Raw genomic sequence first — 56629 nt, forward strand, 5'->3', positions numbered from 1 at the left:
AAGAGCTGCACCTCGCGCACGTCGACCCGGCAGCCGGGGTGGCGCTCGCCGAACAGCCGGACGGCCCTGAGCAGCACCGGCGCGGTCCACTCCCCGAGGAACGCGACCCGAAGCTCCCCGGTCACCCCGCGCCCGGCGTCCACGGCCCGCCGCACCGCCTCCTCGAACCCCACGACCAGCGGCGCCAGGTCGTCCGCCAGCCTCCGCCCGATCGCGGTCGGCCGGACGGTACGGCTGGTCCGCTCGAAGAGCCGGGCGCCCGTCCGGCGCTCCAGCTTCCCGATGACCTGGCTGATCCGCCCGGTGGTCACGCCCAGCCGCTCGGCGGTCCGCCCGAAGTGCAGCTCCTCGGCGAGCGTCAGGAAAGCCTCGATCTCGTGCCGCTCCCACATACCCCGACATCCGATCGTTGAGTCCGACTCAACGATCCTAGTGCAGACGTGCGTTGATGACGCCCCCCGAACGGCAGATCATGGAACACGTCACCAGGACCACCGCCCACCCCCGGGAGCCCACCATGGCCGCCGTCCGCATCAAGGCCTTCGACCACCTCGTCCTCAACGTCCAGGACGTCGAGCGCTCGCTGGAGTTCTACGTCGGCCTGCTCGGCCTGGAGCCCGTCCGGGTCGACGAGTGGCGGGCCGGGCGCGTCTCGTTCCCCTCGGTGCGGATCACCCCGGAGACCATCATCGACCTGAGCCACCGCGAGCGCGGCGAGTCCAACGTCGACCACCTCTGCCTGACGGTGGACCCGCTGGACTGGCAGGAGGTCATCGACTCCGGCGTCTTCACCGTCCTCGAAGGCCCCGTCTCCCGCTACGGCGCACGCGGCAACGCGACCTCCGTCTACGTCCAGGACCCGGACGGCAACACCGTCGAGCTCCGCTGGTACCCGGAGGACGCGGCGCAGTAGCCGGCCCCGCGCCTCCTCGCGGCCTCCTTCACGGCCCGTCCAGGTCACGGCCTCCTTCACGGCCTCCTTCGCGCCCCCCGGTTCAGGCGAGCAGTTCGGCCGCCGGCGTGTGGTTGCCGGCCGCCGCGGCGCCCGCCATCGCGAACGCCGCGATCCCCGGGTCGGTGCCGGGCGGGACCACCAGCAGGAGGAAGTGGTCCTGGAAGCCCCGGGTGAGGCTGATGGTCTCGTCGCTGGCGGCGAACCAGCCGATCCGGACCACGAGCCCGTCCACCAGGACCGACCGGGGAATGTCGTTCCAGGCCGCGGAGTCCAGGCCGACCCGGACGATCCGGCCCAGGTGGACGCCGAGCGCGGTGATCAGATCCGGCAGCTCGGCCTGGATGTCGTTGGACCGGGGCCACCAGGCCCCGTCGAACACGCCCGCGCGCGACATCGTCGGCTCCAGCACGAGACGCGGCAGCAGCGGGACCCCAGGGGTCGACCACGGCCCCGCGGCGGAGATGGGAAGAGGAATCGGCATCATCACGAGCCGCCCGTCAGGCCCTTCGGGAAGGACCGCATCATGACCCAGGGCGACACCGGTGCGAGTACCGGCATTCCACATGTCCTCGGTTGCCTCCCAGGCTACTCCGGCCGGACCCCCGGGGAGGCCCCGCCGGGAGTAGCCTGGACCTATCCAGGGCAACTCGTATCCCGGTCACCGATCCGGCCTCGTTCTGGGTGAACGACAGCACCGGGCAGCCGCAGACGGGCCGCCCGGAGGCGGGCTCGGGCGACACCATGACCGTGACCATCAGAAGCACCCCTCCCGCACGGCCGGCCGGCCCCGCCCTCACGGTCGCCGACGCCATGGAGCCGTACGAGTACCAGATCACCGACGACATCACCGTCGACCAGGCGAACGACATCTTCCACAGCGCGAACGTCGCCTACCTGGTCGTCCGCGACCACAACGGGCTCTGCGCGGGCCTGGTGACCCGGATCGGGCTCCGCCCGTTCCTCGCCCGCTCCTGGTACACCGAGCACATCCCTGTCCGCGACACCATGCACCAGCGCGGCCCGTTCGCCTGGCCCACCATGGCCCTGGACAGTGCCGCCCTGGCGATGCGGATCAAGCGCCTCGCGGTCTGGCCCGTCATCGACGACGACGGCTACCTCCTCGGCATCCTCACCGCCGACCGCGTCACCGCCATGACGGCCGCCCGCGCCGCCGCGTGACGGCGCAAGCGACCGGGCACCGGAGCACGGCGGTGCCGGCCCGGAGACACTCCGGGCCGGCACGCGCGAGTGACGTGACGTCAGTCAGTGAGCAGGGGCAAGAGGCAGCCCCACCGGGGCTCGTCCGCTTCGCCTCACGAGATGGTGCGCCTCGCCCCGGGTCGACGGTCGCTACCCCGCGGCACGGCACCGGCCCGCGCCTTTCCCTCCGAAGCGCGGGCCGGTGTCGTCCGGAATGGTCAGTCCGCGAGCGGGAGGTAGACCCGGTTGCCCTGGGCGGCGAACTCATCGGACTTGGCCTGCATGCCGGCCAGCGCCTCGGCGTCGAAGTCGCTCGGGACCGCGCTGGAGCCGTCGCCGTGCTCGTCCCGGATCTTTTGCGAGATCTTCATCGACGACAACTTCAGTCCGAAACCAGCACATCGCGTCTGAATGCGCCGACGTGATGCCTTCTGAGCGGCATCGAGGCGCGACTCGGGGGGCTCGGCGTGCCGTGGCAGGGTCAGCGCCGCGGGTAGACGAGGACGGGGCCGATGCCGGTGTCGTCGCCGAAGACCGCGGCGTCCGCACCGATCAGGTCCGGGACGAGTGTCCCGGCCGGGAGCGCGGATGCCTGGCCGGTGGCCAGGACGACCGAGGTCGGTGTATCGCTCAGGCCGCCGGTGTTCTGGTCGGGTGTCTTGGCGTTGCCGTATGCCGTTCCGTCCTTGTCCACCGTGGTCAGTTGAACGGGGTTGCGGGCGCCGGTCGCCTCGAAGCAGTAGCCCTTCTTCGCCTGCAGGTCGAAGACCGCGAAGTCGGCGATCAGGTAGCGGCCGTCGGACGACAGTCGGGGCGTGGCCTTCTTCCCCGTGCACTCGACCGTGGCGAGCACTTGGCCGGTCCCGCCGTCGTGCACGGCCCAGACGGACCTGTCGTTGTCGTGCCCGGTGGGCGGCCACGCGGCCACGACATGGCCATCGGGTGATCCGTAGGCCGTCACTGTGCTGGAGCCTACGATGGCGCTCGCCCCTGCGGGTACCACGTCGCCGCTGAACCAGCCGCCGAGTGCCCAGAAGGCGCCCCGGCCCTGAACCAGCGGGCCGGCCGGGGTCAGCGCTGTGACACCCGTACCGGTGTTGCAGGAGCCGAAGGCCAGCTCGCAGGGCTTGGGGGCGTTCAGGGCGGCGTTGTTCCGGTCGTACGTGGTGACCTGGCCCGAGAGTACGTCCACCACGGCCGTGGACCGGCCCAGTTGCACCGCGGTGAGGCCGCCGTCGCGCTGAACGCCGTAACCGGTGGCCTTGTCCGGGACCGTGGTCTCCTTGACCGGCGCCGCCTCACCGCTGGACGCCGTGTCGTACGCGGCAAGCCGTGTGACGCCGCTCGCTCGGTTCACGCCGTCCCCGCCTTCGGCACCCGTGACCGCGAGGACCGCGTATTCCTTACCGGCCTTGTGCGTGACGAACACCATGGCGTCGGCGTCCAGGCTGTCGCGCGTGGGATTCGCGACCGGCTTGCTCCGCCAGCGGATCGCGCCGGTCTTCGCGTCGTAGGCGAGGACGCTCGCGGTCTTCTTGTCCTCGGAGATCGAACGGAACAGGACCAGTCCCGCGTCGGATGCGACAGCCGGACCACGCAGGTTCCCGTCCTTGCCCGCCTCGACCTCCCATCCCCTTGTACTGTCAAACGCCGCCGGAATCGGTTTGGCCGGCACGGCAGACCGGGACGGCACGGCAGACTGGGACGGCACGGCAGCCGAGGTCTGCGTCCGGGACTCCTTGGGATCACCTGGACCCGACGAACCTCCACACGCGGTGAGTGAGAGTGCCGCGAGCGTCACGAACGCTCCCGCCTTCGCCATTGATCTGACCATGCGCTTCCCCCAAAACCAGCTCTGCGCAGCCACTATGGCTGTACGACAGGTTTCCCATTCCCAGCACGGAGAACCGTCCCACCATGGCAGCACCCGGCCGCCCGCCTCGTCCACGGGATTTCGGGTGCCCGGAGACAGCAGAGCGCCGCCCCGAGGTGATCGGGGCGGCGCTCAGGTGTCCTGGGTCAGTCGGCCATCGGCAAGTAGACCTTGTTGCCGTGGGCCTTGAACTCCTCGGACATGGCCTTCATGCCCTCGACAGCCGTCTCGTCGTACTCCGGCGAGGCCTGGCCGTTGCCGAACTTCTCATTGATGGATTTGCTGATCTTCATCGAGCAGAACTTCGGACCGCACATGGAGCAGAAGTGGGCGGTCTTGGCGGGTTCGGCCGGGAGGGTCTCGTCGTGGAAGGCACGAGCCGTCTCCGGGTCGAGGGCCAGGTTGAACTGGTCCTCCCAGCGGAACTCGAAGCGGGCGTCGGAGAGGGCGTCGTCCCACTCGCTGGCGCCGGGGTGGCCCTTGGCGAGGTCGGCGGCGTGGGCGGCGATCTTGTAGGTGATGACGCCGGTCTTCACGTCGTCGCGGTTGGGCAGGCCCAGGTGTTCCTTGGGCGTGACGTAGCAGAGCATCGCGGTGCCCCACCAGGCGATCATCGCGGCGCCGATGCCGGAGGTGATGTGGTCGTAGCCGGGCGCGACGTCGGTGGTGAGCGGGCCCAGCGTGTAGAAGGGGGCCTCGTCGCAGATCTCCTTCTGGAGATCCATGTTCTCCTTGATCTTGTTCATCGCGACGTGGCCGGGGCCCTCGATCATCACCTGGACGTCGCGCTCGCGGGCGATCCGGCCCAGCTCGCCCAGCGTCTGCAGCTCGGAGAACTGCGCCTCGTCGTTGGCGTCGGCGGTGGAGCCGGGGCGCAGGCCGTCGCCGAGCGAGAAGGTGACGTCGTAGGCCGCGAGGATGTCGCAGAGCTCCTCGAAGTTGCTGTAGAGGAAGTTCTCCTGGTGGTGCGCCAGACACCAGGCGGCCATGATCGAGCCGCCGCGGGAGACGATGCCGGTCTTGCGGCGGGCGGTGAGCGGCACGTAGCGCAGCAGCACGCCGGCGTGGACGGTCATGTAGTCGACGCCCTGCTCGCACTGCTCGATGACGGTGTCGCGGTAGACGTCCCAGCTGAGTTCCTCGGCCTTGCCGTCGACCTTCTCCAGGGCCTGGTAGAGCGGCACGGTGCCGATCGGCACGGGGGAGTTGCGCAGGATCCACTCGCGGGTGGTGTGGATGTTGCGGCCGGTGGAGAGGTCCATGACGGTGTCGGCGCCCCAGCGGGTGGCCCAGGTCATCTTCTCCACCTCCTCCTCGATCGAGGAGGTGACGGCGGAGTTGCCGATGTTGGCGTTGATCTTCACCAGGAAGTTGGTGCCGATGATGGCCGGCTCCACCTCGGGGTGGTTCACGTTCACCGGGATGACGGCGCGGCCGCGGGCCACCTCGGCGCGGACGTACTCCGGCGCCAGGCCCTCGCGCAGGGCCACGAACTCCATCTCCGGGGTCACGATGCCGCGCTTGGCGTAGGCGAGTTGGGTGACGGCGGCGCCGCCGCGGCCGCGCAGGGGGCGGCGCGGGCGGCCGGGGAAGACGGCGTCGAGGTTGCGCAGGTTCCCGCCGCGCGGCGAGGTGTGCTTGATCCCGTCGTCCTCGGGGCGGGCCTCGCGGCCGTCGTACTCCTCGACGTCGCCGCGCTGGCGGATCCAGGGGTCGCGCAGCGCGGGCAGGCCGCGCCGGACGTCGGGTTCGTAGGACGGATCGGTGTACGGGCCGGAGGTGTCGTACAGCGGCACGGTCCTGCCGTTGGTGAGCACGACCTCGCGGTACGGAACGCGCAGGTCGGGGCGGGACCCGTCGCGGTAGGCCTTGCGCCAGGCCGGGGTCGGGTAGCCGGTGCCCGCGCTGCTGACGGCGGTGTTCTGGGCAGACTGCGGCTGTGCGTCGAACGTGGTCATCAGACCCTCTACTCCCTACGCCGGCATTACCCGGTCAGGTTCCTGCGGTCGACGCAGCGGTCGGCACGTCCAGCGACGTACCGGTCAGCGTCCTCTCAGCCCGGTGCTCCGAGCTCCCGTGTCCGCAGGCGGTGTTGCCTGCGCATGACGTCCAACACCGTAGCGAGCGGATCGCCGCTGGTCCAGACGGGTTCCAGCCAGTGGGCAGGGGTGGCACACTGGCGGCATGGTGGGGGCTACCGGCCGGGTGACCGGGAAGATCGGACCAGGACTGGTCGGCGAGGTGCTGGTCCACGTCCGCGAGCGGCAGAGCACCGAGGCGTTCCTCGCCCACCCGGCCGTGCCCGGCGAGGTGCTGGCGGTCGGCACACCGGTGGTCGTGGTGGAGTACCAGCCGCCGCGCACGGTCTACGTCGCTCACGCGCTGGGCTGACGCGCCCCACCGCTCCGGGCCGTCCACGGCGTCCTTCCAGCGCCCTTCCAGCGCCCTTCCGACGTGCTTCCGGCGGCCTCCCACGTGCTTCCGGCGGCCTTTCTGGCGCCGTTCTGACGCCCCCTTGACGCGATCTTGACGGTCCTGGTGCGAACTCGGGACGAAATGTCCTTCCAACTGATCCACGGGAGGCGCAGAATCTCCTGCTGCCACCGCGTTCCGCGCCATCCTGCAAACAGAGCGCAGCCACGGAGCCGGTGTGCCCTGAAGGGGGAATTCGCCGATGCTGATCGGCATTTCGGGGGCGGTCGTCGCCTCCATCGTCATCCTGGTCGTTCTCTTCAAGCTCATGTGGCGGGTCGCCGAGCCCAATGAGGCCCTGGTCATCTCCGGTTCCAGGCACCGCGCCGAGGGGGTCGGCGAGGGGATGGGTTTCAGGATCGTCACCGGCCGCGGCACGCTCGTCACCCCGGGCGTGCAGGTGGTGCGCAAGCTCTCCCTCGACCTGAACGAGGCGGACCTGGACGTCGAGTGTGTGACGTCGCAGGGGATCCCGGTGCACGTCAAGGGCGTGGTCATCTTCAAGGTCGGCGACGACACGGTGTCGATCGCCAACGCCGCCCGCCGCTTCCTCGACCAGCAGCAGATGATGGGCCACCGGGTCCACAACGTCTTCGCGGGTCATCTCCGCTCCATCGTCGGCGGGTTGACGGTCGAGGACATGATCCGCGACCGCGAGCGGCTGACCGGGGAGACCCGCGCCGCGTCGGGCACCGAGATGGAGAAGCTCGGCCTGATCATCGACTCGCTCCAGATCCAGGAGATCCTCGACCCGACCGGGTACATCCAGAACCTCGCCGCCCCGCACGCCGCCGCCGTCATGCGCGACGCCCGCATCGCCCAGGCGGAGGCGGACCGGCAGGCCACCGAGGCCGAGCAGGAGGCCTTCGCCCGCAAGGCCGAGGCGACCCGTAACAGCGGTATCCAGCAAGCCGGTTACCAGGCCGAGCTGGAGACGGCCACGGCCCGCGCCCAGCAGGCGGGACCGCTGGCCCAGGCCGCCGCCCGGCAGGAGGTCGTGGTCCAGGAGACCAAGGTCGCCGAGTTGGAGGCGCACCGCAAGGAGCAGCAGCTCCAGGCGGACGTCCGCAAGCCGGCCGACGCCCGCGCGTACGAGACCCGGACCAAGGCCGAGGCCGACCGCGACGCCCGGATCTCGGCCGCGCAGGCGCAGGCCAAGGAGACGGAGCTCAAGGCGGCCGCCGAGGCGAACCGGGTGAAGGTGGCCGCGGGAGCCGAGGCGGAGGCCACCAAGGCCCGCGGCCTGGCCTCCGCCGAGGCCACCCGGGCGACCGGCCAGGCCGAGGCGGCCGCGGCCGAGGCCAAGGGTCTGGCCACGGCCGAGGCCACCCGTGCCCTCGGTCTGGCGGAGGCCGAGGCGATCAAGGCTCGGGCCGCCGCCCTGGCCGAGAACCAGGAAGCCGTCGTCGCCCAGCAGCTCGCCGAGAAGTGGCCCGAGATCGTCCGCGCCGGCGCGGAGGCCTTCGGCAACGTCGAGCACATGGTGCTGCTGAACGGCGCCGAGGGCATGGGGGAGATGTTCGCCAAGGCCCTCACCATGGGCGGCACCGGCCTCGGCCTGGCCCGCCAGCTGCTCGCCGGCATGAACGGCCCGGACCGGCCGGAGCAGACCGGACGCCCTGCGCAGCCGGAGCCGGCCGCCCCGGCGAGCGCGGTGGTGCCCGTCCAGCAGATCCCCGTCACGGACTGACCGGGGCTCCTCACGTGCCCGTCCGCCGTACCGGCGGGCGGGCACGCGTGCGCCGTCGATCGTTATCAGCCACCCGGTGACCGAAACGATCATCCCTGGCACCATAATGCTCACAACTGCTCCGCAGATACTTCTCCACCGCCCCACCGGTGCAGGTGACGAACGCGTCGAGCAGCAACAGACATTCACAATCCAGGGGGAAGCACACAGTGCGCCTTCGTCATGCCGTCGGCGTCAGCGCCGCCGTGGTCTCCGCAGTCGTCGGACTGCCGCTCCCGGCGGTCGCGGCCGAGCCCGCCACCGTCCTCTACGTCGACAACGGCCGGTCCGCCGGCTGCGACGACCACGGCACCGGCACCTCGGCCAAGCCGTACTGCAGCGTCCAGGCGGCCGCCGATGCGGCCCTGCCCGGACAGACCGTCCAACTCGCCCCGAACAGCGAGCAGCTCGGGGACCTCGTCATCACCCGCTCCGGCGAGATCGGCAAGCCGATCACCTTCCGCGGCAGCACGCTGGCTCCGCTGAGCGCCTACCAGCAGCCGTCGATCACGCCGTCCTCGGGCACCCCGATCCGGCTCACCAACGTCCACGACGTGGTCATCACCGGTATCGGCCTGGCGCACACGGAGATCGCCGGCTCGGCCCGCGTGGAGCTGTCCGAGAACTGGTTCGAGGACGCCGTCGAGACCGCCGGGCCGCCGGCGCCCGCGGTCGCCGTCAAGGGCCAGAGCGAGGCGGTCACGGTCACCCGGTCGGTCTTCTACCACACCCGCGGGCTCTCGGTCGGCGCCGGTGCGCGGTTCACCACCGTCTCCGCCAACCAGTTCAGCCAGTCGACCGCCACCGCGATCGACGTCACCGACGCGACCGGCACGGCCGTCACCAACAACACGCTGACCAACGGCATCACGATGGGCCTCTCGCTGAACGGCGCCTCCACGGGCTCGGCGGTCGTCAACAACATCGTGAACGGGTCGAGCGTGTCGCTCTCGGCGGGCGCCGCCGCCGACGCCAAGGTCGACTACAACGTCGTCCACCCCGTCCAGGGCCTGCCCGCCTACAGCTGGGCCGGCACCGGCTACCAGTCGGCCGCCGAGCTGCTCGCCGCGACCGGCCAGGGCGCCCACGACAACAACGCCGCGGTCACCTTCGAGAACGCCTTCCTGCCGCTCGCCGTCCCGACCCTGGACAACAGCAGCTCCGTGATCGACTCCGGCGACCCGGTGCCGCCCCGCGGCAACGTCGACCTGGCGGGCAACTACGCCACCGACCACCCGCTCGTCGCCAACAGCGGCCCGAACGGCAGCTTCCGCGACCGCGGCGCGTACGAGGTGCAGGGCCTGCTCGGCGTCGAACTGAAGGCCGCCGGCACCGTCCACCCGGAGCCCACCGGCCCCGGCCCGCTGACGGTCGACCTCACCGCCGTGGCCGACGACAGGTGGCACAGCGCGCTCACGTACACGTTCGACTTCGGGGACGGCAGCGCGCCGGTGACCACCCCGGAGAAGACCGTCCGGCACACCTACACCAAGGCCGGCGGCTACACCCCCAAGGTCACCGTCATCGACGGCCGCGGCGGACGGAAGACCGACGCCGTCGACTCGCCGGTCAGCGTGACCCAGGACGGTCAGATGAACCTGCTGCTGACCGGCCGCGTCAACAACATCCAGGACTCGCTCGGCTTCGAGGCCGACGCCACCGGCACCACCTCGCCCTGGGCGATCACCGGCTACACCTTCGACTTCGGCGACGGCACCGCGCCCGTCACCAACACCACCGGCAAGGCGTACCACGCCTTCGCCCAGCCCGGCGGGCACACGGTCAAGGTGACGGTGACCGACGACTCGGGCCAGAGCCGCAGCGGCAACCTCCCCATCACCGTCGACTACGACCCCGCCGGCTTCAAGGCGCTCTCCCCGACGCGGGTGCTCGACACCCGCTGGGCCGGCGCCCAGAACCACAAGCTCGGCTCCGGCGAGACGCTCGACCTGGACGTCCGCCACCCCGTCGCCAACGGCGGCGCGACCCTGGTGCCGTACGGCGCCACGGCGGTCGTCCTCAACCTGACCGCGACCGAGGGCACCGCGGACAGCTTCCTGAGCGCCTACCCGACCGGCGGGACGCGGCCGATCACCTCGAACGTCAACTTCGGCCCCGACCAGGACGTCGCCAACCTGGTGACCGTCCCGGTCGGCCCCGACGGCCGGGTCACCATCCGCAACAACGCCGGCTCGGTGCACGTCGTCGGGGACGTCCTCGGCTACTTCGACCCGACCAGCAACCAGTGGTACCAGCCGGTCACGCCCGCCCGGCTGATGGACACCCGCAGCACCAACGCCCCCCTCGGCCCGGACTCCTCCCGCCGGCTGAAGGTGGCCGGAGTCGGCGGCGTCCCCGCCGACGCGACCTCGGTGGTCCTCAACGTCACCTCCACCGAGTCCACCGCCAACAGCTATTTCGCCGTCCACCCGGCGGGCTCCCCGCTCCCCGTGAACGGCTCCAACCTCAACACCGTACCGGGCCGGGACATCCCCAACCAGGTGGTCGTCCCGGTGGGCGGTGACGGCTCCGTCGACATCTACAACCACGCCGGCAGCGCCCACGCCATCGTGGACGTCTTCGGCTACTACAGCCCCAACGCCCGGGGCCGGTTCACCCCGGTCGTCCCGAGCCGGCTGCTGGACTCCCGTGACGGCGGCGGTGCCAAGTTCGGCCCCGGGGGCACCCGCACCGTGACCGGCGTGCCGGCCGGCGCCGTCGCGGCCGCGGTCAACCTGACCGCCACCGAGACCGACACGAACACCCACCTCATCGCCTGGGCCACCGGCTCGGCCCGCCCCGACACCAGCAACCTCAACGCCTCCCCGGGCCTGGACGTGCCCAACCACTCCACCGTCCCGGTGGACGGCCAGGGCCGCTTCGACCTCTACAACAACGCCGGCTCCACCCACGTGATCGCCGACCTGTTCGGGTACTACAAGAACATGTAGCGCCCCGCGGGCGGGCCCTCCCACCGGACGGCCCGCCCGATCGAGTAGCCCGCCCGCGCCCACCTGAGTACCCGTACTCAGGTGGGCGCTGCGCTGCCCGCCGGAGCATGGAGGCATGCACCCAGCAGCCACCGCGCGGATCGGCATCACCGCCGTCGGATCCCACCTGCCCGCCCTCCGCCTGACCTCCCAGCAGCTCCAGGACGAGGTCACGGCCGGCGGCCGGCTCCGCCTGCCGGAGCGGATGTTCGAGAAGGCGACCGGCATCGTCACCCGGCACTTCGCCGCCGACGGCGAGTACGCCTCCACGCTGGCGGTCGGCGCCGCCCGGCGCGCCCTCGACGCCCGCGGCCTGGACCCGTACGACATCGACCTGCTGCTCTACGCCTCCGCCACCCGGGACATCTGCGAGCCGGCCACCGCCCACCTCGTCCAGGCCGAACTCGGCTCGCACGCCCACGCGCTGGACGTCAGCAACGCCTGCAACAGCTTCCTCAACGGGATCGACCTGGCCCGCGCGATGATCCTGGCCGGCCGGGCCCGGCGCGCCCTGGTGGTCACCGGCGAGACGCCCAGCCGGGCGATGCGCCGCGACCCGGGCGGGCTCGCCGACTTCCGCGACGGCTTCGCGGGCTACACCTTCGGGGACGCCGGCGCGGCCGTCGTCGTCGAGGCCGTCGAGCGCGGCGGCATCCTCGACGTCGAGACCGAGACCGCCTCCGAGCACTGGGAGGCCGGCGGCATCCCCGGCGGCGGCTCGCGCCACCCGCGCGGCGACGAGTACAGCTACTTCCGGGGCGGCGGCAAGGAGTTGCGCGGCGTCTTCGAGAAGATCGGCGGCGCCATCCTGACCCGGGTGGCGGCCCGCACCGGCCTCGGCTGGGACGACTACGCCCGGGTGCTGGTGCACCAGGTCACCGTCCCGTACCTGGAGCGCTTCGTCGAGCTGACCGGGGTGCCCGCGGAGAAGCTGGTCCTCACCGTGCCGGAGCTGGGCAACATCGCCAGCGCCACCATCGGTGTCCAACTCGACCGAATACGACCGGAGCTGGAGCAGGGGGACAAGGTGCTGCTGATCGGCCTCGGCGGTGGCGTCAGCCTGATGACGATGGTCTGGGAGGCGTCATGACCGACCTGTGGGTGGTCGTCCCCGCCTACCAGGAGGAGGCCCGGATCGAGGGCACGCTGAACGCCCTCGCCGCCCAGCGGGACCGGGAGTTCACCCTGCTGGTGGCCGACAACGGCTCCACCGACGCCACCGTGGCGAAGGTCCGGGCCTTCGCCGGGCGGGCGCCGTTCCCGGTCGAGGTGCTGGTCGAGCCGGAGAAGGGGGTCGGCTCGGCGATCGACACCGGCTTCCGGCACGCCATCGCGCACGGCGCCACCCTGCTCGCCCGCACCGACGCCGACTGCCTGCCCGAACCCGGCTGGACGGCCGCCGCCCGGGCCGGGATGCTCGAAGCCCGCGGCCTGGTCTGCGGCCGGGTCACCGCCCGCCGGGACGAGCACGGGCCCGCCGGGCGCGCGGTCTTCCTGGCACTGGTCGCGGTCGGCGCGTTCTTCGGCCGGATCCGGCCCGCGCACCGCCGCCGGCACGGCTACCTCACCCCGTACCGGATGCACGCGGGCAACAACATGGCGATCACCGCCGAGCTGTACGAGGCGGTCGGCGGGATGCCGCGCCGGCCCTCGCCCACCGACCGGATGTTCATCAACCGGGTGCGCCGGCACACCACCGCGATCGTCCGCCGCCGCGACATGGTGGTGCAGAACTCCACCCGCCGGATCCGCGCGTACGGCGTGGTCGGCACCGCCCGCTGGTACCTGGAGCGCGGCGCCGGCCCGCGCTCCGCCGACGTCCGCTGAACCGCCGCCGCTCGCCGGCCCGCTGGGCGCCGCCGGCCGCCCGCCGAGCGCCCGCCCAACGCCCGCCGACCGCCCGCCGACCGCCCGCTCACCGATCCCGCTCCGCTGAGGACACACCGTGCTCGACCGGCTCGCCCACGCCCTGCGCACCGTCCACCCCGACCGGCCCGCCGTGCTGCACCACACCCGCACCGGCGCGGCCAGGGTCCGGATCCGCCGCGGCGACCTCGCCGACCTCGCCGACGTCTACGCCGCCGCCCTGCACGCCCGCGGCCTCACCGACGGCGCCACCCTCGGCGTCGCCGTCCGCCCCGGCCCCAGGGCACTCGCCGTGATGCTGGCCGCGCACCGGCTCGGCCTGCGGATCGCCGTCCTCGACCCGGCCGCCGGACCGGACGTCCTCGCCGCCCGCCTCGCCCTCGCCCGGCCCGACCTGGTGCTCGCCGACGCCGCCGCCCAGGCGGTGGCCGGCTGGGCCGGTCCGCTCGCCCGCCGCGCCGACCTCGCCCTGCCCCGGCTGACCTCACTCGGCCCGGTCGCCACCCTCGGCCGCCGGCTGCCCGGCTGCGCGCCCCGGCTGCGGACCGGTGCCACCACCGCTCCCGCGCCCCGCACCGGCGGCCGCGACACCGACGCCGTGATCGTCTTCACCTCCGGCACCACCGCCCGCCCGCGCGCCGTCGTCCACACCCGGGAGGGGCTGGCGGCCGGCCTGCGGACGGTCACCGAACTGGTCGGCCCCCGCCCCGGCACGACCGTGCTCGGCGGCACCTTCTTCGTCCTCGTCCCCTCCCTCGCCGCCGGCGCCACCGTCGCCCTCCCCGCCCGGACGCCCGCCGCACTGGCCCGCCAGCTCACCCGGTCGGCACCGGCCCAGACCTACCTCACCCCACCCCAGCTGCGCGCCGCCCTCCGCTCCGGGGCGCGCTTCCACGGCCGCGTCTGGACCGGCTCCGCGCCCGCCGACGCCGCCCTGCTGCGCCGGGTCAAGGAGGCCGGCGCCGACCAGGCCTGGGGCGTGTACGCGCTCACCGAGCTGTTCCCGGCCGCCGCCGTCGAGGAGGCCGAGAAGAGCGCCTTCACCGGCCCCGGAGACCTCGTCGGCGCACCCCTGCCGGGCGTCCGCACCGACCTCGGCCCGGACGGCGAGCTGCTGCTCACCGGCCCCGGCGCCCGCCACCGCTACCTCGGCGAGGAGCCCGACCCGTGGGTCCGCACCGGCGACCGCGCCGCCCTCGCCGCGGACGGCCGGATCGTGCTCGCCGGACGCCTGAAGGACATGGTGCTGCGGGGCGCCGAGAACATCTACCCCGGCCTGTACGAGCCGGCACTGCACCTGCCCGGCGTCGAACTCGCCGTCCTGGTCGGCGTCCCGCGCGCCGGCGCACCGGGTGACGAACGGCTGGTCGCCCTGGTCCAGCCCCGCCCCGGCACCGACCCGCACGGGCTGCGCACCGCGCTGCAGGGCCCGCTGGACCGGATGGGCTCCGCCCGCCCGGACGCGGTGCTGTTCGGCGAGGTGCCGCTGGCCGGCCGCTCCCGCAAGCCCGACCGGACGGCCGCCTCGGCCTACTGCGCACGGGAGTTGACCGCATGAGGACCGCCTCCACGACGACCACCACCGCCTCCGCCGCGACCACCGCCTCCGCCGCGACCGTCGCCTCCCTCCTGACCGCCGCCTCCTCCCGGGCCGCCCGCCGCCGCGACCGCCGGGTCTACCTGCGCAGCCATCCCGTCCTGTTCGCGCTGCTCTGCGGCACCCGCCGCCGCCCGGTCGTCCGGCTCGGCCGGACCGTCCTGGTGCACGGCACCGACGCCTACCGGGAGGCGCTCACCCGCGTCCCGCTCGACCGCACCGCGCCCGGCACCACCGGCGGAGCCGCCGCCGAACTCACCGACGGCGGGCTGCTCTTCGACCAGGAGGGTGACGAACACCGCTCCGGCCGCCGCGCGTTGGCCGCCGACCTGGCCGGGGGAGCGCTGGACCGGATCCGCCCGCACTGGCAGGCCGTGCTCGCCGAGCGCGTCCCGGACCTCGCCACCGGCTCACTCGAACTCGTCGGCCTCGCAAGGGAGCTGGCCGGCGTGACGGCCGCCGCACTGACCGGCTCCGACGCCGGCCCGCGCACGCTCGCCCGGGCCGCCGCCGAGGCCGCCGCGGCCGCCGCCGGCGACCACCTGCCCGGCCCGCGCCTCCCCGGCCGCCGCGCCGCCGCCACCTCAGCCGCGGCCGAACTCACCGCCCTGCTCCCCGACCCGCTCCACGCCATGCTCACCGTCGCCGCCGTCAACACCACCGTGGCCGCCCTCCCCCGGGCCGCCGCCTGGTGCGCCGACGCCGGCCTCTGGCCCGCCGTGGACGCCGCGACCGCACCCCGGCTGGCCGCCGAACTCCTCCGGCTGACCGCCCCCTCACCGCTGCTCCCCCGGGTGGCCGCCGCCGACGCCACCGTGGCCGGCTGCCCGGTCCGGGCCGGCGACCGGCTGGTCCTGGTCGCCCGGCACGCCGCCCAGGCCCACCGGACCGCCCCCGCCACCACCGCGTCCGCCACCCAGGCGGTATTCGGCGCGGGCCCGCACGCCTGCCCCGGCGCCGGCCTGGCCCGCGCCCAGCTCGCCGACCTCCTGCTCGCCCTCGCCCCCCACCGCCCGGTGGTCGCCCGCGCCCGCGTCGACCGCCGCTCCGCCCTGCCCGGCTACGCGGAGCTCACCGTCCACGCGGGAGCCGGCCGATGCGGATAGCCGTCACCGGCGCCGGCGGCTTCTGCGGCTCGCACGTCGCCCTCGCCGCCGCCGCACTCGGCCTCGACGTGCACTGCTACGGCCGCTCCCCCGGGCCGGTCGGCCGGCACGTCCGCTGGGACGCCACCGTCGAGGAGCCGGACCTGACCGGCGTCGACGTGGTGGTGCACTGCGCGGCAGCCGTCGCCGACCTGCCCCCGGGCTCCCCCGACGAGGCCGGCCAGTACGCCGTCAACGTCACCGGCACCGAACGCCTGATGCGCGCCGCCGCCGGCCGCCCGGTCGTCTGGGTGAGCAGCGCCAGCGTCTACGACCCCCGGATCGGCCGCGAGTCCGTCATGGAGCACCACCCCACCGACGGCGGTCACCTCAACGCGTACGGGCGCACCAAGGCGGCCGGTGAACGGATCGCGCTGGCGGCGGGCGCCGTCGTGCTGCGCCCGCGCGCCGTTTACGGGCCGGGCGACCCGCACCTCGCCCCGCAGCTGCTGGCCCGCGCCCGGCGCGGTCTGCTGCTGCTCCCCGGCGGCGACGTCCGGATCAGCCTCACCGCCGTGCAGAACCTCGCCGACGCCTGCCTGGCCGCACTGGGCCTGACCGGTCGCACCGCCTGGACGCCGGGCGCGTACAACATCGCCGACGGCCGGCACTACCGGCGCGACGACGCCGTCCGCAGGGTACTCGCCGCGCACGGCGTCCGGGCGCGGATCGGCCACGTGCCCGCACCGCTGGCCCGGCTGGCCGCCCGCACCGGGCGTCTCCCCGGTCTGACCCCGTACGCGGTCGACCAGCTCACCCACAGCGTCACCCTCAACCTCTCCCGCGCCCGCACCCAGGGCTGGCAGCCGTTCTGGGACCTCGACACGGTGCTGCTGCTCGACCGGGCCGCCCGCACCGGCGTGCCCGCGAACGACTGACGCCCGCACCCCCGCCGAGGGGGTACGGGCGTCCGAAGGGCCGGTGGCTAGCTCTTGGCGGCCTTCTTCACGAGGATCACGACGGCGGCGGCGATCCCGACCACCACCAGCAGCTTGAAGGCCAGGCTCAGCAGCGCGCCCACCACGCCGAAGACGAATCCGATGACGTTCCAGGCCAGGATCAGCACCAGCACCGGGACGACGATGTTGCGCACCCACGAGGGCAGCGACTTCCAGAACTCAGCCATGTCCGTTCCTTCTCTCCCCTCGGGCCGGCTGCCGTCCGGTGCCGCATCCCGCTTGCTTTCGATACTTCGATCGTACGGGGACGCAAGTGCCGGAACGAGAGCCAACGGCCCGGAGAGAACCCGGAGATCGCCCCTGACCCCGCCCCGGGGGGAAACCCCCGGAATGTGCGCGGGAACACCCCGGAAAGATCTTCGAAACCGGCGGCAACCCACCGGCGGGTCGCACGTCTCTCAGTACACGGACCTCCGGGGGGAGTTCGGAGGTCACTGTCCGAGGGGATTCCCGTCATGCGTGTTCGACCCGCCCTCTCCGTGGCCGTGCTCACGGCCCTGAGCCCGACCGCGCCCGTCGCCGCGGGCGCCGCTCCGGCCGCCGCCCCTCACGCCGCCCCGGCGATGATCCGCCCGGCGGCCCGTTCCCCCGGTGGGGGCGGGCCGCCCGGCGCGGCCGGGTGAATGTTCGCCCGAGCCCCACAACCTTTTCCCCGCCCGTCGGTCTACCCAGGCAGAGACCTCCGGGTCGAGGCCGGAGGCTGTCGTCGCAGGGAGAGTCCGCATGCGCGCAAGACCCGCCACCGCCCTCGCCGTCCTCACCGCACTGGTCCTCACCGGGCCCGCCGTCCTCGCGGCCCCGGCCGCTCTCGCCGCCCCGGCCGTCGTCGCCGCCCCGGCGGACGACTTCACCACCCCGGCCGGCTTCACCGGGATGAGCCCGACCCGGGTACTGGACACCCGGGACGCCCTGTTCATCCCGAACGGCCAGCAGCGGCCGCTCAACCCCGACGAGTACTACACGACCCCGCTCGTCGCGTTCAGCTCGCACATGCCGCCGACCACCTACCCGGTCGTGCCCGCCGACACGACGGCGGTGGTCGTCAACGTCACCGCCACCGACCCGACCGCCGACGGCTACCTCTCGCTCAGCGCGGCCGGCCACCCCGGTACCGTCCCGGCCACCTCAAGCCTCAACTTCACGGCCGGCAAGACGGTGTCGAACCTGGTCACCGTCGCGGTCACCCCGGGCACCAATCCGGCGATCACCGTCTACAACCACGCCGGCACCACCGACGTCGTCCTGGACGTGGTCGGCTACTACCGGCCCGGTGCGGCCGACAAGTACGCGCCCCTGACGCCCTCGCGGCTGGTCGACAGCCGTACCGACGGCGGCCGGCTCGGCTGGGGCGGCGTCCGTTCGGTCCAGGTCGCCAAGCCGGAGCTCGGCACGGCCGACGCCCGCGCGGTGATCCTCAACGTCACCGCCACCGAAGGGACCATGGACAGCTACCTGACGGTCTACCCGACCGGCAGGGAGCGGCCGTACGTGGGCTCGAACGTCAACTTCGCCCCGGGACGGACCGTTGCGAACCAGGTCGTGGTCCCGGTCGGCGCCGACGGGAAGATCGACATCTTCAACCACGTCGGCTCGGTGGACGTCGTCGTCGACCTCGTCGGCTTCTACGGCCCCTCCGGTGCCGGGCTGTTCAGCGCGCTCACCACCCCGGTCCGGGCGTACGACACGCGGAGCTCGACGCCCCTGGAACCCGGCGGCACCCGCACCGTCCCCGTGGTCCAGAACCACCTCATGGGCGCGGCCCTCAACGTGACCGTCACCGAGCCGACCACCGACGGCCACCTCACGGTGTACCCCGCCGCGGCGTCCAGGCCGGACACGTCCAGCCTCAACTTCACCGCCGGCCAGACCGTGGCCAACTCCGTCACCACCAGAACCGACGGCGGACTCGTCAGCATCTACAACAACGACGGCTACACCCACGTGATCGCCGACCTCACCGGCGTCTTCGTCGCGGGCTGACCGCATCCGTGCGTTCCCTCCCCGCGCGCCGCGGGGAGGGAACGAGGTCAGACCGGCCAGGTCTCGCCGCGCCAGGCGGCGTCCCAGAACATCCACTCGTACCGCGAGGTGGTGGTGAAGTGCTCCACCACCCGGCGGCGTTCGGCCGGGGAGATCTCCTCGCCGAGCCGGTCGGTGAGTGCGAGGACCCGGCGCACCACGGACTGGAACGCCTCGTCGCCGTAGGTGGCGATCCACTTGGCGTACAGCGGGTCGGGGGAGCCCTTGGCGAGCAGTTCGCCGCCGACCCTGGCGTAGATCCAGTAGCAGGGCAGCACCGCGCCGACGGCCTCCGCGAAGGAGCCGCCGTAGACGGTGGCCAGCAGATAGCTGGTGTACGCGCGGGTGGTGGGCAGCACCGGCTCGGCGGCGGCCGCCTCGGCGCTGCCGCCGAAGGCGGTCATGAAGTCGGCGTGCATGCCCTGCTCGGCCGCCAGCGCGCCGACCGCGTCGTCGGCGAAGGCCCGCACGTCCTCCTCGCCGGGCGCCTTGGCGGCGCAGACGGCGAGCGCGCGGGCGTAGTCGCGCAGGTAGTGCGAGTCCTGGACGACGAAGTGGCGGAACGCCTCGCGCGGCAGGGTGCCGTCGGTGAGACCGCCGATGAAGGGGTGATCGAGGATCTTGGCGTAGACCGGCTCGATCGCCGCCCAGAGTTCTTCCGTCAGGCTCAGGCTCATACCCCGACCCTAACCGGGCCGCCGCCCCCGGCCGCGGAGCCGTTCAGTCCTCGGGCGGGGAGCCGTTCAGCCCCCGGCCGCGGAGCTGTTCAGTCCTCGGGCGCGGACCCGTTCAGTCCTCGGGCGGGGAGAACACCACCAGCACCCGCAGCTCCTCGGTGATGTGGTGGAACCGGTGCGGCACGCCCGCCGGGACGTAGACCACCGTCCCGCGGGCCACCGTCGTGGTCTCGTCGCCGACGGTCAACTCGGCCCGGCCGCTGATCACCTGGTAGATCTCGTCCTGGGCGTGCGCGGTCTGGGGATCGGTGTCGCCGGGGGAGAGCGCGTAGAGGCCGGCGGACATCCGCGGCTCGCGCAGGAAGCGCAGATAGGCGCCGTCGTTGGCGGCGCGCTCGGCGTCCAGTTCGTCCAGCCGGAACAGCTTCATCGGGGGCGCCTTCCTCGTCCTGGCCCGGGTCCTGGGGCATTCAACACCAAACATGCCGGTCCAGACCTTCCCCCCGCCCGACCGGCCTGCGACGCTGGCCCCATGAAGGGTTTCGTCATCAAGACACTTATCAACGCGGCCGCCATCTGGGTGGCCGCCTGGATCGTCACCGGCATCACGCTGACCGGCGACGACTGGCAGCACAAGACCCTGACGGTGATCGCCGTGGCACTGGTCTTCGGCGTGGTGAACTGGCTCATCAAGCCGGTGGTGAAGCTGTTCTCACTGCCCCTGTTCATCCTCACCCTGGGGCTGATCACCTTCGTCATCAACGCCCTGATGCTCTGGCTGACCTCCTGGGCCTCGGACAAGCTCAACCTGGACTTCCACGTCGACGGCTTCTGGGCCGCGCTGTTCGGCGCGCTGATCATCAGCCTGGTCTCCTGGGGCCTCAACCTCGCGCTCGGCGACGACGACTGAGCCGCCGCCCGTGGCGGCCCGTACGAGCAGCGCCCCGTGCGAAGGGGCCCGCACCCGGTTCTCACCGGGTTCGGGCCCCTTCCGCCGTTCCGGCCGGGCGACCGGTCACCGCTCACACCCTCTGAGGATGTCCGCGAGCTGGGCGTCGAGTTCGCCGCCGGTGAGCTCCTGCCCCATCGGCACCAGCCGGTCGGTGCGGGCCAGGAAGGCGATCAGCGGGGGCGCGGAGGCGCGCAGCACGGCGTCCCCGCCGGGGGAGTGCAGCACGATGCAGACCTCGGAGAGCTCCTCGCCGACCGGGTGGATGTGCACGTCGCCCTCGCCCGCCGGCCCGCTGATCCCGTCGAGCAGCAACTCGCGGGCGAAGACCCAGGTGACCGGCTCGTCGCCGGGCATGTGGAAGGTGCACCGGAGCGCGTACGGGTCGACGGGGTCGTAGCCGACGTCGACCACGATGCGGAAGGAGAGCTCGGGGGAGACCACCAGGTTCATCAGCAGGTGGCCCTGGATCGTGCTGTGCTGCATGGCGCCAGTACCTCTCGTTCTGCCGGGAAGTGCGGGCCCTGGGTCCGCGGGTGGCCCGGCATGTGCAGTTCGCTGACATGGGAGGGAGTGCGGCTGTGCCGGCCGTGCGGCCGATTTGATGGTTTTGCGCCACCTCTCCCCGTTCCGCCCTCATCGTCCATGCCCGGGAACGCGGTGGACAAGGTGTGCTACTTCCGATGGTGCGCGAGGGGGATCGGGGTGGGCGGCCCATGGGGCACGAGGGGGTCAGAGGACGGAGGACGGGTTCATCGCGCCGACGCTGCGGGGCAGTTACCCGGCGACGGCGGCCAACCGGCCGGGCCGGGCGACGGGCGGGGAGACGGCCGTGGGCTGCCGGCCCGTGCGCGACGGTGTCGTGCGGTCTGCGATCTGATCCATGGCCACATCCAGCCCCCAGCCCGAGTCATTGCACAGCAGGGCATGCGGAGTGAGGTGCTCCGATTCGCCCGATAGCGGCTCATTGCAGCACAGGGAGCGCGCGGCTGCAATCACTCTCGCACCGTTCTGTCGGTAAATTCCTTGGAATCAAAGGCAAAAGTTCAGACTTTGCCGATAATTACATGATCTGCATAACGTTCATCTTCACTATCCCAGATCCATCGCCGCCGTGAGCACTCCCCTGACGGACGCACCCGCATGCCCCGGTGTTTCGGCCCCCGCGGCCTGCGGGAGACTCCCGCACAACGCTCCAGCCCCGGAGGTCGCCATGGGCACCCCGCCCCGCCCCGTCGTCAAACGCACCGCGCGGGCGATCCTGCTGGAAGTCGACCCGGACGACCCGCACGGCCCGGCCTCGATCGTGCTGATCAAACGGACCCGGCCCGGCTCCCCGCACCCGTACTGGATCACCCCGGGCGGCGGCGTCGAGGATGGCGACCGCACCGTGGTCGACGCCCTGCACCGCGAGGTGGACGAGGAGCTCGGCGGCAAGGTGGCGGACGTCGTCCCCGCCTTCGTCGACACCGTCAGCCACACCCACCCCCACCCTCCGGGCGGGGGGACCCCCGTCGACGACGGCACCGTGCTCCACCCGCACGGGGTCAAGGTGCAGCACTTCTTCGTCTGCCGGCTCGCCTCGATGGACCTCACCCGGCGGCACGGCCCCGAGGTGGAGGAGCCCAACGGGGAGTACGAGGTGGTCCGGCTGCCCTTCACCCGGGAGGGCGTCACCTCGGTCAACGTCGTCCCGCCCAGCCTGCGCGCCTACCTGGCGGCCAACATCGAGGGCGTCCGCGCGCTGCTCGCGCCCGACCTGGGCTGAGTCCGGCGCGAGGCCCGGGGCGGGCCCGGCCGGCACCCGGCCCGCCGCTCGGCCCGGGCCCTCCCCGGGCCGAGCCCACCGGTCAGCCCGCTGCGAGGTCCCCCACCAGGTCGTGCCGGATCCGGTCCGCCGTCACCCCGGCCCGCAGCAGCACGCCGACCCCGCGCCGGACCATCGCGGCCGGCCCGCTGAGGTACGCGTCCCGGCCGGCCCACGGTCCGAACCGGCCGACCACCTCGGGCAGTTCACCGGTCAGCACCCCGCTGCCCGAGGCGCCGGGTCCGGACAGCACCGGTCGCACCGAGAGCCACGGGTGGCGCCCGGCCAGCTCGCGCAGCGCCTCCAGCTCGTACAACTCCCCGGCCTGCCGGGCGCCGTAGAAGACCTCCACCGAACGGCCGGCCGCGCCGTGCGCGGCCACCTCCTCCACCAGCGCCCGGATCGGCGCGATGCCGGTGCCGCCGCCCAGACAGAGCAGGTCCGCGCCGGCCGCGTGGTCGACGGTCATCGCGCCGGCCGCCGGGCCCAGCCGCAGGACGTCCCCGGGCGCGGCCCGGTGGACGAGCGCGTTGCTCACCCAGCCCGCCTGGACGGCCTTCACGTGGAAGGTCAGCAGGCCGTCCGGCCGGGGCGCGGAGGCGAACGAGAAGTGCCGCCAGACCCTCGGCCACCAGGGCGTCTCCAGGCCGGCGTACTGCCCGGCGCGGTACGGATAGGCCTGGTCGGGGCGGACGGTGAGCACCGCGACGTCCCGGGTGCGGAGCTCGTGGGCGACCACCTCGCCCTGCCACCACGGCGGCGAGGTGCGGGCGGCCTCCTCGGCGGCGTCGATCATGATCGAGGAGACCAGCCGGTACACCCGGCGCCAGGCCAGCTCGGTCTCGCCGTCCCAGCGGCTGCCCGCGTACCGGGCCAGCGCCTGCACCAGGCACTCGCCCACCGGGCCGTAGTGGCCGGTCAGCGTCCCGTACCGGCGGTGGCCGCGGCCGAGCGCGCTCAGGTAGGTGCGCAGGCCCTCCGGGTCACCGGCGCTGCGGGCGGCCATCAGCAGGGCGCGGAAGAGGCGGTCCCGCTGGACGTCCATGGCGGCGGGGAAGAGCGCGCGGATCTCGGGGTGGTGCAGGAAGATCAGCGCGTAGAAGTGCGCGGTGGCCCGGTCGGCGACCGGCTCGACCACCGCCAGGCTGGTCCGGATCAGCTCGATGTCCAGGGCGGTGGGCGGCTGTTCGGCGGCGGTGCGGAGGTCGGGCGCCCGCGCGGCGACCTGCGCCGGGCGGGCGTCACCGAGGGTCTGCAGTGCCCGGGCCCGGCTCATCGGGGTCCCCTCGGCCGGAGGCTGGGGGAGGTCGCCCTGACCGGCCCAGTTGAGGCCGGGCGCGTGGGCGAACAGCGGCTCGACCACGGGGGCGGGCGGCCCGGCGGGCGTGGACGGCGCCGGAACGGCGGGCGGCCGGGCCGGCGGGTCGGGGATCGGCAGGGCGGCGGCCACCGGTGCGAGGACGGCGGCCGGCGCCGCCACCGGCGGCAGGTCCGGCGGGTCCAGCGGCATCGGCGGGAGCACCATCGTGGCGTCCGCCCCGACGCCGGGAGCGGCCACCGGCGTGACGGCCGGAGCCGCGACGCCCGGAGCGCCCAGCGACGCGAGGTCCGCCACGGGCTCCGGCACGCTGTCCGGCATGACGTCGGGCAGGGCGCCCGGCGCGGCGCCGGGCGCGAGGCCCGGCATCCCGGGTACGGCCGCAACGCCCGCCGAACCGTGCCCGCTACGGACCAGAAATGTTCTGCGGGACTTCACCGCAGCGTTTCGAGTACCCAAGAGAATCGTTTCGCCTCCGGCCGGCCTGCGCCACCACCTGGCTTGTCTCTGCTGACGCCCAGGCAGCGTGGCACGCCCGAAGTGCTCATCCGACAAATCGCGCGAAGCCCGGACACCCGCCCTCCGCACGCGCTACGCTCACTCGATCTGTGGTCGCCTTGCGTGGCGGCGCGGCCACGCAAGGCGATCACCCGCAGGTCACAGCTGTCGCAGCAGCATCCCCGGCTGCTCCACGCAGTCGGCCACGAACCGCAGGAACCCGCCCGCCGTGCCGCCGTCGCAGACCCGGTGGTCGAAGGTGAACGACAGCTGCGTCACCTCGCGCACCGCCAACTCGCCCTGGTGGACCCAGGGTTTGGCGACGATCCGGCCGACGCCGAGCATCGCCGCCTCGGGGTGGTTGAGGATCGGGGTCGAACCGTCCACGCCGAACACGCCGTAGTTGTTCAACGTGAACGTCCCACCGGTGAGTTCGGCCGGCGTCAGCGAGCCGACACGGGCCGCCTCGGTCAACCGGCCGAGCTCGGAGCCGAGTTGCTCGGTGGAGAGCTGCTGGGCGTCCCGCACCACGGGGACGACCAGGCCGCGCTCGCCCTGCGCGGCGAAGCCCAGGTGCACCGCCGAGTGCCGCAGGATGCCCGAACCATCCTCCGTCACACTGGAGTTGAGCTCGGGGAAGCGCGCCAGCGCGACCGTGCAGATCCGGGCCAGCAGCGCCAGGACGCTCACCTTCGGCCCCGGGGTGGCGTTCAACTGCCGCCGCAGTGCCATCAGTCCGGTGGCGTCCGCGTCGACCCAGCAGGTGGCCGCGGGGATCTCGCGGTGGCTGCGGGTGAGCTTCTCGGCCACCGCCCGGCGCAGTCCGCGCAGCGGGACGACACCGTCCGCGGCCGCCGCCGGGGCCGTGGAGCCCGGCGCGGCGGCCGGAGCGGGCAGCGACTTCGCCGCGGCCGCCCGTTCGACGTCCGCACGCATGATCAGCCCGTCCGGGCCGCTGCCGGTGAGCGCCGCCAGGTCGATCCCGTGCTCCCGGGCCGCCCGCCGCACCAGCGGCGAGATCACCGGCACGACCACCGGAGCCAGGGCAGCCACCGGGGCCACGGGAGCCGCCGGAGCGGCCACAGCCACGGCAACGGGAGCCGTCGGCACCCCCACCCGCCGCCGGCGGCCGCCCCGGTCCGGCTCGGCGACGCCGTACCCGACCAGCGGCCGCTCCACCTCCGCGGCGACCGGCCGTCCGGCCGCCCCGAGGCCCTCCGCGGGCCCCTCCGCAGGCGCCACCGCGACCGTCACCAGCGGCGCGCCGACCGCCACCTCCTCGCCCGGCTCTCCGTACCGGGCGGTGACCACCCCGCCGTACGGGCAGGGCACCTCGACCACGGCCTTGGCGGTCTCCACCTCCACGACCGGCTGGTCGACCGCGATGACGTCGCCGACCTCGACCATCCAGCGGACCACCTCCGCCCCGGTGAGTCCCTCACCGAGGTCGGGCAGGGTGAACTCGCGCACGACGGGCATCATCCTCAGTCCTCCCACTGCAGCCGGGCGACCGCGTCCAGGATCCGGTCCACCCCGGGCAGGTGGTGGTGCTCCAGCATCGGCGGCGGGTACGGGATGTCGAAGCCGGTGACCCGCAGCACCGGTGCGGCCAGGTGGTGGAAGCAGCGCTCGGTGACCCGGGCGGCGATCTCCGCGCCGGTGCCGCCGAAGCCGCTCGCCTCGTGCACCACGACGGCGCGGCCGAGCGAGCGGACCACCCGGCAGACCGTCTCGTCGTCGAACGGCACCAGGGTCCGCAGGTCCAGCACCGCGAGGTCCCAGCCCTCGGCCTTCGCCGCCTCGGCCGCCTCCAGGCAGACCGGCAGCGAGGGCCCGTAGGTGATCAGCACCGCGGACGTCCCGGTCCGCCGCAGCACCGCCCGGCCGATCGGCTCGACCGGCGCCGACGGGTCGAACCCGGCCTTGCCCCAGTAGAGCCGCTTGGGCTCCAGGAAGACCACCGGGTCGTCGGAGGCGATCGACGCCCGCAGCAGGCCGTACGCGTCGGCCACCGTGGCCGGGGTGACCACGTGCAGGCCGGGGGTTGCGGTGTAGTACGCCTCGGAGGCGTCGCTGTGGTGCTCGACGCCGCCGATCCCGCCGCCGTACGGGATCCGGACGGTGATCGGCAGCGGGAGCTTGCCGGCCGTACGGTTGCGCATCTTGGCGACGTGCGAGAAGAGCTGCTCCAGCGCCGGGTAGGCGAAGGCGTCGAACTGCATCTCCACCACCGGGCGCAGCCCGTACATCGCCATGCCGATCGCGGTGCCGAGGATGCCCGCCTCGGCCAGCGGGGTGTCCAGACAGCGGTCCGGTCCGAACTCGGCGGTCAGCCCGTCGGTGATCCGGAAGACGCCGCCGAGCGCGCCGACGTCCTCGCCGAGCACGTGCACGGACGGGTCCTCGCGCAGGGAGTCGCGCAGCGCCGCGTTGAGCGCCTGCGCCATGGTGGCCGTGCGCGGGGCGTCGGAGGAGTGCCGCGCGGCGGCCCCGCCGAGGGTGGGGGCGGGCGTCGGGTGGGCGGTCTGGTTCATCGGTCGTGCACCTCGGCCTCGGCGGCCAGCTCGGCGGACAACTGGGCGGCCTGCTCCCGCAGTTGCGGGGTGGGCTCGGCGTAGACGTGGGAGAACAGGGCCATCGGGTCCAGCTCGGCGTCGGTGTGGAACTCGGCCCGCATCCGGGCCGCCAGCGCCTCCGCCTCGTCGGCCGCCTCCTGCACCAGGGAGTCGTCCAGGACGCCGAGTCCGCGCAGGTGGCGTTCCATCAGCAGGATCGGGTCGTGCTCCCGCCAGGCGGTCACCTCGGTGTCGTCCCGGTAGCGGGTGGCGTCGTCGGCGTTGGTGTGCGCCTCGATCCGGTAGGTGAGCGCCTCGACCAGGGTCGGGCCGCCGCCGGTCCGGGCCCGCTCGACCGCCTCGGCGAGCACGCTGTGCACCGCGGGCGCGTCGTTGCCGTCCACCAGCCGGCCCGGCATGCCGTAGCCGACGGCCTTGTGGGCCAGGCTGGGCGCGGCCGACTGCGCGGTGAGCGGGACGGAGATCGCGTACCCGTTGTTCTGCACCAGGAAGACGACGGGCGCCCGGAGCACCGCGGCGAAGTTCAGCGCCTCGTGGAAGTCGCCCTCGCTGGTGCCGCCGTCGCCGAGCAGCGCCAGCGCGACCACCGGCTCGCCGGCGAGCCTCGCGGCGTGCGCCAGCCCGACGGCGTGCGGGGCCTGGGTGGCCAGCGGCGTGCAGAGCGGGGCGGTGCGGGTGGCGCGCGGGTCGTAGCCGGTGTGGGCGTTGCCGCGCAGCAGGGTGAGCGCCTCCAGCGGGTCGACCCCGCGGGAGACCACCGCGAGGGTGTCGCGGTAGCTGGGGAAGAGCCAGTCGCGCTCGCCGAGCGCCAGCGCGGCGGCGACCTGGCAGGCCTCCTGGCCGGTGGAGGCCGGGTAGACGGCGAGCCGGCCCTGCTTGGTCAGGGTGGTGGCCTGCTGGTTGTAGCGGCGGCCGACCACCAGGCGGCGGTAGAGCTCGCGCAGCAGTGCGGGGTCGTACTTCTCCAGCTCGGGAGTGCCGAGCACGCGGACCGGCGAGGCGTCCGGGAGCAGGGGTGCCGGGTCGGTGCGCGGGGCGGTCGCCCCGGGCAGCCAGCCGGGCACCGCCGTGTGGTGTCTGTGGTCGAGAACGGTCATCTCGGGCACCTCCAGGGGTGGCGGGGGCTCCCTACCGATTGTTCGGTCGTCTGTTCATCTTGACCAGAAGCGTGACAAGGTGCTGGACAATCGGCCCGGGTGGCGGTCGACTGGTGGCATTGCGTCCAATCAGCAGGGGTGGGGGGTCATGTCGACTGAACAGACGTCCAGGCTCGACCGTGTCGACCGGGCGATCCTGCGGCTGCTGCAGCAGGACGGTCGCGCCTCGATCCGCTCGGTGGCCGAGCGGGTGCACGTGTCCCGGGCGAATGCGTACGCCCGGATATCCAGGATGGTCGAGGACGGCGTCATCCGCGGCTTCACCGCCCGCGTCGACCACGAAAAGGCAGGTCAGGGCGCATCCGCGTACGTCACCCTGAAGATCGTGCAGAACTCCTGGCGGACGGTCCGCGAGCAGCTGCTGGCGCTGCCCGGGGTCGCGCACATCGCACTGGTCGGCGGGGACTTCGACGTGCTGCTGCTGGTGCACACCGCCGACAACCACGCCCTGCGGGAGCTGGTGCTGGGCAGCATCCAGTCCATCCCACAGGTGCTCGGCACCCGCACGATGCTGGTCTTCGAGGAAACGGACCAGGTCCCCCCGGACTAGACCAAGGACTGGACCCGCCCTGACCTGGACGAACGGCTCGGAGGGCGGCCCTGTGGACGGGCCGCTGCATACCGGACCCCAGCTGATCGACTCGACAGCGCGCTGATCATAATCACACTGGTCCTCACCCGCCGCAGAGCCAGGCCAACCCAGCGCCCGGTCTCCGCGAAGCCGACAGGTGGGGGCCTTCAACCCCTGGTCCTAGCCACAGGAGAACCGCCCCGTGCGTCCACTTCGCACCACAGGGCTGCTGACCGCAGGCCTCGTCACCGTTCTCGGCCTTCCCACCGTCGCGTTCGCCGAAGCCGCCCCCAGCACGCTCCGGGTCGACAACACCGACCCCGCCAGGTGCTCGGACTCCGGTCGGGGCACCACGGCCCTGCCGTTCTGCACCGTCGGCGCCGCCGCGGCGGTCGCCACCCCCGGCCAGACCGTCGAGGTCGCCGGCTCGCGCGGGTACTCCGGGGAGCAGCTGCTGCTCAACCGCTCCGGCGAGCAGGGCCTGCCCATCACCTTCCGCGGGGTCGCCACGGGCTCGGCCACCACGCTCGGGACGCTCAGGCTCTCCGCGGTGCACGACGTCGTGATCGAGTCCTTCCGCACCTCCGGGGTCGAGGTCGCGAACTCCGCGCGGGTCACCGTCCGGAACCTGGTCGACGGCGACCTCAAGGTCACCGGCAGCGGCGAGGGCGTGACGCTCTCCGGCAACGAGGCGCGGACCGTCTCGGTGGAGAACGCCGCCGGCGCCACGCTCGTTCGTAACAGCGTGAACGGGATCCGGGTCATCGACGCCCCGCACACCGTCATCACCAACAACACCGTCGTGGACGGCTGCACCGCCGGTATCGAACTCGCCGGCGACTCCTCGCAGTCCGGCCTCTACAACAACCTGGTGCGCAACCACTTCACCCCCGCCGCGCCGTACCAGTGCGCCAACCCCGACGGCGCCGAGATCGTGGTCTCGACCGCCTCGGCCGAGGGCACCCGCGCCGCGTACAACACCGTCGCCCCGTACTGGACCAACTTCTCCGCCGGCACCGCGTACTCCTGGGCCGGCACCCGCCACCAGACCCCCGAGGCGCTCGCCGCCGCGACCGGCGGCCAGGCCGGCGGCCACGACGCCGTGGTCGCGAAGTGGCTCGACGGCAACGCCCTCAACAGCGAGGTGACCGACTCCGCCGACGCCACCGCGCCGGGCTTCCTCCCGGCCGCCTTCCCGGCCGACGACCCGAACGTGCCGAACACCGGCACCGGCGCCGGCTACCACGACCGCGGCGCGAGCGAGCGCCATGAGGAGATCACCTCCGCGTCGCTGGCGGCCGACCTCCAGCGCGCCCCGTACGGCACCGAGATCACGCTGACGGCGACCACCAACCGCACCACCCACTGGCCGACCTCGGCGATGAGCTACCGCTACGACTTCGGCGACGGCAGCGCCGTGGTCACCTCGTCCGAGCCCAGTGTGAAGCACACCTACACCCGCGCCGGCGACTTCGCGGCGACCATCGCCGTCGGCACCGGTGACGGGCGCATGTTCACCGGCTACGGCACGCAGGTCAAGGCCACCACCCCCGGCCCGCTGAAGGCGTACGCCACCGTCAGGGCGAACATCCCGGATCAGTTCGACACATCCGACACCCCGCCGCTGGGCGTGAAGGTCGACCCGTCCGGCACCACCTCGCCCTGGGCCGTCACCAAGGTCGTGGTGGACTACGGCGACGGCACTGTCGAGTCCAAGAACAACCTGGACGTCTTCCTGCACGGCTACGCCTCCCCCGGCGACTACACGGTGCAGGTGACGGTCACCGACAGCACCGGGCAGAGCAACACCGCCGCGTACCCCTTCAAGGCCGCCTACGCCCCGTCGAGCTTCCTGCGCACCGACCCGTATCGGCTGTTGGACACCCGCCAGGGCGTGAACCAGACCGTCGAGGGCGGCCGGGAGAACGGCCTCACCATCCCGACCGGCACTGCACCCGGTGCGAACGGCGCTCCCGGCACCATCTCCTCCGTCGTCCTCAACGTCACCGTCACCGAGGCCACCGAGGACACCCACCTGATCGTCTGGCCCACCGGGCAACCCCGCCCGAAGACCTCGAACGTCAACGTGGCGGCCGGGCGGACCTCCTCCAACCTGGTGACCGTGCCGGTCGGCGAGGCCCACCGGATCAGCACCTACCTCAACGCCGGCCGGGCCCACCTGATCGTCGACGTGGTCGGCTTCTACCGCCCGGGCGGCGGCCTGCTGTTCACCCAGCTCACGCCCGCCCGCCTCGCCGACACCCGGGCGACCAGCAAGCTCGGCGCCGGCGAGATCCGCCCGGTGAAGGTCGCCGGCGCCGGCGGCATCCCCGCCAACGCCACCTCCGTCGTGCTCAACCTGACCAGCACCGACACCAGCGCGGACACCCACCTGTCGGTCTACGCCACCGACCGCAGCCGCCCGGTCAGCTCGAACCTCAACCCCGAGCCCGGCAAGGACAAGTCCAACCAGGTCATCGTCCCGGTCGGCGCCGACGGAAGCATCAACGTCTACAACCACACCGGGTCCACCCACGTGATCCTGGACGTCTTCGGCTACTACGCCGCAGACGGCAGGAGCAGGTTCACCCCGACCGTCCCGATCCGGCTGACCGACACCCGGTCGAACCCGCTCGCCAAGCCCGGGCCGGACGGCACCACCGTCGTCCCCGGCATCCCGGCCGGGGCCACCGCCGCCGTCCTCAACGTCACGGCCACCAACACGACCGAGGACAGCTACCTGACCGTCCATGCCGACGGCAGCCCGCGGCCGGGCACCAGCAACCTCAACCTGCTGCGCGGCGCCACCGTGCCCAACCACGTCACCACGCCGGTCAGTGCCGACGGCAAGGTCGCCATCTACAACCACGTCGGCAGCACCGACCTGATCGCCGACCTCTTCGGCTACTTCACCCCCGCCTGGCCCGCCTCCTGACGCGCCCCGCGAATCCTGCCGGGCGCCCACCGTGGCGCCCGGCAGGACCGCCCGGCACGCCTACCGCGCCCGCAGCCCGTCGAAGGCCAGGTGGACCACCGCGTCGGCGACGCCGTCGGCCGCCCTGAGGCCCGGCCGGTACCACTCCACGATCGAGTTGATCATGCCGAAGAGCAGCCGGGTGGCCAGCCGGGGCTCGACGTCCGCCCGCAGCGCACCGTCCGCGACGGCCGCCCGCAGCAGCTCGGCGACCTGGTGGTCGAACTCCCGGCGCCGCTCCAGCGCCCACTGCTCGGTCGCCGTGTTGCCGCGCACCCGCAGCAGCAGGGTGACGTACGGCAGCTCGGCCAGCAGCACCTCAGCGGTCCGCCGCACCACGTGCTCCAGCCGCTCCACCGCCGGGCCGCCGACCGCACCCGGCTCGGCGAGGATGCCGAACAGCCCGTCCAGCGCCCGCCCGACGGCGAGCCGGAGCAGCTCCTCCTTGCCGCGCACGTGGTGGTAGATCGAGGACTTGGAGATGCCCGCCGCCCGGGACAGGTCCTCCATCGAGGTGCCGTCGTATCCACGCTCGTTGAAGACGTCGACGGTCACCGCGAGCAGCGACTCCACGGTGTAGGCGGTGCGCGTGGTGTGATCGGCCATCCTCCGAGTATCCCCGCCCCCGCTGCGCCGAACGTGATCGGGTCGGGTGGTCCGCACCGGCTCCCGGTTGGTCCGCACCGACTCCGCGGCCGCACGTTCTAGACTCGGCGGACGATCGTCCAAGGCCAGCAGGGTGGGGTCCAGTCTGATGAGCGAGCGCAGCGAGCGAACCATCGAGAGGTGCGCGTTTCGCGAAGCGACCGCCGAGCGCGCGAGGTGGGACGCATGAGCGAGCGCAGCGAGCGAACCATCGAGAGGTGCGCGTTTTGCGAAGCGACCGCCGAGCGCAGCGACGTGGGACGCATGAGCGGGCGCAGCGAGGTAGGGGCATGAGCGCAATACCGGCAGTCGCCTCCGACGTTCCCGAGCAGCGCAGCGACGAACCGGGATCCGCACCGGACTCAGGCCTCCGCGAGCGCGCCCGTGCCCTGGCCCTCCGGTTCGGGCCGGCCGTCTGGTGTTACGCCGTGCTCAAGCTGCTCGGCTTCACCGTCTTCATGAAGCTGTTGTCGTTCTCCGGCGACTACCTCAAGAAGCACCCCCGGTTCGGCGGCGGCGCCAACCCCTGGGACGTCCTGGCCAGCTGGGACGGCTGGTGGTACCAGCAGATCGCCCAGTTCGGGTACCACCCGGCCCTGGTCCCGGTCCCCGGCGGCCTCCCCGGCTTCACCATCGAGCAGAACTCGGCGGCCTTCTTCCCGCTCTACCCGGGGCTGATGCGGCTGGTCTCGGACGGCACCGGGCTCGGGCTGTACGGCGCCGGGATGCTGGTCTCGGTGGTGGCCTCGTTGTTCGCCGCCGCCGGCATCTACGCGGTGGTGGACAAGCTGGCCGGTCCGCGGGCCGGCGTGATCGCGGCCGGGCTCTGGGCGATCGCCCCGGGCTCCGGCGCCGAGTGGGCGCTCTACTCCGACTCCCTGTTCGTCGCGCTGGCCGCCTGGGCCTGCTACTGCGTGATGACCAAGCAGTGGATCGCCGCCGGCGTGATCACCCTGGTCGCCGGACTCAACCGGCCGACGTCCGCGGCGCTGATCGGCGCCGTCGGCCTGGCCGCGCTGGTCGAGCTGTACCGGCGGGAGAGCGGCGTCGCCCGCCCGCTGACCGCGATGCTGCTGGCCCCGATCGGCCTGCTCGGCTACGTCGGCTGGGTCGGCTGGCGGACGGACGACTGGGGCGGCTACTTCAAGCTCCAGCACGATGCCTGGCTGCACTACTTCGACTTCGGCCACGGCACCTTCGAGGCGATCCGCGGCGTGCTGCTGGGCCGGTCGGACTACCCGTTCGCCTGGCCGGTGACCGACCTGCTGGCCACCCTGATCGTGCTGACGCTGCCGGTGCTGATCGTACTGCTGGTCCGGCTCCGCCCGCCGCTGGTGCTGACCGCGTACACCCTGGCCACGATCGTCTCGGTGCTCGGCAGCCTGGGCATCTTCGGCAACACCTCGCGGTACCTGCTGCCGGCGTTCCCGCTGCTCATCGCGCTGGCGGTGGCGATGCGCAAGCTCAGCTGGCCGGTGCTGGCCGCGGTGCTCGGCACCGGCGCGCTCGCCTCCGGCTGGTACGGCGGGTACGTGATCTTCGAGCTGGGCATTCCGTAGGCCGCGGGCTCAAGACTCCTGCGGGGGCGCGTCCACTCCGGACGCGCCCCCGTCTGCGTCCGGCAGCCGGCCCGCGCCGGGGTCGGGCCGCGCCTGCGAACTCCGGTCGGACGGACCCTCTTGAGCCGACCGATCGTTCGGTTACTCTGTGACGTGTCCCGTCCTCCCCTCTGAGGAGCGCACACCATGTCCGCAGCGGTCACCCACCCCCTCGTCGCCGAGCTCGCCGAACGCCACCAGGCCACCCTGGACGCCGCGCTCGCCGCCGCCGCGAAGCGCGACTACTGGTCGCCCTACCCCGAGTTCCCGAAGGCCTACGGCGAGAGCGGGGCCGCGGACGGCAAGGCCGCCTTCGAGGCCCTGCTGAACAACCCGTTCTCCCTCGATCAGCACCCCGCCGACGGCGACCTGGTCGGCGGCGAGGCCTCCCCGTACGGCGTCGAGCTGGGCATCGGCTACCCACACGCCGAGCCGGACGCGCTGATCGCCGCGCTGACCGCCGCCCGGCCCGGCTGGGCCGCCGCCACCCCGCTCGACCGCGCCGTCGTCTGCCTGGAGATCCTGGCCCGGATCAACGCCCGCTCGCACGAGTTCGCGCACGCGGTGATGCACACCACCGGCCAGGCGTACGGCATGGCCTTCCAGGCCGGCGGCCCGCACGCCCAGGACCGCGGCCTGGAGGCGGTCGCCTACGCGTACGCCGAGCAGACCCGGCTGCCGCGGCAGGCCGGCTGGTCCAAGCCGCAGGGCAAGCGCGACCCGCTGGTCATGACCAAGGAGTTCACCGTCGTCCCGCGCGGTCTCGCGCTGCTGATCGGCTGCAACACCTTCCCCACCTGGAACGGCTTCCCCGGCCTGTTCGCCTCGCTGGCCACCGGCAACCCGGTGCTGGTCAAGCCGCACCCGCGCGCCATGCTGCCGCTCGCCCTGACCGTGAAGATCGCCCGCGAGGTGCTCGCCGAGGCCGGGTTCGACCCCAACCTGGTCTGCCTGGCCGCCGAGCACGAGGGCGGCACCGTCGCCCAGACGCTCGCCGTCCGCCCCGAGATCAGGCTGATCGACTACACCGGCTCCACCGCCTTCGGCGACTGGCTGGAGGAGAACGCCCGGCAGGCCGAGGTCTACACCGAGAAGGCGGGCGTCAACACCGTCGTCGTCGACTCCACCGACGACTACCGGGGCATGCTGAACAACCTGGCCTTCTCGCTCTCGCTCTACAGCGGCCAGATGTGCACCACCCCGCAGAACCTGCTGATCCCGCGCACCGGCATCGACACCGACCAGGGCGCCAAGTCCTACGACGAGGTGGTGACCGACCTCGCCGCCGCCATCGAGGGCCTGCTCTCCGACGACGCCCGCGCCGCCGCCCTCCTCGGCGCCGTGGTCAACCCCGGCGTGCTCCAGCGCACGGTCGCCGCGGCCGGCGGCGAGTACGGCGAACTCGCCCTCGCCCCGCGGGTGGTGACCTCGCCCGAGTTCCCCGCCGCGACCGTCCGCACCCCGGCGCTGATCAAGCTGGACGCCGACAAGCCGGACGACCGGGCGGTCTTCCGGAGCGAGTGCTTCGGCCCGGTCTCCTTCGCCGTCGCGGTCGAATCCACCGCCGCCGCGGTGGAGTTGATGCGTGACACGGTCCGCACCCAGGGTGCGATGACCGCCTCCGGCTACACCACCTCGCCCGAGGTGGAGTCGGCCCTGGTCGAGGCCGCGCTCGACTCCGGCGTCTCGCTCTCGCTCAACCTCACCGGCGGCGTGTACGCCAACCAGACCGCCGCCTTCTCCGACCTGCACGGCACCGGCGCCAACCCGGCCGCCAACTCCGCCTACTGCGACGGCGCGTTCGTCGCCAACCGGTTCCGCACCGTGGAGGTCCGGCGCCACAGCTGAGTCACCCCCTCCGGGCCCCGGCGGCACGACGCCGGGGCCCGGAGATTCACAGCCCCACCCCGGGCAGCGATGATGGAGCCGGGAGAACGCCGCCGACCGCGGCCAACCATCGTCCGATCACGGGGAGCTGACACATGACAGCCAAGCAGACCGTCACCGACGTCCTGATCGTCGGCGCCGGACCGACCGGGCTGCTGCTGGCCGGGGACCTGGCCACCGCCGGCGTCCGGGTCACCGTCCTGGAGAAGCGCGGCAGCGAATCGAACCTCACCCGGGCCTTCGCCGTGCACGCCCGCACCCTCGAAATGCTGGACGCCCGCGGCCTGGCCGACGAGCTGATCGCCACCGGCGTCCCGCTCGGCTCGCTGCGGCTCTTCGACCGGCTCCGGGTCGACCTCGGCAGCCTGCCGACCCGGTTCCCGTTCGTCCTGATCACCCCGCAGTCGAACACCGAACGGCTGCTCCAGGAGCGCGCGCTGAAGGCCGGCGCGACCATCCTGCGCGGCGCCGAGGTCACCGGGCTGCGCCAGGACGCCGAGGGCGTCACGATCGAAACGCTCCCCCACCCTCCGGGCGGGGGGACCGCCACGGACGGCGCCACCGTCACCCACCGGGCCCGCTACGCCGTCGGCACCGACGGCGTCCACTCCACCGTCCGCGACCTGCTCGGCATCCCCTTCCCCGGCGAGTCCGTGGTCAACTCCGTGGTGCTGGCCGACGTCCGGCTGGAGCGCGCCCCCGACGAGGTGATCACCGTCGGCGCCACCGAGGACGGCTTCGCCTTCCTGGCCCCGTTCGGTGACGGCTGGTACCGGGTGATCGCCTGGGACCGGCACGACCAGCACCCCGACGGCACCCCGCCCTCGCTCGAGCGGATCGCCGAGATCACCCGCGACACCCTCGGCGAGGACTACGGCCTGCACGACGCCCGGTGGTCGTCCACCTTCCACAGCGACGAGCGTCAGGCCCCCAACTACCGCTCCGGCCGGGTCTTCCTGGCCGGCGACGCCGCCCACTGCCACTCCCCGGCCGGCGGCCAGGGCATGAACACCGGCCTCCAGGACGCCGCCAACCTCTCCTGGAAGCTCACCGCCGCCGTCCAGGGCTGGGCCACCGACGCCCTGCTCGACACCTACCAGACCGAGCGGCACCCGGTCGGCAAGATGGTGCTGCGCAGCTCCGGCGCACTGGTCAGGCTCGCCCTCGCGCACTCCGCGCCCACCCGCGCCCTGCGCGGCGCCCTCACCACCGTCGCCGAGCACCTCGACGTGGTGGCCGAGCGCGGCGCGAAGATGGTCTCCGGCATCGGCATCAAGTACGCCGCGCCCAAGGACGCCCACCCGCTGGTCGGCCGGCGCGTCCCGGACCTTCGGCTCACCGGCCTGGAGCAGCCCCAGGAGGGCGGGCCGGCCGCGCCCGAACGGCTCTACGAGGCGCTCCGCGCGGGGAAGTTCGTGCTGGTCAGCAATGACGAACTGTCCGCCGCGGACCCGTGGGCGGACCACGTGGTCACCGCCGCCCCGGCCGACCCGCACGGCAAGCTGCGGGACACCGTCCTGCTGATCCGCCCCGACGGCTACGCCGCCTGGGCCGCCGTCGACCCGGGCCGCGGCGAGCTCCGCACCGCCCTCGCCCAGTGGCTCGGCGCCCCCGCCGACGCCTGACCCCCGCCCCGCGGGCGTAAGGGCGCCCCCGCCCCTACGCCCGCACCCGGGCCGCGCGTCCTCCCGGCCTTCTCAGGCCTTCACCTTCTCGTAGTGCCGCGCCGCCTTCGCCCGGTTCCCGCACACCGCCATCGAGCACCACCGCCGCCGCCCGTTCTGCGACGTGTCGAAGAAGTGCAGGATGCAGGCCTCGTGCGCGCACTTCTTGATCCGGTGCGCCCCCTGGCCGAGCAGGCCGAGCAGGTCGTCCGCCGCCAGCCAGGCCGCCAGCCACTCCGGGCGGTCCACCTCGACGTTCTCGGCCGGCCCCTGCGGCCCGAGCTCCCTCCGCAGCCGCCCGTGCCGCAGCACCTCGTTCAGCCCGGCCACCGCCTCCGCCCCCGGCGCACCGTGTTCGTCGAGGTCGCGGACGACCGCCGCCAGCGCCTCGCGCGCCTCCCGCAGGGCGGCGAGCCCGGCGTCCCCGGCCGGGCAGCGCGCGGCGAGTCCGGCGGAGGCGAGCCAGATCCCGAGGCCGTCCGGTCCGGCCAGCAGGTCGTTGACCGGCGTGCCCCTCCAGCGGGTGTTCAGCAGGTCCAGCGAGAGCGGCTCGCCGATCAGCGGGCGCGGGTCCCGCGGGTCTGCTTTCCGGTCCGTCATCGGTTCTCCCTCGGTCGCGCCCGGTACCCGATTCTACGTCCGGCCCGGTCTGTCCCGAATTCGTCCGGCCGGAATCGGTCCGCTCGGAATCCGGGACCGAGCGGGGGTCGAACCGGAATTCCCGCCATTAACTGTATGGAGCCGTCTCCATTCGGTTCTCCACAGTTGACTGTTTTTTAGCAACGGATTGCTTGACCATAAGCCAATTGCCGGACCCCTTCTGACATGTTCTAGCCAGCGTCTCACCCCAGCGACGCCCTGGCCCCTGCCGGCCCCCACACGCCGGCCAGAGGAGGATTCCGTGCGCCCCCGCTCCCTTGCCCTCGCCGCGGCCCTTGCCGTTCTGCCGCTGACCGCCGTCTCGCTCGGCGTCACCGCCGCGCAGGCTGCCCCGAACCCCAACGCCTCCGCGCCCCGCGTCTCGCTGCCGAACACCGTGACCCCCGCGGTGGCCCGTTCGGAGAAGAAGGGCGACGTCCCCGCCGAGCAGCAGCTCACCGTCGCGGTCAGCCTCAAGCTGCGCAACACCGCCGAGCTGGACCGCTTCCTCACCGCGGTGGCCACCCCGGGCACGCCCGAGTACGGCCGGTTCCTGACGCCGCAGCAGTTCACCGAGCGCTTCGGCCCGACCCAGGCCGGCGTCGAGCAGGTCAAGTCGTACCTGGCCGCCCAGGGCCTGACCGTCTCGGGAGTCAGCGACAACCGCCAGGTGGTCAACGCGCACGGCACCGCCGAGCAGATCGCCAAGGCGTTCGGCACGCACGAGAGCGCCTACCTGGACCCGCAGCAGCAGCGCACCTTCTTCGCCAACGACGCGGCCGCGTCCGTCCCGGCGGACCTGGCCGACGTGGTGCAGGGCATATCCGGCCTGAACAACCACACCGTCCGGACGACCCGCAACGTCAAGCCCTCCAGCACGCCGGCCGCCCCCAACGCGACCACCGCCGCCCCGAGCGGCTTCGGCCCGGGCCAGTACGACGGCGCCTACAACCTCGACAAGACCGGCGCCGACGGCACCGGAGTGACCGTCGCCCTCTGGGAGTTCGACGGCTACAGCGCCAACAACCTGAAGACGTACGACTCCCAGTACGGCCTGACCGGCCCGGCCGTCTCCACGGTCTCGGTGGACGGCGCCAACTACGACAGCAAGCCCGGCGAGGGCCAGGGCGAGGTCGAGCTGGACAGCGAGATCGTCCGCGGTGTCGCCCCCAAGGCGACCCAGCTCGTCTACGAGGCGCCCAACAGCGACCAGGGCGAGATCGACATGGCCGCCAAGATCGTCGCGGACAACCGGGTCTCGGTCATCTCCATCTCGTGGGGCTCCTGCGAGCCGGACACCACCGCCTCCTCGATGACGGCGGTCGACAACTCGTTCAAGCAGGCCGCCGCCCAGGGCATCTCGATCTTCTCGGCCTCCGGCGACGACGGCTCCCGCGACTGCACCCGCTCCACCAGCGGCTCCTCCGTCAAGGCGGTCGACTTCCCGGCGTCCAGCCCGCACCAGACCGGCGTCGGCGGCACCAACCTCAAGGTCTCCGGCAGCGCCTACTCCTCCGAGAGCGCCTGGAGCACGGCCGGCGGCGGCGTCTCCACCGTCTTCCCCAAGCCGAGCTGGCAGACCGGCACGGGCGTGACCGGCACCATGCGCACCGTCCCGGACGTCTCCTCCAACGCCGACCCGGCCAGCGGTTTCGCGATCTACACCGCCGGCGGCTGGCAGGTGTACGGCGGCACCAGCGCGGCCGCGCCGCTCTGGTCCGGCTACGCCGCCCAGTTCAACCAGAAGGCCAAGGCCGCCGGTCAGCCCGTCCTCGGCGAGGCGAGCCCGAAGCTGTACGCGGTCGCCAACAGCAGCAGCTACGGCACGACGTTCCACGACGTGACCACCGGCAAGAACCAGGACTTCTCCACCAAGGCCGGGTACGACCAGGTCACCGGCTGGGGCAGCCCGATCGCGGACGCCCTGAACACCGCGCTGCTCGGCACCACCCCGCCCCCGTCCGGCGGCTGCACCGCGACCCAGCTGATCGGCAACGGCGGCTTCGAGACCGGCACCGCCGCGCCGTGGACGGCGTCCAGCGGCGTGGTCGACAGCAGCACCGGTGAGGCCGCTCACTCCGGTTCCTGGAAGGCCTGGCTGGACGGCTACGGCAGCTCCCACACCGACACCCTGTCGCAGACCGTCTCGATCCCGGCCGGCTGCAAGGCCACCCTCTCGTTCTGGGTGCACATCGACACCGCCGAGACCGGCACCACCGCGTACGACAAGCTGACCGTCCAGGCCGGCTCGACCACGCTGACCACCCTGTCGAACGCCAACGCGGCCGCGGGCTTCGTCCAGAAGTCCTTCGACCTCTCGGCCTTCGCCGGCCAGACGGTGACGGTCAAGTTCACCGGCACCGAGGACACCTCGCTGAAGACCAGCTTCGTCCTGGACGACGCCGCTCTCAGCGTCTCCTGACCAGTCTCGCCCCCACATCGTCGGGGCGGTCCGCACCTGGACCGCCCCGGCGGTGTGTTTCCGCACTGTTTCGAGATCGCTAACCTTGCTGTCGAACACCCGTGACTACTGTCATACGCACGACTGATGACGTAGCCTCTCGACCGTGCATAGGGTTCCCCACAGCTCGGTGAAGCCGCTGACGGCGCGCCTAGGCGCCGGACCGGCCGCGCCGAACCCGCCTGCTGGGGAAGGTAACCGTATGGGCTCACAACACCCCCAGGACGCCCGGCTCCGGCTGGTCGGCCCGCGCCCCGGCGCGCCCGCACCCGCCGCCACGCCGATCCCGCCCTCCGCCGCAGCACCCACGACCGCAGCACCCGCGACCCCGGCGCCCGCGACCGCAGCGCCGGGCCCCGGCCGCCCCGCGCCCGCCGGGGGCTTCGCCGACGCCCTGAACCTGGCGATCGAGGCCAGCGGCCTGAGCCTGGACCGGATCCGCGCCGCACTCGCCCAACGCGGTGTCAGGGTCAGCGTCACCACGCTGAGTTACTGGCGGCGCGGCCGCAGCCAGCCCGAGCGGGCCAGCTCACTGCGCGCCGTCCACCTGCTGGAGGAGCTGCTCGGCCTGCCGCACTCCACCCTCTCCGCGCTGCTCGGCCCGCCCCGTCCGCGCGGGCGCTGGGCCGCCGCAGCGAACACGGCGCACCTGCGGCTGGAGGACGTCTGGCCGGGCGAGCAGGAGATCGCCGACGTCTTCACCGAGCTGAACGCCCCGCCGGTCGGCGAGCTGGAGCGGCTCTCCATCCACGACTCGTACTACGTCGACTCCGAGCGCCGCGGCAACCTGCTGCGGATGCGCCAGGTCGTCCGCGCCACCGTCGGCGGGGTGGCCCGCTGCCTGGTCGTGCACAAGGCCGACGAGGAGGCCACCGGCTGCCCCGAGATCACCTCGGTCCGGCACGGCCGGCTGGGCAGGGTCCGCCGCCGCCCGGAGGTCGGCCTGGTGGTCGGCGAGCTGATGCTCGACCGGCCGCTCGCGCTGGGCGACAGCACGGTCTTCGAGTACGAGGTGGAGATCCCGCCCGGCGGCCCGACGCTGGAGTACAGCCGCCGCTTCGCCATCCCGGTCCGCGAGTACGTGCTCCAGGTGCACTTCGACCCGGCGGCCGTCCCGGTCCACTGCGAGCGCTACGACCGCGCCCCGGGCGAGGACGTCGACCGCCGCCGCGAGCAGCTCTGGATCGGCGCCTCCGCCAGCGCCCACGTGCTCGCCCCCGACCAGCAGCCGGGCCACGTCGGCATCCGCTGGGAGTGGGAGTAGCCCACCGCGCACCGCGCGACCGGCCTCCGCTCCGCCATCTTACTCATTTGTCATGACACCGCCACCCCCTTCCCCACCTAACCCCTTAACGCCCGAGAACTGGTTGACGCTCCTACCGTCTAACCACTAACGTCTATAACAAGAGTTAGACATCGGCGTCCGCGGACGTCCCAGCCACGGGAGTGACCAGCCATGTCCAGCACCACCCTCAGCAGCAGCACCACCCTGCAGACCGGTCACGTGGGCCTGAACGTCACCGACCTGGACCGCTCGATCGCCTTCTACCGGCGCGCCCTCGGCCTGGAGCTGATCAACGAGGGCACCGACCCGGACCGCCGCTTCGCCTTCCTGGGCCGCGACGGCCGGCTGCTGATCACGCTCTGGCAGCAGAGCACCGGCACCTTCGCCACCGCCACGCCCGGCCTGCACCACCTCTCGTTCCAGGTCGACTCGCTGGACGAGGTCCGCGCCGCCGAGCAGGTGCTGCGCGAGCTGGGCGCCGAGTTCGCCCACGAGGGCGTCGTCCCGCACCGCGAGGGCGCGGCCTCCGGCGGGATCTTCTTCACCGACCCGGACGGCATCCGGCTGGAGATCTACACCCCGAAGGGCGTGGACGAGACCGAGGCCGCCGCCCCCGCCGGGTCCGCCCCGACCTGTGGCTTCTTCTAGGTCCGCGGACCAGCGGCTTCTCCCGGGTCCGCCCGTACCTGGGGCTCCTTCCGGACCCGTCCGGACCAGCGGCTTCTCCCGGGTCCGGACGGACCGACCACCCCGCCAGGACAGGAGGCACGCCATGACCGGCAGTACGCCCTACCACCCGGGCGAGCGCGCGGTGCAGGCCCGCGCCGGCCGCAGCGACCGGGCCGACCACTCGGGCCGCGCGATCGGCAGCACCATCCCGGCCGTGGCCGCCCGCTTCCTGGCCGAGCGGCAGCTCCTGGTGGTCGGCGCCGCCGACGCCGACGGCCGGCTCTGGGCCACCCAGCTCACCGGCGGGCCCGGCTTCCTGCGCGCCCGCGACGACCGGACCCTCACGGTGGCGGCCCGTCCCGCCGACGACGACCCGCTGGCCGCCGCACTGGCCGGGCCGGCCGAGGTCGGCACCATCGCGCTGGATCCGGCCGGCCGGCGCCGGATGCGGCTCAACGGCCACTCCGTGCCGGACGGCCGGGGCGGCCTGGTGGTCACCGCCGACCAGGTCTACGCCAACTGCCCGAAGTACATCCAGCGCCGCAGCCCGCTGGCGCAGCCGGCCGCCGGGACCCCGCACGCAGTGGCCGCCGGGCCGGTCCTCTCCACCGTCCAGCAGCTGGCCGTGGCCACCGCCGACACCTTCTTCGTCGCCACCGCCGGCCCGGACGGCCGGGTGGACGCCTCGCACCGGGGCGGCAACCCCGGCTTCCTCAGGGTGCTCGGACCGGACCGGCTGCGCTGGCCCGAGTACGCCGGCAACAGCATGTTCATGACCCTCGGCAACCTGGAGCTCGACCCGCGCGCCGGCGTACTGCTGCCGGACTTCGAGACCGGCGGGGCACTGCTGATCACCGGCGAGGCCCGGACCGACTGGTCCGAGCAGGCCGCGGCCGGCCTGCCCGGCGCCGAGCGGGTGGTCGACCTCACCGTCACCGGCGTCCTCGAACTGGCCGACGCCACCCCGCTGACCTGGACCGATCCCGAGTACTCACCCGCCAACCCGCCCGCCGCCGCCTGACCGGGCGTCGCACGACCGGTCTGACCGACCGCCAGATCCCTCCCGGCACTACCGTCCCTCCTCCGCCCGCGCCACGCCGGGGCCGCCGAACGGCCGTCACCCTCCCGGCCCAGCCCGCCGCGCCGAACACCCGTCCGGTTTGGGAGTTTGGTCCCGATGACACGTGCCATCGGCCTGGAAGGTCGGTCCTGTCGAGCTGTCAGGGCCGGACCGGGAAAGAGGCGGAGAATGACCCGTACCGACCAGCTGACCCCGCTGCTGCAGTTCGACGAGGTCGAACCGGACGACGACTGCATATGCGGGGGCTGCAGCGCCCGTCGCCGGGCCCGGCTGCACGCCGCCCCGGTCCACGAGGGCGGCCATGCCGCGTCCCGCAGCGTCCGCCGCCGCGCCGCCGTGCTGATGGCCGCCGTCGGCACCGCGCTCGGCGGCGGTGCGGCCGGAGCCGCCGGTGCCGCTGCAGCCCCCACCCCCGCCCCGAGCCCGGGCGGCAGCAGCGCCACCCAGCCGCCCAGGACCCCGCAGGGCGAGGTCAGCGACCCCTACGGGGACGACGGCCGCGGGTTCGCCGCCCCGCGCGCCACCGCGGTGCCGGTCACCCGGGCGCAGATCATCCAGCGGGCACAGAGCTGGGTCGACCAGAAGGTCCCGTACAGCATGAGCAGCTACTGGTCGGACGGCTACCGCCAGGACTGCTCCGGCTTCGTCTCGATGGCCTGGGGCCTGGGCAGCAGCCAGACCACCTGGACCCTGCCCGACTTCGCCGACCGGATCACCAAGGCCGACCTCCAGCCCGGCGACATCCTGCTCTTCAACAACCCGGCCAGCCCGCAGGCCGGCTCGCACGTCGCCGTCTTCGGCGGCTGGACGGACTCCACCCGCACCCGCTACCTGGCCTACGAGCAGACCTCCCCCGGCACCACCCAGCGGGACACCCCGTACGCGTACTGGTCCAACTCCGCCTCGTACGTCCCGTACCGCTCCAGGGAGCTCTCCGGCGGAGGCAGCAGCAACGACGGCTCCTCGTCAACCGCCTTCCCCGGAGCCGACACGTTCGGCCCGGGCGCGAACAACGCGTACGTCACCAAGCTCGGCCAGATGCTGGTGCAGCGCGGCGGCGGAAGGTTCTACACCGAGGGCCCCGGCCCGCGCTGGAGCGAGAGCGACCGCAAGGCCACCGAGGCGTTCCAGCTCGCCCAGGGCTGGCGCGGTGCCGAGGCCGACGGCCTGCCGGGCAAGGACACCTGGGACCACCTGGTCAACGGCAAGGGCCGCGACATCGACGGCGCCACCCCGCTCCCGCCCCCGCCGGCGACCCCCGGGGTGCCCGCCTTCCCCGGAGCCGACAAGTTCGCCCCCGGCGCCGCCGACGACTTCGTCCGGCAGCTCGGCGAGCAGCTGGTCCGCAGGGGATTCGGCCGCTTCTACACCGACGGCCCGGGCCCGCGCTGGAGCGAGAGCGACCGCCGCAACGTCCAGGCCTTCCAGGAGGCCATGGGCTGGCGCGACACGGAGGCCGACGGCTACCCGGGCCCGGACACCTGGAAGCGGCTCTTCTCCTAGCCGCCGGCACCCGCCCGTCGGCCGCCGACCGGCCCCCGGCCAACCGCCCGCCCCCTAGCCCACGCGCCCGCCCGGCAGGGGAGCACCGGGCGGGCGCCCCGACATCCAGTGGAAGAGCCCCATCGCGACGCTGGTCGCCAGGTTGAAGCTGGAGACCCCGGGCTGCATCGGCACCGCCACCAGCCGGTCGGCGCGCGCCTTCAGCTCCTCCGAGACTCCGTGCCGCTCGGTGCCGAAGGCGAGCAGCGCGTCGTCCGGGAAGGACACCGTCCGCACGTCGGCCCCCTCCGGGTCCAGGACGTAGAGCGGGCCGGCCGGCAGCTCCGGCAGCGCCAGCCGCTCGACGGCGGTGGCGAAGTGCAGGCCGGCGCTGCCCCGGACGACGGTGGGGTGCCACGGGTCCAGGTCGCCGGTGGTCACCACACCGGTGGCGCCGAAGCCCGCCGCCAGGCGGATCACCGCGCCGACGTTGCCCAGGTTGCGCGGGTTCTCCAGCAGCACGACCGGAGCCGTCCGGGGCCGCCGGGCGAGTGCGGCCAGGTTGGCCCCGGCGGTGGGCCGGGCGGCCAGCGCGATCACGCCGGTCGGGTGCAGCCGCGGCGCGAGCTCCCGCAGCTCCGCCTCCGGCACCTCGGCCGCCAGGCCGTCCAGCGCGGGCACCACGTCCTCGGCCAGTTCGGCGGCGAGCGCCAGCAGCGCCGCCCGGTCGGCGGTCAGCACCTGCCGGACGTCCCCGCCGAAGCGCAGCGCGTGCTTCAGCGCGTGGAAGCCGTCCAGCAGCACCGTCCCGGGCGCCCGGGCGCCCGCCCGCCAGGCCCGCACCAGCTCGTCGTTCATGCCGCTCACTCTGCCACCCCGCCGTCCGGCGGCCGCAGCCGCCCGTGGCCGTCGCCCTGGCCGTCACCGTCGCCGTGGCCGCCGCCCTGGCCGTGACCGTCGCCGTGACCGTCCGGCACGCCCTACCGGGCCGTCGACTCCTGCGCGCGCTGCGCCGGGGTGGCCGTGCCGCCCCCACGCAGTGCCCGTTCCAGGTCCTTCAAGGCCTGGAGCAGCAGCCGGGTACTGGACCGGACGACGTCCCGCTGCACGCCGGCCGGCGCCCCGGCCAGGCGCTCCTCCAGCTGGGCGTGCGCCTCCCGGACCGCGCCGAACTCCACCGGCCGACCGGTGAGCAGCGCGCCCGCCGCCAGCGCGGTGGCCAGCCGCAGCTCCTCCGCGAACTCGGCCGTCCCGGGCACCGGTTCGGCGTCGGCGGCCGGCAGGTGGGCCTCCAGCAGCACGGCGACCCGCCCCAGGTGGCCGACCGCGGCCCGGGCCCGGTCGAGCTGACGGCGGCTCACCCCGGGCAGCCCGGAGGCGTGCCGGCCGGGTTCGGCGTCGGCCCGCTGCATCGCCTGGAGCAGCTCGGAGCGGGCCTCCCGGGAGTCCAGCAGGGCCGACCTCACCTCCCGCCCGCGCGGCGCCGCCGGGTGCTCGTAGACGGCGACCACGGCGGCCGCGTACCGCCCGGCGGCGGCCAGCCACTCGGCCAGCCGTTCGCCGAGCCGGGCGGTCTGCCAGGTCGGGAAGAGCGCGTAGACGAGCAGCGCGACCGAACCGCCGAGCAGCGTCAGCCCGACCCGCTCCACCGCGGTGACCAGCGGGTTCCCGGCCTGCAGCCCGAGCAGGAAGACCACGTACGAGGAGACTCCGACCGTCATCAGCGCATAGCCGGTGCGCAGCGTCAGGTACGCGACGCCGATGCAGAACACCGCGAGCGCGGCCAGCACCCTCCCCCCGGGGTGGGCCAGCTGCACCACCAGGGTGGAGACGGCGACGCCGACCATCGTCCCGGCCAGCCGGGCCACGCCCCGGCTGTAGGTCTGCGCGAAGTCGGGCCGCATCACCATGGCGGCGGTCATCGGCGCCCAGTAGCCGTGCTCGAAGCCGGCCAGCCGGGCGAGCAGGTAGGCGAGGGTGACCACCGCGGTGAGCCGGACGGCGTGCTGGAAGACGGCCGAGTGCGGCTGGAGCTGGCGGCGCACCGCGCGGACGGCGACCGGCAGCATCCGGGAGAGCGGCGGTTTGCGCAGCGCCCCGCCGGCCCCGACCACGGGGGTGCTGATGGTGTCCTCGTCGCCGCGTTCCAGGGTGTCGGCGGCCTTGCGCAGCAGCCCGGCCAGCCGGCGGGCGGCCCGCCGGGCGGCGCCCCGCAACTCCGGGCCCTCGACCGGGACGGCCAGGGTGAGCGCGGCGCGGAGCGGTGGGGGCACGTCCGGCCGGAGGCCGGGGGAGAGCTGCAGCGGGTCCCCGGTGCGGATCGCCTTGGCGAGGGCGTCCATGGCCTCGGCGGCGGCGGCCAGGACGGCCCGCGCCCGGTCGCGTTCCGGGCCTTCCGCCGGGGCGCCGACCTTGGGGTCGGCGAGCGCGGCGAGGGTGGGGCGGATCCGTTCGGCGAGGCCGCGCAGGCCGCGCATCTCGGGCGGCCGGTGGCGGTCCTGCCAGGGGGTCAGCGCGGCCGCGTGCCGGGCCGTCATGAACGGTGCCGGGTCGACGTGCGCGGTCGGGTCCTGGCGCAGCCGGCGGGCGTAGTCGGCGAGTTCGGCGTAGGTGTCGGCGAGCGCCTCGCGCTGGGCGGTCCAGCTGCCGATCGGCCAGAGCGTGATGACGACCGCCTGGACGAGGCCGCCGAGCGCGCAGACCAGCCCGTGGCCGAGCGCGGCCGGCACGCTGACCGGCAGCTGGACCACGACCAGCATCACCGCCAGGGTGTTGGCCGCGACCACCCCGGCGGTGGGCCCGATCGCCCAGGCCAGCCCCGCGCCGAAGGCCCAGACGGCGAGCAGCACGGGGAAGGCGCCGGGCACGCCGGCGGCCAGGTAGCCGAGGAAGGTACTGGTGCCGAGCCCGATCCCGGCCGCGACGGCGAGCGAGGCCCGGGGCCGGAAGCTGCGCTGGAAGGTGGCCGTCCCGGCGATGAAGGCGCCCATCGCGGCCGAGGTGGCGAGCCGCGGCCCGCCCAGTGCCAGTGTCGGGAAGAGCACCAGCGCGACCGCGACGGCGCCGCGGACCGCCCGTTTGGGGTCGGTGAGCGCCCGGTCGAGCGTCAGTCCGGTCCGCGCGGTGTCTCGGAGTGCGGCGAACCAGGACATACCGGTCAGCTTAGGGGAGGGGCTCCTCCGGGAGCCGGACGCCCCGGACGCGCGCCCCCACGCCCCCGATCCGCGCGGCCGCCCAGAGCAGCGCGGCCGTCGGCAGGAAGACCGCGTCCGCCGCGACCATCGCCAGCGAGAACACCGGCAGCCCGAGCAGCACCGCGATCCCCAGGTGCTCGGCCATCATCACCACCAGCAGCGCGTTCTTGACCCTCCGGCTGACCAGCGTGAACGGGAACGCCACCTGGAGGATCACCGTGCCGTAGGAGATCAGGAAGACCGGCAGCAGGGCCGAGGCGACCAGCCCGGAGAGCCACGGCCAGGGCGTGAAGTAGTCCAGGTGCAGCGGGTAGTAGAGCGCGGTGCCGTCCTGCCAGCGCGAGCCCTGCACCTTGTACCAGCCGGCCGTCGCGTAGATCAGCACCACCTCGGCGGCGATCACCAGCATCGCGCAGTTGTGCACCATGGTCGCCAGCGCGTCCAGTACCGCCCGCGGTTCGCCGTCCGGCCGCAGCCGCCCGAGCGCCCACCAGAGCCCGGCCACCGCCCAGAGGCCCCAGAACACCGGGGACCAGCCCAGGTACGGGAAGGCCGCGGTCGTCCAGGTCAGGCTCTCCCCGGAGAAGCCGCCGAGCTGGCAGACCAGCAGCACCGCGCCGAGCACCGCCCAGAGCACCACCCCGCCCGGGCCGGGCGCGCGGCGCCGGGCGTCCAGCGACCAGACCTCGGCGCAGCGGGTGAAGACCAGGTAGACCGCCATCAGGTGGACGACGTTGTCGCCGCCGTCCCCGAGGAAGACGTTGCGGTTCTGCAGCGACAGCACAGTGACGAGGAACAGCACGCTGCTCGCCCTGGTCCGCCAGCCGAGCGTGACCGCGACGGCGGCCAGCACCGCCAGGTGGTAGACCAGCTCGAACCAGAGCCGACCGCCGAACCAGGGCAGCACGGTCAGCGCCCCGTTGTCGGCGAGCAGCCGCTCGGCGAGGTCGAGCGACCAGGGTGAGGTATCGCCGTACAGCAGCCGCCGGTTGGGCCACTCACGGAGCAGGTGGGCCAGCCAGACCAGGCCGAAGCCGATCCGTACCGCCGCCGCCTGGTGGCGGCCGAGCACCTGCCCGGTGAACGCGCCGAAGGCCCGCGCGCACAGCGCGCCGACGCCGGGGCCCGGCCGCCGCGGGGCCGGTGCCGGGGCGGGCACGGGCTGCTGGGGGACCGCCGGCAGCAGCTGGTCCGGCGCCGTCTCGTTCACCCGAGCCCCCGGTAGTCCTCGTCGTTCACCGGCCACCACGGCAGTTCCCGGACCTTCGGTGCCGGCGGCGCGGCCTCCCCGCTCCAGCCCGGAGGCGGCACGGTGGCGGTCGTCACCCGGAACTCGATCTCCATGATCCGCTCGCCGTCGGCAGCGCGGCCGATCCGCTGCAACGCGATCCGCTTGAGGTACTGCTCGGCGAGCTTGCCGCGCGGGTTGGTCAGCGAGTCGTCCTGGGCACTGTGCGAGCCGTCGTAGAAGTCCCAGGCCCGGCGCAGCAGGTTCTGGTCGGCGTGGCTGGGCGCCGGGTTGCCGCGGATCGCGGCGATGTCGCGGGCGGTCAGCCCGACCCAGTCGTGGGTCCGGGTGGCGCCGCCGGCCACGACCGTGCGGACCCGGGCGTCCAGGCTGACGTTCTGCTGGAGCGGGTTGGGAGCGAACAGCTTCCAGTTCTGCTCGAACTCCGGGTACACCACGCCGTCGACCTGCTCCCGGTACTCCCGGGAGAGCGAGTTGGCCGGGGCCACGTGCAGGAACACCGCGCCGAGGAAGAGACCGGTGACCGTGACCAGCACCACGGCGGCCACGGCGAGCACGGCCAGCGCCGGCGTCGACCAGGCCCTCGCGCCGGGCGGGTCCTCCGCGCTCTCGGTCATGCACTTTCCCCCAGCCTTCGGCCGGGAGGTACCCCCACCCGGCAGCCTTCGGCCGGGAAGTCACCCACCCGGACGGGCGCCGCCGGTCCGTCCCGGCTCGGTCGCGCGCCCATCCTGCCCTACTCCCGTGGGCTCAGCGGAGCGTGTCCGGCGCGGGCGGCGGGGGGCCGGCGTCGCCGCGGTGCGCCCCGGACGCGTCGGCGATCGCCGACCGGCGCCTCCGGACCGCCCGCACGGCGGTCATCGCGACGATCCAACCGAGCGCGGCGACCCCGACGGCGACCAGCGGTCGGCCCGTCGCGACGGTGACCTGGGCGACCACCTCGACGATCAGCCCGAACACGACCACCAGCACCGGCACGTGCCGGAGCCACCACCCGTCCTCCGCCGGCGCGACCGTCTCCGGTGGCATCTCCGGCTCGCCTCAGGCTTCCCCGATCGATCGCTACAGGACGTACGCGTCCTGGCCGTTGATGCCCACCATCGGACGGCCGGCGCCCTCCCAGGCGTACATGCCGCCGTCCACGTTGACCGCGTCCCGGCCGTTCTGCACCAGGTACTGGACGACCTGCGCGGAGCGCCCGCCGACCCGGCAGAGCACGTACAGCTTCTCGTCCGGCAGCTCGCCGATCCGCGCGACCAGCTGCCCCATCGGGATGTGCAGCGCGCCGTCCACGTGCCCGGCGTCCCATTCGTCCTGCTCACGGACGTCCAGCAGAGCGGCGTCGGCGGGCACGGAGGCGGCGTCGGCGGTGGGGATCTGGGCGAACATCGTCTGACTCTCCTGGGGCTCGGTCCGGTCACCGCCATTGTCCCCCACCGGCCGGGCTCCGAGGAGCCGCTCCAGCTCGGCCTGCTGGGCGGCGGCCTTGGCGAGCAGCTGCTCGGCCAGCTCCTCCAGCAGCCCGTCCGGGTCCTGCGGGGCGAGGGCGAGCAGCTGGCCCATCGCGGTGTTCTCCAGCCGGACCTGCTCGGTGGCGGTCGCGGCGATCTTGGCGTTGAGCCACTCCAGCCGGCGGCGCAGCCAGCCGAGCCGGTCGGGCGAGTCGAGCGCGGGGGCCGCCTCGGGGGCGGTGGACCACTCGGCGGCCAGGCCCTCCAGTGCAGCGCTGTCGCCGTACGCGTAGGCCTCGTTGACCCGGGCGATGAAGGCGGCCCGGCGCTCCTGCTCGGCCGGGTCGGTGGTCAGGTCGGGGTGGGCGCGGCGGACGAGGTCACGGTAGATCCGCTGGGCCTCCCGGCCGGGCCGCACCCGGGCCGGAGCGGCCGGCGGCGGGGCCGCTTCCTGCTCCTGCACGCTGTCGAACAGCGCGTCCAGGTCGGGGAGTTCGTCCACCCGCCGGCGCGCCTCGGCGGCCAGCCGGAGGTCCTCCGGGTGCCCGGTCCGGGCGGCCACCGTCTCGGCCACCAGCGCGTCCAGCTCGTCCAGCCGGGCGTAGAGCGGGCCGAGCAGCTGGTGGTGGATCAGGGCGAAGTTGTCGATCTCGACCCGCAGCGTCTGCATGTCGACGTCCATGGTGAGCCAGGCGAGTTCGGCGGCGGCGACCCGCTCCTCCAGCTCCTGCTGCTCCGGGTCCGTCCAGCGGACGGGGATCTGCGCGGTCACTTCTCGCCTCTGTCTCGTCCTGTCGCGGCCTGGACCGGTCCGGCCCGGCCGGCCCTGCGGGCGACCCTCCCGGTACGGCGTACCCGCGCCCCGGGCGGCCCGGCCGCCCACCCTACCCTCGCACGCGCTGCTCCGACCGGGTGGACAAGGAGTGCGGAGCGGCACACACCGAGTGACACGCAACTGATACTGATGAATCTCCCCGTTTCGCTATCGAGCCCGGCCCTGTCCGTGCTTCGCTGGTATCCGCACAGCGTGCCTTCCTCCAGAGAGACGGCCGCCTCCAGGCGTGGCGGCCAGGCGGGAGCAGACCGAATCCATGGTGGACGAGCCCAACTCCACACCGCGCCCGGCGGCCACCGCCGCCGAGCCCGCGGCCGCGCCGGGTGACCAGCCGTCAGGCGTGGTCGCCCTGGTGCGGCTCGCCCTCGTGCTGGTCGACCGGTCGGGCCGGATCGCCCAGTGGAGCCGGGCCGCCGAGGAGCTCTTCGGGCACCGCGCCGAGGTCGTCCGCGACCGCCCGGCCACCGGGCTGCTGCCCGCCGTCGAGCCGCGCGGCGTCCCCGGGCCCGCCGGCACCGCCCGCCGCCGCTGCGACGCACTGGACACCCTCGCCGCGCTGACCGCCGACGGCGGCCCGTGGGCCGGGCGGATGCCGGTCGTCGACCGCGAGGAGCACCTGCGCGACGTGCTCTGGTGGGCCTACCGGCCGGCCGGCCCGGGCGGCGGCCTGCTGGCCCTGGCCGCCGACGCCCGCCCGCTGCGCTCGGCCGGCCCGCGGCTGGCCCTCGGCGAGCGCCTGCTGCCGTTCGCCGCCGCGCCCGCCGCCCGCGGCGGCTTCCACCGCCTCTCCGCCGCGCTCGCCCCGCCCGGCCGCCCGGTGCCCGAACCGCTCGCCCGGATGCTGCCGGCCGGCCCCGCCGACCACCGGGAGCAGCTGCTCGACGAACTGGGCCGGGCCGGGCTCCCCGCCCTGCGGCTCGACCCGGTCACCGTGCTGCCCGTGCTGCCCGCCGACCCGCCGGCCGGAACCGCGCACGCGGCCGCCGGAATCGGCCGCCGCTACCCGACCGCCCAGCAGCGCGCCGCCCGGCTCGGCCCACCGCCGCCGCCCGAACAGGGCGCTCCCGGTCGGCGCCCGCCCGGCCCGCTGCCCGCCCAGCGCGAGACCGCCGAGCGGCCCGCCCGACCCGCCGGCGCCGTCGGCGGCGCGCCCGCCGCGGCCCCGTCCGTCCCGGCCCCGCCCAGAGGAGGCGCCACCATCGAGCAGGCCGCCGTCGAGTCGTCCGCCAACGGCCACCAGGCCCGTCGGGGCGACCAGGCCCCACCCGCAACCGTCCCCGCCCCCTCCGGTGCGGACGGCGGCGCTCCGCCCGGCGGGCGGCTCGGCCCGTTCCTCACCAACGGCCAGGCCGGTGAGCAGCTGGCGCTGCTGAACGAGGTCGGCGGCAAGGTCGGCACCACCCTGGACCTCGGCTTCACCGCGCACGAGCTCTGCCAGGTGCTCGTCCCCCGGGTCGCCGACTTCGCCTGCGTCGACCTGGTGGACGGCCTGATCTCCGACTCCGAGCTGCCCGAGGCCCGGCCGGACGACGACACGATGCTGCGCCGGGTCGCCCTGGTCTTCAACGAGTCCGCCGGCCAGTGGGACCACGTCCTCACCGAGGGCTCGCTGGTCGCGATGCCCCGCCACACCCCGCCCGGCATGGCCCTCCAGCTGAACCAGCCGGTCCTGGTCCCGGTGGTCAGCCGGGACGTCGCGGTCGACTACGCCGTCGCGCTCGGCGGCGCCCGGCTCGCCTCGGTGGTCTCCGGCCGCTCGATGCTGGTGGTGCCGCTCTCCGCCCGGGGCACCGTGCTCGGCATCCTCAAGCTGCTCCGGCTGCCCGACCGCGCCCCCTTCGACGAGGGCGACGCCGCCACCCTCAAGGAGCTGGCCGCCCGCGCCGCGCTCTCGCTGGACAACGCCCGGCTGCACCGCGCCGAGTCCAAGGTCGCCACCACCCTGCAACGGTCGATGATCCCGACCCGCCCGCCGCAGATCCCCGGCGTGCAGATCGCCCACCGCTACCTGCCGGGCGACTCCAAGGCTGAGGTCGGCGGGGACTGGTTCGACGCGATCCAGCTCCCCGGCAGCCGGGTCGCCCTGGTCGTCGGCGACGTGATGGGCCACGGCCTGCACTCCGCCGCCGCGATGGGACGCTTCCGCACCGCCATGCAGACCCTCGCCGCCCTCGACCTGCCGCCCGGCCAGCTGCTCCGCCATCTGGACAACCTGGCCCACAAGCTCGGCGACGACCATCTCGCGACCTGTCTGTACGCGGTCTACGACCCGATCAACCGGACGTGCGAGCTGGCCAGCGCCGGCCACGTCCCCCCGGTGCTGGTGCACCCGGACGGCCGCGGCGAGCTGCTGGAGATCCCGGCCGGCGCGCCGATCGGCGTCGGCGGGGTGCCGTTCGTCGCCAAGACCATCGAGGTCACCGACGGCTCGATGCTGGTGCTCTGCACCGACGGCCTGGTCGAGGTCCGGGGCGGGGACATAGGAGCCGGGCTGGCCGCGCTCTGCGGCAACCTGATCGACCCTCAGCAGAGCCCCGAGCAGGCCTGCGACGTGGTGCTGGAGCGGCTGCACTCGGACGACCGCAAGGACGACGTCGCCCTGCTGGTGGCCCGCTTCGACGGGGTCGCACCGACCGAGGTGGCCACCTGGGACCTCACCGTGGACCACCGCGAGGTCCGCCGGGCCCGCGCGCTCGTGCGCGAGCAGCTGGCCGGCTGGCACCTGGAGGCGCTCGCCGACACCACCGAGCTGCTGGTCAGCGAGCTGGTGACGAACGCCGTCCGGGTCGCCCGGGACCGCGTCCAGCTCCAGCTGATCCGGGTGGACAAGCTGCTGGTCGAGGTCAGCGACGACAACCACAACCTGCCGTCGCTGGAGCCGGCCGAGCAGCTCGGCGAGACCGGCCGCGGTCTGACCCTGGTCACCAAGCTGGCCGAGCGCTGGGGTACGGCCCGCAAGGCCGTCGGCAAGGTGGTCTGGTTCGAGCTGCCGCTGCCGCCGGCACCGCCGGGCGGCTGATCGCCGTCACCGGGTGCGGGCTCCGGCCCGCACCCGGGGGTACCGGGCGCCGTCGCGTGAGTCACCGCTCCGGGCCGGAGGGTGGGCCCGGAGGTCGGGCCGGCTCTCACCACCGGATCCGGGCGCCCCCGAGGCGTGCGGGCGGGTTACGGCAGGGCCGCGCCCGCGGGCGTCCGCCGCCGGGCCTCCGCCGCCACTTCGATCGACGCCGCCGCGGCCACGGAGGTCGCCGCCCCCACGCCGGCCAGGACCCGCGGCCAGAAGTCCCCGAAGACCTCCACGGAGACGGCGATCAGCAGCGCGGTGATCACTGCGACGACGTGCTCCAGGCCCGCCAGGTTCGGCAGGATGACCGCCTCGCCGACCATCAGCGCCGTCACCAGCCCGGCCGTGAACCACGCCCGGCAGCGGAACGCGATGCAGATCGCCAGAGCCACCACGGCCGCCGAGGGGCCGGTGTCGCGGACGTACGCCACCCACTTCGGGAAGCCGAACATGTGGTGCGGCCCGATCGCCACGCCCACCCGGGCGAAGAGCGTCCCGGCCAGGGTGCAGGTGTAGGCCACCACCAGGGTCAGCCGCCGCCCGAGCACGATCTCGGCGATGCCGAAGACCACGAAGACCTGGGCCAGCGCTCCCCAGACCGGGAGGTCCAGCGCCGGCACGTACAGCGAGAGCGGCGTGCGCAGCAGCGAGACGTCCAGCGGCAGTGCCGCCTTCACCACCCCGATGTGGGTGACGAACCGCTCGCCGCCCGGCAGGTGCTGCACGACGCTGAACAGCAGGATCAGGGCGGTCGCCGAGGTGGCGAGCGGAACGGCGGCGAGTTTCTTCGCCATCAGCCGTTCACGGACCACCCCGAACAACGTTCCCCACTCGGCGACAGCGGCCGCACCGGCAATAGCCAGCGGCCCCTTCCGCACGCCCCCCGCGTGGGTCCTGTGAATCACAGCCGTCTCTCCAAATCCCCGAAGCCATCCCCGAAGCCGGAACGCCTTCCCGACCACTCCAACATTAGAAGCCGATTAATGAATCCACATCGGCATAAATGTTGATCGCCGTCATCCTCTGGGGGGAGACATAACCCCGAAGCACCCCCATTCGGACGACGGTCCCCTCCGCCCCCCGGCGGAGGGACTACCCCTTCCCATCCCGCGCCGCCACCGGCACCCGGGGAGCCGCGGTCACGGCTCCGGAGTGTCGACGACGGAACAGGGCGGGCAGGCTCGGTGCGGTGATGAAGCCCTCGGCCCGCGCGCTGGCGATACCGATCCGCGGAATCTCGCTGCTCTTCTCGAACAGCAGGTAGCGCGGCTCCCAGATCGGCCGGTACTTGGCGTTGGCCCGGTACAGCGATTCGATCTGCCACCAGCGCGAGAAGAAGCCCAGGACCGAGCGCCAGAGCCGGAGGACCGGCCCCGCACCGAGCCGTGAACCACGCTCGAAAACGGAACGGAACATCGCGAAGTTCAACGACACCCGGGCCAGTCCGACCTCGTCCGCCCGCTGGAGAAGTTCGATCACCATGAACTCCATCAGGCCGTTCTCGGTGTCCCGGGCCCGGCGCATCAGATCCAGCGACAGTCCGTCCGCCCCCCACGGCACGAAGCTCAGCAGCGCCTTCAGCTCGCCGTCCCCGTCGTGGCACTCCAGCATCACGCAGCGCCCGTCGCCCGGGTCGCCGAGCCGGCCGAGCGCCATCGAGAAGCCGCGCTCGGTCGCCCCGTCGCGCCACTGGTCGGCCTTGGCCACCAGGTCGGCCATCTCCGACTCGGGAATGGACTCGTGGCGGCGGATCCGCACGGTGTAGCCGGCCCGCTTGACCCGGTTGTAGGCCTGGCGCACCACCCGCATCGCCCGGCCGTCCAGCGAGAACTCGTCCAGCTCGACGATCGCCTCGTCGCCCAGCTCCAGCGCGTCCAGCCCGTGCCGGGCGTAGATCACCCCGGCCTCCTCGGAGGCGCCCATCACGGCCGGCGCCCAGGCGTGCTCGCGGGCCTCGGCCAGCCACGCGTCGATCGCGCCGGGCCAGGCCTCCGGGTCCCCGATCGGGTCGCCCGAGGCGAGCGAGACACCGCCGACCACCCGGTACGTCACGGCCGCCTTGCCGCTGGGGGAGAAGACCACGGCCTTGTCCC

Annotated in this window: 48 protein-coding genes (2 of these 48 running past the window's edge); 25 read left to right on the top strand and 23 right to left on the bottom strand. The window is 73.6% G+C overall.

What is annotated here, in order from left to right; all coding sequences use genetic code 11:
• Positions 1 to 392: the 5' end (the start) of a LysR family transcriptional regulator gene (locus ACZ5WK_RS21705; RefSeq protein ID WP_465549072.1), read on the bottom strand. It extends 565 nt beyond the left edge of the window; 392 of the gene's 957 nt are visible here — the first part of the coding sequence; its start codon is at positions 390 to 392; its stop codon lies off the left edge, out of view.
• A 125-nt stretch (positions 393 to 517) separates the two neighbouring features.
• Between ACZ5WK_RS21705 and ACZ5WK_RS21710 the strand changes: the two genes are divergently transcribed.
• The gene (locus tag ACZ5WK_RS21710; protein ID WP_465549203.1) at positions 518 to 913 is read left to right on the top strand and encodes a VOC family protein; all 396 of its coding nucleotides are present in this window, start codon (positions 518 to 520) and stop codon (positions 911 to 913) included.
• A gap of 82 nt (positions 914 to 995) precedes the next feature.
• Here the strand turns inward: ACZ5WK_RS21710 and ACZ5WK_RS21715 are convergent, their stop codons facing one another.
• Positions 996 to 1520 carry a DUF5994 family protein gene (locus ACZ5WK_RS21715; protein ID WP_465549074.1) on the bottom strand — a complete coding sequence of 175 codons (525 nt, stop codon included), beginning with the start codon at positions 1518 to 1520 and terminating at the stop codon, positions 996 to 998.
• A gap of 116 nt (positions 1521 to 1636) precedes the next feature.
• Between ACZ5WK_RS21715 and ACZ5WK_RS21720 the strand changes: the two genes are divergently transcribed.
• Positions 1637 to 2134 (top strand): CBS domain-containing protein, encoded by a 498-nt coding sequence (locus ACZ5WK_RS21720; protein WP_465549076.1) that lies wholly within the window; start codon positions 1637 to 1639, stop codon positions 2132 to 2134.
• 239 nt (positions 2135 to 2373) lie between these two features.
• Here ACZ5WK_RS21720 and ACZ5WK_RS21725 read toward each other — a convergent pair whose 3' ends face one another.
• The 3 genes from ACZ5WK_RS21725 to thiC all read right to left on the bottom strand — a co-directional run bounded on the left by ACZ5WK_RS21725 (position 2374) and on the right by thiC (position 5986).
• Positions 2374 to 2526, bottom strand: a complete 153-nt coding sequence (locus ACZ5WK_RS21725) for a thiamine biosynthesis protein ThiC (RefSeq protein WP_465549078.1) — start codon at positions 2524 to 2526, stop codon at positions 2374 to 2376.
• Between the two features lie 110 nt (positions 2527 to 2636).
• Positions 2637 to 4103, bottom strand: a complete 1467-nt coding sequence (locus tag ACZ5WK_RS21730; protein ID WP_465549080.1) for a hypothetical protein — start codon at positions 4101 to 4103, stop codon at positions 2637 to 2639.
• Positions 4104 to 4174: 71 nt separating this feature from the next.
• Positions 4175 to 5986 carry a phosphomethylpyrimidine synthase ThiC gene (gene thiC, locus ACZ5WK_RS21735; RefSeq protein ID WP_465549082.1) on the bottom strand — a complete coding sequence of 604 codons (1812 nt, stop codon included), beginning with the start codon at positions 5984 to 5986 and terminating at the stop codon, positions 4175 to 4177.
• 226 nt (positions 5987 to 6212) lie between these two features.
• Between thiC and ACZ5WK_RS21740 the strand changes: the two genes are divergently transcribed.
• The 8 genes from ACZ5WK_RS21740 (at position 6213) to ACZ5WK_RS21775 (ending at position 16705) form a co-directional block, all read left to right on the top strand.
• A complete protein-coding gene (locus ACZ5WK_RS21740; RefSeq protein ID WP_465549084.1) occupies positions 6213 to 6419 on the top strand; it encodes a hypothetical protein in 207 nt (68 codons plus the stop codon).
• Between the two features lie 283 nt (positions 6420 to 6702).
• Positions 6703 to 8190 carry an SPFH domain-containing protein gene (locus tag ACZ5WK_RS21745; protein ID WP_465549086.1) on the top strand — a complete coding sequence of 496 codons (1488 nt, stop codon included), beginning with the start codon at positions 6703 to 6705 and terminating at the stop codon, positions 8188 to 8190.
• Positions 8191 to 8399: 209 nt separating this feature from the next.
• Positions 8400 to 11180: a PKD domain-containing protein gene (locus ACZ5WK_RS21750; protein WP_465549088.1), complete on the top strand. Its 2781-nt coding sequence runs from the start codon at positions 8400 to 8402 to the stop codon at positions 11178 to 11180.
• Positions 11181 to 11295: 115 nt separating this feature from the next.
• A complete protein-coding gene (locus ACZ5WK_RS21755) occupies positions 11296 to 12309 on the top strand; it encodes a 3-oxoacyl-ACP synthase III family protein (protein WP_396322928.1) in 1014 nt (337 codons plus the stop codon).
• Complete coding sequence (locus ACZ5WK_RS21760; RefSeq protein WP_465549091.1) at positions 12306 to 13046, top strand: glycosyltransferase family 2 protein; 741 nt, start codon at positions 12306 to 12308, stop codon at positions 13044 to 13046. Before ACZ5WK_RS21755 ends, ACZ5WK_RS21760 begins: the two co-directional genes overlap by 4 nt.
• A gap of 118 nt (positions 13047 to 13164) precedes the next feature.
• Entirely contained in the window at positions 13165 to 14643 is a 1479-nt protein-coding gene (locus tag ACZ5WK_RS21765; protein ID WP_465549093.1) for a class I adenylate-forming enzyme family protein, read from the top strand.
• Complete coding sequence (locus ACZ5WK_RS21770) at positions 14640 to 15788, top strand: cytochrome P450 family protein (protein ID WP_465549095.1); 1149 nt, start codon at positions 14640 to 14642, stop codon at positions 15786 to 15788. Before ACZ5WK_RS21765 ends, ACZ5WK_RS21770 begins: the two co-directional genes overlap by 4 nt.
• On the top strand, positions 15779 to 16705 hold the full coding sequence (locus ACZ5WK_RS21775) for an NAD-dependent epimerase/dehydratase family protein (RefSeq protein WP_465549097.1): 927 nt from the start codon (positions 15779 to 15781) through the stop codon (positions 16703 to 16705). The genes ACZ5WK_RS21770 and ACZ5WK_RS21775 overlap by 10 nt, the downstream gene beginning before the upstream one ends.
• A gap of 47 nt (positions 16706 to 16752) precedes the next feature.
• Here ACZ5WK_RS21775 and ACZ5WK_RS21780 read toward each other — a convergent pair whose 3' ends face one another.
• A complete protein-coding gene (locus ACZ5WK_RS21780; RefSeq protein WP_396322933.1) occupies positions 16753 to 16953 on the bottom strand; it encodes a DUF5326 family protein in 201 nt (66 codons plus the stop codon).
• Between the two features lie 288 nt (positions 16954 to 17241).
• Here ACZ5WK_RS21780 and ACZ5WK_RS21785 point away from each other — a divergent pair, with 288 nt between their 5' ends.
• Together ACZ5WK_RS21785 and ACZ5WK_RS21790 are read left to right on the top strand one after the other, a co-directional pair.
• Entirely contained in the window at positions 17242 to 17409 is a 168-nt protein-coding gene (locus ACZ5WK_RS21785) for a hypothetical protein (RefSeq protein ID WP_465549099.1), read from the top strand.
• A 100-nt stretch (positions 17410 to 17509) separates the two neighbouring features.
• The gene (locus ACZ5WK_RS21790; RefSeq protein WP_465549101.1) at positions 17510 to 18766 is read left to right on the top strand and encodes a hypothetical protein; all 1257 of its coding nucleotides are present in this window, start codon (positions 17510 to 17512) and stop codon (positions 18764 to 18766) included.
• Positions 18767 to 18813: 47 nt separating this feature from the next.
• Here the strand turns inward: ACZ5WK_RS21790 and tenA are convergent, their stop codons facing one another.
• Positions 18814 to 19482, bottom strand: coding sequence for a thiaminase II (gene tenA, locus ACZ5WK_RS21795; RefSeq protein ID WP_396322936.1), 669 nt, complete (start codon positions 19480 to 19482; stop codon positions 18814 to 18816).
• Positions 19483 to 19594: 112 nt separating this feature from the next.
• Positions 19595 to 19912: a cupin domain-containing protein gene (locus ACZ5WK_RS21800; RefSeq protein WP_396322937.1), complete on the bottom strand. Its 318-nt coding sequence runs from the start codon at positions 19910 to 19912 to the stop codon at positions 19595 to 19597.
• Positions 19913 to 20014: 102 nt separating this feature from the next.
• On the opposite strand from ACZ5WK_RS21800, the gene ACZ5WK_RS21805 reads away from it, so the two are divergent.
• Positions 20015 to 20392, top strand: a complete 378-nt coding sequence (locus ACZ5WK_RS21805) for a phage holin family protein (protein ID WP_396322938.1) — start codon at positions 20015 to 20017, stop codon at positions 20390 to 20392.
• A 105-nt stretch (positions 20393 to 20497) separates the two neighbouring features.
• On the opposite strand, the gene ACZ5WK_RS21810 is transcribed toward ACZ5WK_RS21805, so the two are convergent.
• Complete coding sequence (locus ACZ5WK_RS21810) at positions 20498 to 20917, bottom strand: SsgA family sporulation/cell division regulator (protein ID WP_465549104.1); 420 nt, start codon at positions 20915 to 20917, stop codon at positions 20498 to 20500.
• A gap of 727 nt (positions 20918 to 21644) precedes the next feature.
• Here ACZ5WK_RS21810 and ACZ5WK_RS21815 point away from each other — a divergent pair.
• On the top strand, positions 21645 to 22199 hold the full coding sequence (locus ACZ5WK_RS21815; RefSeq protein ID WP_465549106.1) for an NUDIX domain-containing protein: 555 nt from the start codon (positions 21645 to 21647) through the stop codon (positions 22197 to 22199).
• Positions 22200 to 22281: 82 nt separating this feature from the next.
• Here ACZ5WK_RS21815 and ACZ5WK_RS21820 read toward each other — a convergent pair whose 3' ends face one another.
• The 4 genes from ACZ5WK_RS21820 to pdhA form a co-directional block, all read right to left on the bottom strand.
• Positions 22282 to 23925 carry a globin domain-containing protein gene (locus ACZ5WK_RS21820; protein ID WP_465549108.1) on the bottom strand — a complete coding sequence of 548 codons (1644 nt, stop codon included), beginning with the start codon at positions 23923 to 23925 and terminating at the stop codon, positions 22282 to 22284.
• A gap of 288 nt (positions 23926 to 24213) precedes the next feature.
• A complete protein-coding gene (locus ACZ5WK_RS21825; protein WP_465549205.1) occupies positions 24214 to 25533 on the bottom strand; it encodes a dihydrolipoamide acetyltransferase family protein in 1320 nt (439 codons plus the stop codon).
• A gap of 5 nt (positions 25534 to 25538) precedes the next feature.
• On the bottom strand, positions 25539 to 26501 hold the full coding sequence (locus ACZ5WK_RS21830) for an alpha-ketoacid dehydrogenase subunit beta (RefSeq protein ID WP_465549207.1): 963 nt from the start codon (positions 26499 to 26501) through the stop codon (positions 25539 to 25541).
• Between the two features lie 83 nt (positions 26502 to 26584).
• Positions 26585 to 27727, bottom strand: coding sequence for a pyruvate dehydrogenase (acetyl-transferring) E1 component subunit alpha (pdhA, locus tag ACZ5WK_RS21835; RefSeq protein WP_396322943.1), 1143 nt, complete (start codon positions 27725 to 27727; stop codon positions 26585 to 26587).
• Positions 27728 to 27875: 148 nt separating this feature from the next.
• Here pdhA and ACZ5WK_RS21840 point away from each other — a divergent pair, with 148 nt between their 5' ends.
• On the top strand, positions 27876 to 28337 hold the full coding sequence (locus ACZ5WK_RS21840) for an Lrp/AsnC family transcriptional regulator (protein ID WP_396322944.1): 462 nt from the start codon (positions 27876 to 27878) through the stop codon (positions 28335 to 28337).
• Between the two features lie 223 nt (positions 28338 to 28560).
• On the top strand, positions 28561 to 31293 hold the full coding sequence (locus tag ACZ5WK_RS21845; protein ID WP_465549111.1) for a right-handed parallel beta-helix repeat-containing protein: 2733 nt from the start codon (positions 28561 to 28563) through the stop codon (positions 31291 to 31293).
• A 60-nt stretch (positions 31294 to 31353) separates the two neighbouring features.
• Here ACZ5WK_RS21845 and ACZ5WK_RS21850 read toward each other — a convergent pair whose 3' ends face one another.
• Complete coding sequence (locus ACZ5WK_RS21850; RefSeq protein ID WP_465549113.1) at positions 31354 to 31938, bottom strand: TetR/AcrR family transcriptional regulator; 585 nt, start codon at positions 31936 to 31938, stop codon at positions 31354 to 31356.
• A 329-nt stretch (positions 31939 to 32267) separates the two neighbouring features.
• Between ACZ5WK_RS21850 and ACZ5WK_RS21855 the strand changes: the two genes are divergently transcribed.
• The 3 genes from ACZ5WK_RS21855 (at position 32268) to ACZ5WK_RS21865 (ending at position 37087) form a co-directional block, all read left to right on the top strand.
• Positions 32268 to 33536: a hypothetical protein gene (locus ACZ5WK_RS21855; protein ID WP_465549115.1), complete on the top strand. Its 1269-nt coding sequence runs from the start codon at positions 32268 to 32270 to the stop codon at positions 33534 to 33536.
• A 186-nt stretch (positions 33537 to 33722) separates the two neighbouring features.
• Positions 33723 to 35423: a phenylacetic acid degradation protein PaaN gene (paaN, locus tag ACZ5WK_RS21860; protein WP_465549117.1), complete on the top strand. Its 1701-nt coding sequence runs from the start codon at positions 33723 to 33725 to the stop codon at positions 35421 to 35423.
• A gap of 134 nt (positions 35424 to 35557) precedes the next feature.
• Positions 35558 to 37087, top strand: coding sequence for an FAD-dependent monooxygenase (locus tag ACZ5WK_RS21865; protein WP_465549119.1), 1530 nt, complete (start codon positions 35558 to 35560; stop codon positions 37085 to 37087).
• Positions 37088 to 37159: 72 nt separating this feature from the next.
• On the opposite strand, the gene ACZ5WK_RS21870 is transcribed toward ACZ5WK_RS21865, so the two are convergent.
• The gene (locus ACZ5WK_RS21870; protein ID WP_465549121.1) at positions 37160 to 37726 is read right to left on the bottom strand and encodes a CGNR zinc finger domain-containing protein; all 567 of its coding nucleotides are present in this window, start codon (positions 37724 to 37726) and stop codon (positions 37160 to 37162) included.
• A gap of 301 nt (positions 37727 to 38027) precedes the next feature.
• On the opposite strand from ACZ5WK_RS21870, the gene ACZ5WK_RS21875 reads away from it, so the two are divergent.
• From ACZ5WK_RS21875 to ACZ5WK_RS21895, 5 genes are all read left to right on the top strand, one after another.
• The gene (locus ACZ5WK_RS21875) at positions 38028 to 40187 is read left to right on the top strand and encodes a S53 family peptidase (RefSeq protein ID WP_465549123.1); all 2160 of its coding nucleotides are present in this window, start codon (positions 38028 to 38030) and stop codon (positions 40185 to 40187) included.
• 241 nt (positions 40188 to 40428) lie between these two features.
• Positions 40429 to 41490 (top strand): XRE family transcriptional regulator, encoded by a 1062-nt coding sequence (locus ACZ5WK_RS21880; protein ID WP_465549125.1) that lies wholly within the window; start codon positions 40429 to 40431, stop codon positions 41488 to 41490.
• Between the two features lie 192 nt (positions 41491 to 41682).
• Positions 41683 to 42159, top strand: coding sequence for a VOC family protein (locus ACZ5WK_RS21885; RefSeq protein WP_465549127.1), 477 nt, complete (start codon positions 41683 to 41685; stop codon positions 42157 to 42159).
• A 124-nt stretch (positions 42160 to 42283) separates the two neighbouring features.
• On the top strand, positions 42284 to 43201 hold the full coding sequence (locus ACZ5WK_RS21890; protein ID WP_465549129.1) for a pyridoxamine 5'-phosphate oxidase family protein: 918 nt from the start codon (positions 42284 to 42286) through the stop codon (positions 43199 to 43201).
• Positions 43202 to 43429: 228 nt separating this feature from the next.
• On the top strand, positions 43430 to 44764 hold the full coding sequence (locus tag ACZ5WK_RS21895) for a peptidoglycan-binding protein (protein WP_465549131.1): 1335 nt from the start codon (positions 43430 to 43432) through the stop codon (positions 44762 to 44764).
• Positions 44765 to 44818: 54 nt separating this feature from the next.
• Here the strand turns inward: ACZ5WK_RS21895 and ACZ5WK_RS21900 are convergent, their stop codons facing one another.
• The 6 genes from ACZ5WK_RS21900 to ACZ5WK_RS21925 form a co-directional block, all read right to left on the bottom strand.
• The gene (locus tag ACZ5WK_RS21900; RefSeq protein WP_396322955.1) at positions 44819 to 45601 is read right to left on the bottom strand and encodes a TrmH family RNA methyltransferase; all 783 of its coding nucleotides are present in this window, start codon (positions 45599 to 45601) and stop codon (positions 44819 to 44821) included.
• Positions 45602 to 45723: 122 nt separating this feature from the next.
• Positions 45724 to 47895: an FUSC family protein gene (locus ACZ5WK_RS21905; protein ID WP_465549134.1), complete on the bottom strand. Its 2172-nt coding sequence runs from the start codon at positions 47893 to 47895 to the stop codon at positions 45724 to 45726.
• Positions 47896 to 47905: 10 nt separating this feature from the next.
• Positions 47906 to 49147: an HTTM domain-containing protein gene (locus tag ACZ5WK_RS21910; RefSeq protein WP_465549137.1), complete on the bottom strand. Its 1242-nt coding sequence runs from the start codon at positions 49145 to 49147 to the stop codon at positions 47906 to 47908.
• On the bottom strand, positions 49144 to 49803 hold the full coding sequence (locus tag ACZ5WK_RS21915) for a DUF5819 family protein (RefSeq protein ID WP_465549139.1): 660 nt from the start codon (positions 49801 to 49803) through the stop codon (positions 49144 to 49146). The genes ACZ5WK_RS21910 and ACZ5WK_RS21915 overlap by 4 nt, the downstream gene beginning before the upstream one ends.
• Positions 49804 to 49936: 133 nt before the next feature.
• Complete coding sequence (locus tag ACZ5WK_RS21920; protein WP_465549141.1) at positions 49937 to 50215, bottom strand: hypothetical protein; 279 nt, start codon at positions 50213 to 50215, stop codon at positions 49937 to 49939.
• Positions 50216 to 50248: 33 nt separating this feature from the next.
• Positions 50249 to 51409, bottom strand: a complete 1161-nt coding sequence (locus ACZ5WK_RS21925) for a rhodanese-like domain-containing protein (RefSeq protein WP_465549143.1) — start codon at positions 51407 to 51409, stop codon at positions 50249 to 50251.
• Positions 51410 to 51728: 319 nt separating this feature from the next.
• Between ACZ5WK_RS21925 and ACZ5WK_RS21930 the strand changes: the two genes are divergently transcribed.
• Positions 51729 to 54491 (top strand): ATP-binding SpoIIE family protein phosphatase, encoded by a 2763-nt coding sequence (locus tag ACZ5WK_RS21930; protein ID WP_465549145.1) that lies wholly within the window; start codon positions 51729 to 51731, stop codon positions 54489 to 54491.
• Positions 54492 to 54637: 146 nt separating this feature from the next.
• Here the strand turns inward: ACZ5WK_RS21930 and ACZ5WK_RS21935 are convergent, their stop codons facing one another.
• On the bottom strand, positions 54638 to 55330 hold the full coding sequence (locus tag ACZ5WK_RS21935) for a hypothetical protein (protein WP_465549147.1): 693 nt from the start codon (positions 55328 to 55330) through the stop codon (positions 54638 to 54640).
• Between the two features lie 298 nt (positions 55331 to 55628).
• On the bottom strand, positions 55629 to 56629 hold the 3' portion of the coding sequence (locus ACZ5WK_RS21940) for a phosphatidylglycerol lysyltransferase domain-containing protein (protein ID WP_465549149.1). Its footprint extends 820 nt past the window's final position; only the last 1001 of its 1821 coding nucleotides appear in the window; its start codon lies beyond the right edge, outside the window; it ends in the stop codon at positions 55629 to 55631.

Source organism: Kitasatospora sp. NPDC032757 (genome assembly GCF_055579305.1).

Excerpts from the sequence above, each read along its gene's own strand:
- ACZ5WK_RS21930 (WP_465549145.1), top strand. The coding sequence starts at position 51,729 with ATGGTGGACGAGCCCAACTCCACACCGCGCCCGGCGGCCACCGCCGCC.
- ACZ5WK_RS21805 (WP_396322938.1), top strand. The coding sequence starts at position 20,015 with ATGAAGGGTTTCGTCATCAAGACACTTATCAACGCGGCCGCCATCTGG.
- ACZ5WK_RS21865 (WP_465549119.1), top strand. The coding sequence starts at position 35,558 with ATGACAGCCAAGCAGACCGTCACCGACGTCCTGATCGTCGGCGCCGGA.
- thiC (WP_465549082.1), bottom strand. The coding sequence starts at position 5,986 with ATGACCACGTTCGACGCACAGCCGCAGTCTGCCCAGAACACCGCCGTC.
- ACZ5WK_RS21880 (WP_465549125.1), top strand. The coding sequence starts at position 40,429 with ATGGGCTCACAACACCCCCAGGACGCCCGGCTCCGGCTGGTCGGCCCG.
- ACZ5WK_RS21755 (WP_396322928.1), top strand. The coding sequence starts at position 11,296 with ATGCACCCAGCAGCCACCGCGCGGATCGGCATCACCGCCGTCGGATCC.
- ACZ5WK_RS21780 (WP_396322933.1), bottom strand. The coding sequence starts at position 16,953 with ATGGCTGAGTTCTGGAAGTCGCTGCCCTCGTGGGTGCGCAACATCGTC.
- ACZ5WK_RS21725 (WP_465549078.1), bottom strand. The coding sequence starts at position 2,526 with ATGAAGATCTCGCAAAAGATCCGGGACGAGCACGGCGACGGCTCCAGC.
- ACZ5WK_RS21810 (WP_465549104.1), bottom strand. The coding sequence starts at position 20,917 with ATGCAGCACAGCACGATCCAGGGCCACCTGCTGATGAACCTGGTGGTC.
- ACZ5WK_RS21900 (WP_396322955.1), bottom strand. The coding sequence starts at position 45,601 with ATGAACGACGAGCTGGTGCGGGCCTGGCGGGCGGGCGCCCGGGCGCCC.
- ACZ5WK_RS21895 (WP_465549131.1), top strand. The coding sequence starts at position 43,430 with ATGACCCGTACCGACCAGCTGACCCCGCTGCTGCAGTTCGACGAGGTC.
- ACZ5WK_RS21885 (WP_465549127.1), top strand. The coding sequence starts at position 41,683 with ATGTCCAGCACCACCCTCAGCAGCAGCACCACCCTGCAGACCGGTCAC.
- ACZ5WK_RS21920 (WP_465549141.1), bottom strand. The coding sequence starts at position 50,215 with ATGCCACCGGAGACGGTCGCGCCGGCGGAGGACGGGTGGTGGCTCCGG.
- pdhA (WP_396322943.1), bottom strand. The coding sequence starts at position 27,727 with ATGACCGTTCTCGACCACAGACACCACACGGCGGTGCCCGGCTGGCTG.
- ACZ5WK_RS21775 (WP_465549097.1), top strand. The coding sequence starts at position 15,779 with ATGCGGATAGCCGTCACCGGCGCCGGCGGCTTCTGCGGCTCGCACGTC.
- ACZ5WK_RS21830 (WP_465549207.1), bottom strand. The coding sequence starts at position 26,501 with ATGGCGCAGGCGCTCAACGCGGCGCTGCGCGACTCCCTGCGCGAGGAC.
- ACZ5WK_RS21760 (WP_465549091.1), top strand. The coding sequence starts at position 12,306 with ATGACCGACCTGTGGGTGGTCGTCCCCGCCTACCAGGAGGAGGCCCGG.
- ACZ5WK_RS21935 (WP_465549147.1), bottom strand. The coding sequence starts at position 55,330 with ATGGCGAAGAAACTCGCCGCCGTTCCGCTCGCCACCTCGGCGACCGCC.
- ACZ5WK_RS21740 (WP_465549084.1), top strand. The coding sequence starts at position 6,213 with ATGGTGGGGGCTACCGGCCGGGTGACCGGGAAGATCGGACCAGGACTG.
- ACZ5WK_RS21905 (WP_465549134.1), bottom strand. The coding sequence starts at position 47,895 with ATGTCCTGGTTCGCCGCACTCCGAGACACCGCGCGGACCGGACTGACG.
- ACZ5WK_RS21850 (WP_465549113.1), bottom strand. The coding sequence starts at position 31,938 with ATGGCCGATCACACCACGCGCACCGCCTACACCGTGGAGTCGCTGCTC.
- ACZ5WK_RS21770 (WP_465549095.1), top strand. The coding sequence starts at position 14,640 with ATGAGGACCGCCTCCACGACGACCACCACCGCCTCCGCCGCGACCACC.
- ACZ5WK_RS21890 (WP_465549129.1), top strand. The coding sequence starts at position 42,284 with ATGACCGGCAGTACGCCCTACCACCCGGGCGAGCGCGCGGTGCAGGCC.
- tenA (WP_396322936.1), bottom strand. The coding sequence starts at position 19,482 with ATGAGCCTGAGCCTGACGGAAGAACTCTGGGCGGCGATCGAGCCGGTC.
- ACZ5WK_RS21745 (WP_465549086.1), top strand. The coding sequence starts at position 6,703 with ATGCTGATCGGCATTTCGGGGGCGGTCGTCGCCTCCATCGTCATCCTG.
- ACZ5WK_RS21840 (WP_396322944.1), top strand. The coding sequence starts at position 27,876 with ATGTCGACTGAACAGACGTCCAGGCTCGACCGTGTCGACCGGGCGATC.
- ACZ5WK_RS21790 (WP_465549101.1), top strand. The coding sequence starts at position 17,510 with ATGCGCGCAAGACCCGCCACCGCCCTCGCCGTCCTCACCGCACTGGTC.
- ACZ5WK_RS21870 (WP_465549121.1), bottom strand. The coding sequence starts at position 37,726 with ATGACGGACCGGAAAGCAGACCCGCGGGACCCGCGCCCGCTGATCGGC.
- ACZ5WK_RS21915 (WP_465549139.1), bottom strand. The coding sequence starts at position 49,803 with ATGACCGAGAGCGCGGAGGACCCGCCCGGCGCGAGGGCCTGGTCGACG.
- ACZ5WK_RS21800 (WP_396322937.1), bottom strand. The coding sequence starts at position 19,912 with ATGAAGCTGTTCCGGCTGGACGAACTGGACGCCGAGCGCGCCGCCAAC.
- ACZ5WK_RS21855 (WP_465549115.1), top strand. The coding sequence starts at position 32,268 with ATGAGCGCAATACCGGCAGTCGCCTCCGACGTTCCCGAGCAGCGCAGC.
- ACZ5WK_RS21825 (WP_465549205.1), bottom strand. The coding sequence starts at position 25,533 with ATGCCCGTCGTGCGCGAGTTCACCCTGCCCGACCTCGGTGAGGGACTC.
- paaN (WP_465549117.1), top strand. The coding sequence starts at position 33,723 with ATGTCCGCAGCGGTCACCCACCCCCTCGTCGCCGAGCTCGCCGAACGC.
- ACZ5WK_RS21785 (WP_465549099.1), top strand. The coding sequence starts at position 17,242 with ATGCGTGTTCGACCCGCCCTCTCCGTGGCCGTGCTCACGGCCCTGAGC.
- ACZ5WK_RS21710 (WP_465549203.1), top strand. The coding sequence starts at position 518 with ATGGCCGCCGTCCGCATCAAGGCCTTCGACCACCTCGTCCTCAACGTC.
- ACZ5WK_RS21715 (WP_465549074.1), bottom strand. The coding sequence starts at position 1,520 with ATGTGGAATGCCGGTACTCGCACCGGTGTCGCCCTGGGTCATGATGCG.
- ACZ5WK_RS21820 (WP_465549108.1), bottom strand. The coding sequence starts at position 23,925 with ATGCCGGGCCTCGCGCCCGGCGCCGCGCCGGGCGCCCTGCCCGACGTC.
- ACZ5WK_RS21815 (WP_465549106.1), top strand. The coding sequence starts at position 21,645 with ATGGGCACCCCGCCCCGCCCCGTCGTCAAACGCACCGCGCGGGCGATC.